The 57,671-nt window shown below is 45.7% G+C and carries 51 protein-coding genes and 1 pseudogene (2 of these 52 running past the window's edge); 43 read left to right on the top strand and 9 right to left on the bottom strand.

Going from position 1 to position 57,671, the window contains the following annotated elements; all coding sequences use genetic code 11:
• Both ccpA and MKY63_RS28990 read left to right on the top strand, forming a co-directional pair.
• Window positions 1–449, top strand: the final stretch of a protein-coding gene (ccpA, locus tag MKY63_RS28995; protein ID WP_036686140.1) for a catabolite control protein A. 562 nt of this gene lie to the left of the window's left edge; 449 of the gene's 1,011 nt are visible here — the last part of the coding sequence; the start codon falls outside the window, past its left edge; it ends in the stop codon at window positions 447–449.
• Between the two features lie 92 nt (window positions 450–541).
• A complete protein-coding gene (locus MKY63_RS28990; RefSeq protein ID WP_036686141.1) occupies window positions 542–1,237 on the top strand; it encodes a 5'-methylthioadenosine/adenosylhomocysteine nucleosidase in 696 nt (231 codons plus the stop codon).
• 3 nt (window positions 1,238–1,240) lie between these two features.
• On the opposite strand, the gene MKY63_RS28985 is transcribed toward MKY63_RS28990, so the two are convergent.
• The gene (locus MKY63_RS28985) at window positions 1,241–1,873 is read right to left on the bottom strand and encodes a GNAT family N-acetyltransferase (RefSeq protein WP_036686143.1); all 633 of its coding nucleotides are present in this window, start codon (window positions 1,871–1,873) and stop codon (window positions 1,241–1,243) included.
• 159 nt (window positions 1,874–2,032) lie between these two features.
• Between MKY63_RS28985 and acsA the strand changes: the two genes are divergently transcribed.
• The gene (gene acsA, locus MKY63_RS28980; RefSeq protein ID WP_036686145.1) at window positions 2,033–3,757 is read left to right on the top strand and encodes an acetate--CoA ligase; all 1,725 of its coding nucleotides are present in this window, start codon (window positions 2,033–2,035) and stop codon (window positions 3,755–3,757) included.
• 83 nt (window positions 3,758–3,840) lie between these two features.
• On the opposite strand, the gene MKY63_RS28975 is transcribed toward acsA, so the two are convergent.
• Together MKY63_RS28975 and rpsD are read right to left on the bottom strand one after the other, a co-directional pair.
• On the bottom strand, window positions 3,841–6,753 hold the full coding sequence (locus MKY63_RS28975) for a transglycosylase domain-containing protein (protein ID WP_076212707.1): 2,913 nt from the start codon (window positions 6,751–6,753) through the stop codon (window positions 3,841–3,843).
• Window positions 6,754–6,997: 244 nt separating this feature from the next.
• Window positions 6,998–7,597, bottom strand: coding sequence for a 30S ribosomal protein S4 (rpsD, locus tag MKY63_RS28970; RefSeq protein ID WP_036686147.1), 600 nt, complete (start codon window positions 7,595–7,597; stop codon window positions 6,998–7,000).
• Window positions 7,598–7,997: 400 nt separating this feature from the next.
• On the opposite strand from rpsD, the gene MKY63_RS28965 reads away from it, so the two are divergent.
• The 5 genes from MKY63_RS28965 (at window position 7,998) to MKY63_RS28945 (ending at window position 13,428) form a co-directional block, all read left to right on the top strand.
• Window positions 7,998–10,001 (top strand): sensor domain-containing diguanylate cyclase, encoded by a 2,004-nt coding sequence (locus tag MKY63_RS28965; protein ID WP_076099563.1) that lies wholly within the window; start codon window positions 7,998–8,000, stop codon window positions 9,999–10,001.
• A 537-nt stretch (window positions 10,002–10,538) separates the two neighbouring features.
• Window positions 10,539–11,366, top strand: a complete 828-nt coding sequence (locus MKY63_RS28960) for a hypothetical protein (RefSeq protein ID WP_076212705.1) — start codon at window positions 10,539–10,541, stop codon at window positions 11,364–11,366.
• A 95-nt stretch (window positions 11,367–11,461) separates the two neighbouring features.
• Complete coding sequence (locus MKY63_RS28955) at window positions 11,462–12,577, top strand: aminopeptidase (RefSeq protein WP_036686152.1); 1,116 nt, start codon at window positions 11,462–11,464, stop codon at window positions 12,575–12,577.
• 106 nt (window positions 12,578–12,683) lie between these two features.
• Window positions 12,684–12,929 (top strand): HPr family phosphocarrier protein, encoded by a 246-nt coding sequence (locus MKY63_RS28950; RefSeq protein WP_036686154.1) that lies wholly within the window; start codon window positions 12,684–12,686, stop codon window positions 12,927–12,929.
• 202 nt (window positions 12,930–13,131) lie between these two features.
• Window positions 13,132–13,428: a YlaN family protein gene (locus MKY63_RS28945; RefSeq protein ID WP_036686156.1), complete on the top strand. Its 297-nt coding sequence runs from the start codon at window positions 13,132–13,134 to the stop codon at window positions 13,426–13,428.
• 87 nt (window positions 13,429–13,515) lie between these two features.
• On the opposite strand, the gene cax is transcribed toward MKY63_RS28945, so the two are convergent.
• Entirely contained in the window at window positions 13,516–14,586 is a 1,071-nt protein-coding gene (cax, locus tag MKY63_RS28940) for a calcium/proton exchanger (RefSeq protein WP_038570286.1), read from the bottom strand.
• Window positions 14,587–14,740: 154 nt separating this feature from the next.
• Here cax and MKY63_RS28935 point away from each other — a divergent pair, with 154 nt between their 5' ends.
• Window positions 14,741–15,106, top strand: coding sequence for an Asp23/Gls24 family envelope stress response protein (locus MKY63_RS28935; protein ID WP_019911482.1), 366 nt, complete (start codon window positions 14,741–14,743; stop codon window positions 15,104–15,106).
• A gap of 88 nt (window positions 15,107–15,194) precedes the next feature.
• Here the strand turns inward: MKY63_RS28935 and ftsW are convergent, their stop codons facing one another.
• Together ftsW and MKY63_RS28925 are read right to left on the bottom strand one after the other, a co-directional pair.
• The gene (gene ftsW / locus MKY63_RS28930) at window positions 15,195–16,436 is read right to left on the bottom strand and encodes a putative lipid II flippase FtsW (protein WP_080742469.1); all 1,242 of its coding nucleotides are present in this window, start codon (window positions 16,434–16,436) and stop codon (window positions 15,195–15,197) included.
• A complete protein-coding gene (locus MKY63_RS28925) occupies window positions 16,433–16,780 on the bottom strand; it encodes a YugN family protein (protein ID WP_036686159.1) in 348 nt (115 codons plus the stop codon). The genes ftsW and MKY63_RS28925 overlap by 4 nt, the downstream gene beginning before the upstream one ends.
• A 239-nt stretch (window positions 16,781–17,019) precedes the next feature.
• Here MKY63_RS28925 and MKY63_RS28920 point away from each other — a divergent pair, with 239 nt between their 5' ends.
• The 10 genes and pseudogenes from MKY63_RS28920 (at window position 17,020) to MKY63_RS28875 (ending at window position 26,316) form a co-directional block, all read left to right on the top strand.
• Complete coding sequence (locus MKY63_RS28920; protein ID WP_076212701.1) at window positions 17,020–18,201, top strand: M20 family metallopeptidase; 1,182 nt, start codon at window positions 17,020–17,022, stop codon at window positions 18,199–18,201.
• Window positions 18,202–18,264: 63 nt separating this feature from the next.
• Window positions 18,265–18,696 (top strand): CBS domain-containing protein, encoded by a 432-nt coding sequence (locus MKY63_RS28915; protein ID WP_036686162.1) that lies wholly within the window; start codon window positions 18,265–18,267, stop codon window positions 18,694–18,696.
• 119 nt (window positions 18,697–18,815) lie between these two features.
• Complete coding sequence (locus MKY63_RS28910) at window positions 18,816–20,528, top strand: DNA repair helicase XPB (protein ID WP_076104790.1); 1,713 nt, start codon at window positions 18,816–18,818, stop codon at window positions 20,526–20,528.
• Window positions 20,525–22,450 carry a helicase-associated domain-containing protein gene (locus tag MKY63_RS28905; protein ID WP_076212698.1) on the top strand — a complete coding sequence of 642 codons (1,926 nt, stop codon included), beginning with the start codon at window positions 20,525–20,527 and terminating at the stop codon, window positions 22,448–22,450. Before MKY63_RS28910 ends, MKY63_RS28905 begins: the two co-directional genes overlap by 4 nt.
• Window positions 22,451–22,470: 20 nt before the next feature.
• The gene (locus MKY63_RS28900; protein ID WP_036686168.1) at window positions 22,471–22,908 is read left to right on the top strand and encodes a YlbF family regulator; all 438 of its coding nucleotides are present in this window, start codon (window positions 22,471–22,473) and stop codon (window positions 22,906–22,908) included.
• 38 nt (window positions 22,909–22,946) lie between these two features.
• A complete protein-coding gene (locus MKY63_RS28895) occupies window positions 22,947–23,210 on the top strand; it encodes a YlbG family protein (RefSeq protein WP_036686170.1) in 264 nt (87 codons plus the stop codon).
• A gap of 162 nt (window positions 23,211–23,372) precedes the next feature.
• Window positions 23,373–23,810 (top strand): hypothetical protein, encoded by a 438-nt coding sequence (locus MKY63_RS28890; RefSeq protein ID WP_036686574.1) that lies wholly within the window; start codon window positions 23,373–23,375, stop codon window positions 23,808–23,810.
• Between the two features lie 170 nt (window positions 23,811–23,980).
• Window positions 23,981–24,880, top strand: coding sequence for a selenium metabolism-associated LysR family transcriptional regulator (locus MKY63_RS28885; RefSeq protein ID WP_038570298.1), 900 nt, complete (start codon window positions 23,981–23,983; stop codon window positions 24,878–24,880).
• Window positions 24,881–24,903: 23 nt separating this feature from the next.
• Window positions 24,904–25,308: pseudogene (locus tag MKY63_RS28880) on the top strand (GNAT family N-acetyltransferase); the annotation flags it as partial.
• 120 nt (window positions 25,309–25,428) lie between these two features.
• Window positions 25,429–26,316 carry a PHP domain-containing protein gene (locus MKY63_RS28875; protein WP_076212971.1) on the top strand — a complete coding sequence of 296 codons (888 nt, stop codon included), beginning with the start codon at window positions 25,429–25,431 and terminating at the stop codon, window positions 26,314–26,316.
• An 82-nt stretch (window positions 26,317–26,398) separates the two neighbouring features.
• On the opposite strand, the gene MKY63_RS28870 is transcribed toward MKY63_RS28875, so the two are convergent.
• On the bottom strand, window positions 26,399–28,288 hold the full coding sequence (locus MKY63_RS28870) for an NFACT RNA binding domain-containing protein (RefSeq protein ID WP_076274917.1): 1,890 nt from the start codon (window positions 28,286–28,288) through the stop codon (window positions 26,399–26,401).
• 290 nt (window positions 28,289–28,578) lie between these two features.
• Between MKY63_RS28870 and MKY63_RS28865 the strand changes: the two genes are divergently transcribed.
• The 5 genes from MKY63_RS28865 (at window position 28,579) to MKY63_RS28845 (ending at window position 36,507) form a co-directional block, all read left to right on the top strand.
• Window positions 28,579–31,398, top strand: a complete 2,820-nt coding sequence (locus MKY63_RS28865) for a calcium-translocating P-type ATPase, SERCA-type (protein WP_036686174.1) — start codon at window positions 28,579–28,581, stop codon at window positions 31,396–31,398.
• Between the two features lie 137 nt (window positions 31,399–31,535).
• Window positions 31,536–32,372, top strand: coding sequence for a diaminopimelate epimerase (gene dapF / locus MKY63_RS28860; protein ID WP_038570307.1), 837 nt, complete (start codon window positions 31,536–31,538; stop codon window positions 32,370–32,372).
• A 146-nt stretch (window positions 32,373–32,518) separates the two neighbouring features.
• The gene (locus tag MKY63_RS28855; RefSeq protein WP_063829831.1) at window positions 32,519–34,180 is read left to right on the top strand and encodes a spore germination protein; all 1,662 of its coding nucleotides are present in this window, start codon (window positions 32,519–32,521) and stop codon (window positions 34,178–34,180) included.
• 73 nt (window positions 34,181–34,253) lie between these two features.
• Window positions 34,254–35,384 carry a Ger(x)C family spore germination protein gene (locus MKY63_RS28850; protein WP_051491443.1) on the top strand — a complete coding sequence of 377 codons (1,131 nt, stop codon included), beginning with the start codon at window positions 34,254–34,256 and terminating at the stop codon, window positions 35,382–35,384.
• A gap of 22 nt (window positions 35,385–35,406) precedes the next feature.
• Complete coding sequence (locus MKY63_RS28845; RefSeq protein ID WP_036686178.1) at window positions 35,407–36,507, top strand: GerAB/ArcD/ProY family transporter; 1,101 nt, start codon at window positions 35,407–35,409, stop codon at window positions 36,505–36,507.
• On the opposite strand, the gene MKY63_RS28840 is transcribed toward MKY63_RS28845, so the two are convergent.
• Window positions 36,480–36,737 carry a hypothetical protein gene (locus MKY63_RS28840; protein WP_036686181.1) on the bottom strand — a complete coding sequence of 86 codons (258 nt, stop codon included), beginning with the start codon at window positions 36,735–36,737 and terminating at the stop codon, window positions 36,480–36,482. The two genes, MKY63_RS28845 and MKY63_RS28840, sit on opposite strands and share 28 nt — an antisense overlap.
• Window positions 36,738–36,921: 184 nt before the next feature.
• Between MKY63_RS28840 and MKY63_RS28835 the strand changes: the two genes are divergently transcribed.
• From MKY63_RS28835 to spoVM, 16 genes are all read left to right on the top strand, one after another.
• Entirely contained in the window at window positions 36,922–38,790 is a 1,869-nt protein-coding gene (locus tag MKY63_RS28835; protein ID WP_076099571.1) for a bifunctional homocysteine S-methyltransferase/methylenetetrahydrofolate reductase, read from the top strand.
• 38 nt (window positions 38,791–38,828) lie between these two features.
• Window positions 38,829–39,722 (top strand): YicC/YloC family endoribonuclease, encoded by an 894-nt coding sequence (locus tag MKY63_RS28830; RefSeq protein WP_036686185.1) that lies wholly within the window; start codon window positions 38,829–38,831, stop codon window positions 39,720–39,722.
• Between the two features lie 48 nt (window positions 39,723–39,770).
• Complete coding sequence (locus MKY63_RS28825) at window positions 39,771–40,031, top strand: DUF370 domain-containing protein (protein ID WP_006209218.1); 261 nt, start codon at window positions 39,771–39,773, stop codon at window positions 40,029–40,031.
• A 19-nt stretch (window positions 40,032–40,050) separates the two neighbouring features.
• A complete protein-coding gene (gmk, locus tag MKY63_RS28820; RefSeq protein ID WP_036686186.1) occupies window positions 40,051–40,620 on the top strand; it encodes a guanylate kinase in 570 nt (189 codons plus the stop codon).
• A 52-nt stretch (window positions 40,621–40,672) separates the two neighbouring features.
• Window positions 40,673–40,873: a DNA-directed RNA polymerase subunit omega gene (gene rpoZ, locus MKY63_RS28815; RefSeq protein ID WP_036686188.1), complete on the top strand. Its 201-nt coding sequence runs from the start codon at window positions 40,673–40,675 to the stop codon at window positions 40,871–40,873.
• A 216-nt stretch (window positions 40,874–41,089) separates the two neighbouring features.
• Entirely contained in the window at window positions 41,090–42,325 is a 1,236-nt protein-coding gene (gene coaBC, locus MKY63_RS28810; RefSeq protein ID WP_036686190.1) for a bifunctional phosphopantothenoylcysteine decarboxylase/phosphopantothenate--cysteine ligase CoaBC, read from the top strand.
• A complete protein-coding gene (gene priA, locus MKY63_RS28805; protein ID WP_036686191.1) occupies window positions 42,325–44,856 on the top strand; it encodes a primosomal protein N' in 2,532 nt (843 codons plus the stop codon). The genes coaBC and priA overlap by 1 nt, the downstream gene beginning before the upstream one ends.
• 85 nt (window positions 44,857–44,941) lie before the next feature.
• On the top strand, window positions 44,942–45,421 hold the full coding sequence (gene def, locus MKY63_RS28800; RefSeq protein ID WP_036686193.1) for a peptide deformylase: 480 nt from the start codon (window positions 44,942–44,944) through the stop codon (window positions 45,419–45,421).
• Window positions 45,422–45,426: 5 nt separating this feature from the next.
• Window positions 45,427–46,362: a methionyl-tRNA formyltransferase gene (gene fmt, locus MKY63_RS28795; RefSeq protein ID WP_076099573.1), complete on the top strand. Its 936-nt coding sequence runs from the start codon at window positions 45,427–45,429 to the stop codon at window positions 46,360–46,362.
• Between the two features lie 152 nt (window positions 46,363–46,514).
• Window positions 46,515–47,831: a 16S rRNA (cytosine(967)-C(5))-methyltransferase RsmB gene (rsmB, locus tag MKY63_RS28790; RefSeq protein ID WP_339813645.1), complete on the top strand. Its 1,317-nt coding sequence runs from the start codon at window positions 46,515–46,517 to the stop codon at window positions 47,829–47,831.
• A gap of 151 nt (window positions 47,832–47,982) precedes the next feature.
• The gene (rlmN, locus tag MKY63_RS28785; protein WP_036686196.1) at window positions 47,983–49,023 is read left to right on the top strand and encodes a 23S rRNA (adenine(2503)-C(2))-methyltransferase RlmN; all 1,041 of its coding nucleotides are present in this window, start codon (window positions 47,983–47,985) and stop codon (window positions 49,021–49,023) included.
• 6 nt (window positions 49,024–49,029) lie between these two features.
• The gene (locus tag MKY63_RS28780) at window positions 49,030–49,803 is read left to right on the top strand and encodes a Stp1/IreP family PP2C-type Ser/Thr phosphatase (protein WP_036686197.1); all 774 of its coding nucleotides are present in this window, start codon (window positions 49,030–49,032) and stop codon (window positions 49,801–49,803) included.
• On the top strand, window positions 49,803–52,049 hold the full coding sequence (pknB, locus tag MKY63_RS28775; RefSeq protein WP_036686199.1) for a Stk1 family PASTA domain-containing Ser/Thr kinase: 2,247 nt from the start codon (window positions 49,803–49,805) through the stop codon (window positions 52,047–52,049). The genes MKY63_RS28780 and pknB overlap by 1 nt, the downstream gene beginning before the upstream one ends.
• A 96-nt stretch (window positions 52,050–52,145) precedes the next feature.
• Window positions 52,146–53,051 (top strand): ribosome small subunit-dependent GTPase A, encoded by a 906-nt coding sequence (rsgA, locus tag MKY63_RS28770; protein WP_036686201.1) that lies wholly within the window; start codon window positions 52,146–52,148, stop codon window positions 53,049–53,051.
• 4 nt (window positions 53,052–53,055) lie between these two features.
• Window positions 53,056–53,721, top strand: coding sequence for a ribulose-phosphate 3-epimerase (gene rpe / locus MKY63_RS28765; RefSeq protein WP_036686202.1), 666 nt, complete (start codon window positions 53,056–53,058; stop codon window positions 53,719–53,721).
• A gap of 177 nt (window positions 53,722–53,898) precedes the next feature.
• Window positions 53,899–53,979 (top strand): stage V sporulation protein SpoVM, encoded by an 81-nt coding sequence (gene spoVM, locus MKY63_RS28760; protein WP_020431362.1) that lies wholly within the window; start codon window positions 53,899–53,901, stop codon window positions 53,977–53,979.
• 101 nt (window positions 53,980–54,080) lie between these two features.
• Here the strand turns inward: spoVM and rpmB are convergent, their stop codons facing one another.
• Window positions 54,081–54,269, bottom strand: a complete 189-nt coding sequence (gene rpmB, locus MKY63_RS28755; protein WP_036686205.1) for a 50S ribosomal protein L28 — start codon at window positions 54,267–54,269, stop codon at window positions 54,081–54,083.
• A gap of 190 nt (window positions 54,270–54,459) precedes the next feature.
• Between rpmB and MKY63_RS28750 the strand changes: the two genes are divergently transcribed.
• The 3 genes from MKY63_RS28750 to recG form a co-directional block, all read left to right on the top strand.
• Window positions 54,460–56,247 carry a DAK2 domain-containing protein gene (locus tag MKY63_RS28750; protein ID WP_038570325.1) on the top strand — a complete coding sequence of 596 codons (1,788 nt, stop codon included), beginning with the start codon at window positions 54,460–54,462 and terminating at the stop codon, window positions 56,245–56,247.
• Between the two features lie 83 nt (window positions 56,248–56,330).
• The gene (locus MKY63_RS28745) at window positions 56,331–57,194 is read left to right on the top strand and encodes a DegV family protein (RefSeq protein WP_036686209.1); all 864 of its coding nucleotides are present in this window, start codon (window positions 56,331–56,333) and stop codon (window positions 57,192–57,194) included.
• Window positions 57,195–57,203: 9 nt separating this feature from the next.
• Window positions 57,204–57,671, top strand: partial view of an ATP-dependent DNA helicase RecG gene (gene recG, locus MKY63_RS28740; protein ID WP_036686210.1) — the 5' portion only. The gene runs 1,584 nt beyond the window's last position; only the first 468 of its 2,052 coding nucleotides appear in the window; its start codon is at window positions 57,204–57,206; the stop codon falls past the right edge of the window.

The raw sequence follows: 57,671 nt of genomic DNA, 5'->3' as shown, positions 1-57,671 counted from the left end.
AGGATCCTGCAAATGGATATGCACGTTTCCATGGTTACAAGAAAGCACTGGAACAGGCAGGAATCGAGTACCAAGAGGATTTGGTACGCATCGGTAACTACCGCTATGAATCTGGTGTAGAAGCAATGAAGTATTTCCTTGGACTCAAGAAGAAACCAACCGCTATTTTTGCGGCAACGGATGAAATGGCTATTGGCGCCATTCACAGTATTCAAGATGAAGGTCTGAAGGTACCGGATGATTTCTCCATCATTAGTGTGGATAACATTCGTATGGCTTCGATGGTTCGTCCTTTGCTGACAACTGTAGCTCAGCCTATGTACGATTTGGGCGCGGTTGCGATGAGACTTTTGACCAAGCTTATGAAGAAAGAAACCGTTGAGAATCCGCGGGTTATCCTGCCTCATGAAACGATTCTCCGCTTGTCGGTTAATCATCTGAATAAGTAATTTAAGAACTGAACAGTTATTCCGTAAAAAGCTCCTTATGGAGCTTTTTATGTTTTTATTTATTAAACAAATCATCAAAGGAGGCATTTGCTGTGAGTGAAATCATCGGATTAATCGGAGCGATGGATGAAGAAATTAAGCTGCTTCTAGAAGGCATGGAGGACAAGCGGACAAAAGTTAAAGCAGGTATACAATATTACATAGGAAATATATTAGGCAAATCCGTAGTGCTCTGTAAATCTGGGGTGGGTAAAGTAAATGCAGCAGTTACGACTCAGCTTCTAATTGATAATTTTGGCGTATCCCGTGTGCTGTTTACGGGGGTTGCTGGTGCTGTACATCCTGAATTGAATATTGGAGATATTGTTATATCGTCTACATGTGTACAACATGACATGGATGCTACGGGGCTTGGGTTCGCAAGAGGCGAAATTCCTTATCAGGAGACTTCCGTCTTCCAGGCAGACCCTGCGTTAGTACAGCTTGCTGAGAAGGCATGCAATGAGTTAGGTCAAAAGTACTTGATAGGCAAAGTGTTATCTGGTGATCAATTCATTTCTAATGCGGAGATGGTAGCTGAATTAAGAGAGCAAATGGATGGAGCTTGTGTGGAAATGGAAGGGGCGGCGGTTGCCCAAGTCTGTCATATGAACGCCACGCCCTTTGTCATCATTCGCTCGATGTCAGATAAGTCTGATGGATCAGCTGAGGTGAATTTCAGAGAATTTACAGTACAATCTTCACAACGCTCGCATTCCATATTAGAATTTATGCTGCAGCATATTTAATGCTCAATACATGAAACGTTGTCTAAAACGTACTCTGTCAAAGGTCTCCTGAGAGGACATGGGCACCTCTTGTCCAATGCGAACCATTAGGCAGTTAGCGGGATGTGAGCAGATTTCCGGATCATCCGTAGCATACCAAACCATATTAACGGTCTTCATCAGGCGTTCCATCATTTGGCGATAGGCCCACACGTCCAGCCCACTGCCTTTTAAATCCCAGTGCCAATAATACTCTGTTGTAAAAACAATACAATTCTCTAATTGCTCCCGTTCAAAAGCAGTAGAAATCAGCAGCCGGCCTAGTCCGGCCCCTCTATAATCATTACTCACCTCTATCGCTCCAAGCTCAATAAGATCCTCCATCCCACCCTGTGACCATAACTCCATTTCATCTGGATAATGGAAGGTCACATAGCCCACTATGACATCATTCTCTACCGCAGTAATTACACGGCCTTCTGGCAAGCTGGCGATCTCTACGAGCGCCTCTTGCTGCTCTAATGGCCTGCGAAAAGCATCTAGATCCTGATGCATATGCAGGGCTTCAAGGTCCTCAGGAGATCGGGGTCCGCTCACAGTTATCGTTCTACCCATATAGGAGAGAGTATGGGAAATAGGGATTTTGCGATGCTCCATGACAGTGCTCCTTTCAGATCAAAAAAATGGTATGTAAACGCTTGCTATGGTATACTAATTCAGACATAAAAAATTCACATTCACTGCATTGACATCATTATTTAAAACATGAGTCTTACCCTTAAAGCTTAAATCAAACGAGTGAGGGAGGCAAGAGTGATGGGTCAAGTCCATAGCGAAATTTTGCCGGGTCGTGTGCAGAGCTCCAATATGTCTGATTATGCGGAGGCAGTAGCCAATTTTGAGTGGGAGGATGTTGAACGTAATTTCTCATGGTATGAAACCGGCAAGGTTAATATGGCCTATGAAGCCGTTGATCGCCATGTTGATGAAGGGCGGGGAGCGGCAACGGCCCTACTCTACAGTGACACTGTACGGGAAGAATCCTATACATTTACCGATCTGCAGGAACGGTCGAATCGGTTCGGAAATGTATTGCGTAAATATGGCATCGGTAAAGGAGATAGGGTATTTATTTTTATGCCTCGCCAACCGGAACTGTATTTCAGTCTGCTAGGTATTCTCAAAATCGGAGCCATAGCAGGACCCTTGTTCGAAGCCTTCATGGAAACAGCAGTTAAGGATCGTTTGGAGGATAGTGGAGCCGTTGCGCTGGTAACTACGCCTGAATTGCTGCATCGGGTCAAGCGAGAAGAGCTTCCGGAGCTTCGTCATATTTTTCTAGTAGGTGGAGCAACAGATATTGAGCAAGGAAACTTAGGATTCGCAGAAGAGATGGCTAACGTTTCAGCTGATCTTAATTTAGAATGGCTTGATTTGGACGATGGCCTTATTATGCATTATACATCTGGTTCTACAGGAAAGCCCAAAGGCGTTTATCATGTGCATAGAGCAATGATTCAACATTATTATACAGGCAGAGTAGTGCTAGATCTACGTCAAGACGATATATACTGGTGTACGGCAGATCCTGGCTGGGTGACAGGAACTTCATATGGGATATTTGCCCCTTGGTTAAACGGGGTAACGAATGTAGTCAGAGGCGGCCGCTTTAGTCCTCAGGATTGGTATAAGACAATCGAACGGAATAAGGTATCTGTATGGTACAGCGCACCTACAGCTTTTCGTATGTTGATGGGTGCAGGGGAGCACTCTTTACAGGGGATTGATTTAAGCAGTTTGCGCCATGTTCTATCGGTTGGTGAACCGTTAAATCCGGAAGTGGTGCGTTGGGGAGATAAATTTTACAATCAGCGTATACATGATACTTGGTGGATGACTGAAACAGGGGCACAATTGATTTGTAATTATCCGGCAATGGATATCAAACCAGGCTCAATGGGCCGTCCGTTACCGGGGATTGAAGCAGCGATTCTGGATGATCGGGGAAATGTTCTTCCACCGTTCTCTATGGGGAATCTTGCGATAAAAACTCCGTGGCCGTCCATGATGAAAACGATCTGGAACAATCAGACGAAGTATGAGGAATATTTCCGGATTCCTGGCTGGTACATTTCTGGCGATTCCGCTTATATGGATGACGAAGGATATTTCTGGTTTCAGGGACGAATTGATGATGTTATCAACTCTTCTGGTGAGCGTATTGGGCCATTTGAAGTGGAGAGCAAATTAGTGGAACATCCGGCAGTGGCAGAAGCGGGTGTAATCGGCAAACCGGATCTTGTGCGGGGTGAGATTATTAAGGCTTTTATCTCGCTTAGAGAAGGTTATACTCCAACTGCTGCTCTGAAAGAGGAGATCGCTGCTTTTGTCAAAGCAGGCCTGTCTGCACATGCTGCGCCGCGAGAAATCGAGTTTAAGGATAAACTACCGAAGACACGATCAGGTAAAATCATGCGGCGTGTACTGAAGGCATGGGAGCTGCATCTTCCGACAGGAGATCTATCCACGATTGAGGATTAGAATGAATTGTAAAAAAACACCGTTCCCGGATGAATCCATGGGAACGGTGTTTTGCTGTGTAAAGTTATTTATTAATCTTTGGGCTAACGTGTCCCTGCATTATTACCTGCTGTGGGATTATTACTGCCCCCAGTACTGTTACCTCCACCGGCTGGTGTTTCCGTCGGTAGCGGGAGAATGTTACCTGGATCCTCAATAATTTCTCCTGGTGTCGTCTCAGGCTCTGTAGGCGGCTCTGTGCCAGGTTGTTGATCAGGTGTAGGAGTTGCTTCTGGTGTTGGTGTAATCCCTCCAGCAACGCTGCCAGAAGCCGTCTCATTACCTGCAACATCCACGGCGGTTACATAGAAGGTTGCATTAGCACTTGCCGGTGTACCCGGCGTGAATACCTTGTTCTCATCTGCCATGAGTATAGATTGCTTTTGGAAAGAACCTCCATTTAATGAACGATATAAGCGGTATCCCACAACATCTGCCGAGCTGCTAGCGGAGAAGCTGATGACCGCTTTACCAGTGCTATAAGAGACGTTAACATTTCCAGGAGCAGCAGGGGAAGCCCCGTCGTCCACTCGTGGATCAACTTCTGTTGGGAAATCCGTCTTGGCATCGGCTGGCATATAATACTCCAGTGATTTATGATCCTTCATCTTAGGGAAGGCAGCCAGGAGTTCTTTGACGAGTTCCTGTATCGGCTTCTCACGTTTAACGACGATTTTTTCCTTTAGGAACTCCTCTGGAGTACCTTCCAACGGGATATAATTGACGCCTTTGTAAGTAATATACTTGGCTTTGGAAATCCCGTCGTCGCTCTCTTTTGGCACATATTTTGTATTAAATATATCCGTTGTGAATTTATCAGTCAGAGATGTTGGCAGTTTGCCGCTATATGCTGAAACTGTCTTTTTGATAATTCCTTCAGGCTGTGCAAATTTGTCTGTGACGAATAGTTCCGGCTGCTTATCAATGACAGCATTCAATACTTTTGCCCATAATGTTTGGGCTTGACGTTTTTGTGTATCTCCCGTAAGGGTGTTGATTTGCTCTTTGTAACCGACCCACATTCCCAATGTGACATCAGGAGTGTAGCCCATAAACCATACGTCCCCATAATTCTGGGTAGATCCAGTCTTACCGACAATCGGAATTTCTTTAGAGTGTTTGTATGCTCTTTTTACGGTGCTGGCTGTACCCTCTGTAATTACAGTTCGCAGCATATCTGTCATTAGGTAAGCTGTTTGCTTAGAGAATACTTGCTCAGGATTAACCTTGTGCTGATAGATAATTTTGCCCTCTGAATTGACGATTTTCTCAATCATGTAGGCATCATTAAAGGCTCCCTGGTTGCCGATAGCGGAATAGGCATTGGTTAACTCTTCTACGGATACACCGTATTTGAGACCGCCTATAACCCCAGTCTGCGCGCTGTAATCATCATCTGTGAGGGTGGTGATCCCCAGCTTTTTAGTAAAGGCCCAAGATTTCTCTATTCCGACCTTTTCATTAAACAGCTTAAGCGCAGGCAAGTTGAGCGATTTGTTAAGTGCGTAACGGGCAGTGACCAGACCTTGATAGCGGTTATTGGCATTCTTGGGAATATGGAATCCTTTTCCGCCGTCTTTTAGAATAATTGGCGCGTCATCCACAATCCCGGCAGGCTGAATCAGCCCTGCATCTAAGGCTGGTAAATAAGCTGAAATTGGCTTCATAGTCGATCCGGGCTGACGGATCATTTGGGTAGCATAATTCATCTGCTCAATATTGAAGTCGCGGCCCTCAATCATGCCGAGAATGGCTCCCGTTTTGTTATCAATTAACATGCCAGCCGTCTGTTCCATACCTTTGGTTTTGCTGTCTTTAGTAAAATTATTGCTGTCTTCTGAGACACTATGCATTGCATTGTAAACTTTTTTATCAATAGTTGTGTAGACTCGATAACCGCCGGTCATGAGCTGCTGTCTTGCTTCTTCAAGTAACACGGCATTGTCAGTAGTGCTATTGGCATCCGTTGTGCCATTTTTCTCTTCATTCAATGATAGAAGGATCTCGGATGCTTTACGCTCAGTCTCCATCATCAGGTATGGATATGTAGCATAGGCTTTTTTGGTATGTGGCGCCAGAGAACTCTTGATATCAAATTTAAGGGCTTCATCATATTGAGAGGTAGTGATCTTATTCTCCTCAAGCATACGACGAAGTACAAGATGTTGACGGTCCATAGCTCTGTTGAAAGCTTTTTCGTTGAATTCACCTATGCCATTAAATGCAGAATAAGCAGAAGGGAGCTGCGGAAGACCAGCCAAATAAGCTGCTTGAGCGACATTCAATTTGTCCAGATCGTCTAGACCGAATATCCCCTTGGCTGCTGCTTTAATCCCGAAAACATTGTAGCCATTCGAACCATTGCCGAAAGGAACCTTATTCAGATAAGCCGTTAATATTTCTTGCTTGGTCAAGAAGCGTTCCAATCTAAGAGAAAGTAGAATTTCTTTTACTTTACGATCTTCTGTCCGATCCAGATTCAGGAATACACGTCTTGCGAGCTGCTGGGTGAGTGTACTGCCTCCGGTCTGAACGGATTCATTGAGAAGCTTTTGTTTGACGGCACGCAAGGTGCCTTTGAAATCCACGCCATTATGCTCATTAAAATTATTGTCCTCTATTGCGAGAACTGCATCGATAATAAGCTGGGGGATATCGTTGAATTCAATGAGCCTTCGGTCTTCTTCTGTCCGAAGCTGGCCGATCGGTGCGCCGTCTCGGAAATAAGCGAATCCGGTGATCGCATTTTGACTGACCTGCTGCTGAATCATTTCTTCGGAGCGAACAGGTTCATCCTTCACAATGGAAGCGACATAGCCTGCTACAGCACCACCGGCAAATAGAACGCCTATTATTCCAAGAATAAACATCCACTTAACTACAGAACCGAACCTGCTTAGGGCGGATCTGCGGGGTGAAGGCTTCTTAGCGTTTTTTTTCTTGTTCTCTTGAGCCATCGACGATAATTCCTCCTTTTAACGGAATTATTATAGCATAAATTGGCGTTTTTGAATGCGCTTCTACCTGATTCTCATGGTCTTAAGATTCGACTTTTGTGCAAAAATTATAAATAAAGTAATTTAGGGTATGATTTGCGAAAGTGTAATAGGCAACAAACGGCTTGGAATTTAGAATATAGACATAACAAAAAGCCCCCGGATTAATCCGGAGGCTTCGGTCATACCCGCTAAAAGCGAGATATTAACGGTTGTAGAACTCGACGATTTGTTTCTCATCGATATCCTGGGAAAGCTCGGAACGTTCTGGCAAACGGATATATTTACCTTCGAAAGATCCTTCAGCATATTCCAGGTAAGCTGGAAGGTGGTTACGGTTAGCAAGAGCTTCTTTGATGGAAGCCATGCCTTGGCTCTTCTCGCGAAGACCGATAACGTCGCCCAAGCTTACACGGTAAGAAGCGATGTCGACTTTTTTGCCGTTTACAGTTACGTGTCCGTGGGATACCAACTGACGTGCTCCAGCACGGGAGTTAGCAAATCCAAGACGGTAAACTAGGTTGTCCAAGCGGCTTTCAAGCAAGAACATGAAGTTTTCGCCCGCAAGACCTGGAAGTTTTTGTGCTTTAGCGAAGAGAGTACGGAATTGTTTCTCTCCCAAGCCGTACATGTGACGCAGTTTTTGTTTTTCCAAAAGCTGCATTCCGTAGTTACTTACTTTTCTGCGTTGGTTAGCGCCGTGTTGTCCTGGTGGGAAAGGGCGTTTCAGGTCTTTGCCTGTACCGCTAAGGGAAATGCCCAGACGGCGGCTGAGTTTGAATTTAGGTCCGGTGTAACGTGCCATGTTATAGTAGACTCCTTTATATTTGAAATTTCAGGTTAGGGCTCTATTTGCGCCGCATTTCGTATCCGTGATTAGCATTATTGGCTTCCACACTACCAGGGAAGTTCAGCCGCTGCCCTGGCAGTAACGAAATGCGTGAGGGTGACACAACGTTACGCCCAAGTAAGACTTGTTACAGTCTTGTTCAACAATAAATATTATATGAAAGTAGTATATAAAGTCAAGCGCATATTAAAAGAGTTTTTGTCATTCTTTGTCGTTAGTTCTTAGGTCCTAAAAAAAATCCCGGAAATAAGGAAAATATAATGCAATACACAAAGAAAGGGAGTAAAATATAGTTAATTAGATGTTAATTGGGAAGGTTTTTTTTCTTAATTGAGAAGCAAAGGGGATCTTCGTTATGTCAGAACAGAAAGCATACGCTTATAAAGACAGTCGTATGCTGATACAGGACAAATTGCACGCTAGTAGAGATTCCGAAGATCCCACCGCCTGGCTTAGGGAAACGGAAATAGTGTCCCATGACTTCCCATATTTGGCCAATCTGATTGCAGACAGCTTCGAGGAATGGATCGATGGGCTAGAGGCACTACCGTTCGCTAAATCATGGGATTGGTGTGTACTGAATTTTGAAGGCAGATATTTTGCTAATATTGCCGATCAGCAAGAACGATGGAGGCACCAATGGGAGCAGGCGGCGGCAGCTAGTTTACTTTCCGGCACAACCTCATCTGTTCAACTGACGGTGCAAGGTCAGGATATGAGCTTTTTTACTATACCGCTCATCACTCGCGTTGACAAAGAAATTTTTGCTTTCCTGGGCTGTGCTATGCCGACACAACAATATTTAATGGGTGGACGAGATACTGCTGAGGCTATATCGTTGCAGTACCGGACCATTTTCTATCATAAGTTTGAACATATTTTTGTAACTGATCTTGCGAGTGTTCATCTACATGCTGAACGTGAGAGCAATCGCCGCTCCTTGTTATTTCAGATCGTTCAGCGGATGCATGACAATATTGATGTGAACGCCGTGCTTACGGAGGTTATAGATAGCATTTCTGCAATGTACCCTGGTGCCAGGCTTGAGCTGTTTATGTCGCAAGATCACCGCAGCACTCATCCGCAGGTCAAACCTTTACCGTTTCAGATGTCCAGTGATGATGTCTGCGCTAGAGCATTTAAAGACGGCCGTGTTGCTCTGAACACCAATACTGAAGATCAACACATTGTAGAAATTGGTCTTCCGCTAGGCGGGAAGCAAGGGGTTTATGGCGTATTCCACATGGTGATGGATAACTCGATCTTTATGGATGTAGATTTACGGTTTCTCTCGATGGTGGCGGATACCGCAGGTACTGCTTTTGAGAATGCCAAGCTGTATGAACGGTCCAATCAGCTCATTCGTGAGCTGCGTATGAGTAATGAACTTACACAACGGCTGAATCAGAGCTTGCGTTTAGGGGATATTTTTCAATTTGCGTTTGAAGAGCTGTTAGAGATGTTTGGCGCAGACTACTGCTGTATTTTACATATGAACGAAGAAAAGGGCGGGCTAGAGGTTATTGCTTGCAATCATTCCTCCTTGCAAAATGAAATTTTAGAAGTAGGACAAGGTTTAGGCGGGAAGGTCTATACTACTGGGGAATCATTAATCATGTCTAACTACATAGATAATCCTAACACTACTTCTCGTTTAATGAATGCTACCGGGTCGCAGTCGCTGATTGCCACACCTTTAAGTGTAGGTGGTGAAGTGCGTGGTGCCATCATGTTGGCGCATCGCGATGCCCATTATTTCTCTTATGACAATTACAGATTGCTTCAGGCGATGGCGGGGCATATTGGACTTGCTGTAGGGAACGCAAGGCTGCATGCCGAAGTTAGACGTCTAGCGAACAGAGATAGCCTAACTGGACTTTATGCTCGTCATTATCTGGACGAAGAAATAAAGGAACGGCAGTCTACAGATTTTTGCGGTTGCTTAATCGTTGTGGATATCGATCAGTTCAAGATGGTGAATGATACCTATGGTCATCAAAAGGGTGACAAGATTTTAAAAGAGGTCAGTGAAATTGTGAAGTCCTCCATCCGACAAGGTGATATTGCTGCGAGGTGGGGCGGAGAAGAACTGTCGGTCTATTTACCATTAATGGGAGTAGAACAGGCAGTAAATGTGGCTGAGCGTATTCGCAAGCGGGTGATGAACGAAACCGAACCTAATGTAACAGTGTCCTGCGGTATAGCAGAATGGAGCTGGATGGACGAACGTGTAAGCGTGGAATCCCTGTTCTATCGAGCGGATATGGCACTGTATAAAGCTAAGAACAATGGGCGTAACCAGGTGATCGTTGACACTAAAGAGAATGGCAGTGGTGTGAAGGGATTGCCTCATAAGTAAAAAAAAGATAGCAGAGCAGCGGTTCTCCCCTTATTGGAGAGTCGCTGCTTTTTGTTTTGGCAGATGGCTGGCTGCTTCGACTGTGTATCTATCATCCTGCTGCGATGCATCGGACTCAGATGACGTTATTTGCGTGATTTTAGCTTTTTAAGCATGGTTTCGGACTCCGGAGACGCTATTGTTTGGAAAAGGACTCATATTGTGCGTTTTTGAGGTCAATAGCTGCAATGGAGTCCGTTGGCATACGAAATAAAGCAAAATACTGTAATTAAGGTCAGCTGTGTCCGAAAGCGACAACGGTGCGGCGACTGGCAGCGGTAACTTCGTGAGTCTGAAGGTGGTATGTACTGACATTCGAAAGCAAGCGACGAACGCGCATAAGTTAGAGCAATGTATGGAAAACGATAGCAGCAACGTATTTGCATCTGTATAAGGCGCGCAGGAAGGGAGAACCCTATAGTGGGCTGTAAAGTAAAATACTCCAAGAAAGGCCTGATGACCGTGAGAAAGTCATTGTTACTAAAGGGGTTAGTTCTTATGATTTTTACCTTGTCCTGCGTGTTCAACAGCGGTTGCAGCGTTATTAGAGACAAACCAGCCAAGAAAGATCTAAGTTTGGTGTTAGCGGGTATAACGGGCAGCGATGGGGTTACTTTTAAAGGGTCAACCATGCTTACAAAAGGTGGAAAGACCGTTCCGGAATCCATGATATTTTACGAAGGCACAGTACAGGACCATAAGAAGGTCAATCTGTATACACTGCTTCCTGATAAATCCTCATCCACAAAAAAAGCAGCTAATAGCGCTAAAGATTTAAAAAGCGGCATCACTTCTATGAAAGCTTTCCATAGTCAGCTAGAGAAAAAAGAGGGGGAATGGGTAGCGTTGACCACTGAAGGTTCATCTGAGGACGGAAATCCGCTTGCTTTGCTTAATCCGTTAAAACAGCTGGAGGAGCTGCAATCCATGGAGGCTAATGTGACTGAAGATGCGGGTGCAGGCAGAGGGACAAATGTGCTGCGGATCGAGCTGACGCCTGCTGAGGCCAGAAAGCAACTGACTGCTGAATTAGAAAAAGAGATGCAAGACCTTCGACCTGAAACACCTGATTCGGCTGGGAAAATAACAAAGAACGATCAGGCGGTTACGCAAGCTTTAGTGGAACTGTGGGAGAAGAAAAATAATGAATTACAGCAAAAGCTGAAACAAGCTAATGTTGAGACTGTCTACCATTTAACCGTTGATACAAAACATAATCTGCCGAGAAAGCTCACCTTAAATCGTAAGGTTACCTACTTGGAAGCGGGGAATAATTCTGATAATGAAACTTATGTATCACAGGTGAATTTTTCAGGCTTTCGTTGATTTTCACATTATCCTACAGGTCTTGCGCTCCATACAGGGCGTGCTACAATAGAAAAGCTTGCTTATTTTTTAGACAGAGGAAGGAAGAATACACAATGAAAGATCCCAGAATTCAAAAGCTGGCGGCTAACCTAGTCGGTTATTCCGTAAATGTCCAGCCAGGCGAGAACGTGCTCGTCGAAATGATTGGCAATGAAAGAGATTTAATTAAAGCAGTTGTAGAGGAAATCGGCAAGGCCGGCGGTCATGCTTTTGTACAATTAACAGATCGTACAGTCCTGCGCAGCATGCTTAAATACGCAACTCGTGAGAGTCTTCAGACATGGGCTGAAATTGACTTGAACCGGATGAAGCAAATGGATTGTTATATCGGGATTCGTGCAGGTGAGAATGTGAATGACCTGTCTGATGTTCCTGAAGAAAATATGAAATTGTATAACTCGTTGTACTCTCATCCAGTGCATAGCGAACAACGTGTGAAGCATACGAAGTGGGTAGTACTGCGTTATCCGAATGCGAGCATGGCTCAGCTTGCGAATATTAGCACTGAAGCGTTTGAGGACTTTTATTTCGAAGTGTGTAATTTGGATTACGCCAAGATGGACAAGGCTCAGGATGCTTTAGCTGATCTCATGCGCAGAACGGATAAGGTACATATTTTGAGTGCTGGGACAGATCTTAAGTTCTCGATTAAAGGAATCGGTGCAGAGAAATGCTCCGGGCAAAAAAATATTCCGGATGGCGAGGTTTACAGCGCCCCAGTTCGCGATTCTGTAAATGGAACGATCAGCTATAATGCACCGTCAGTATATAATGGAGTGACCTTTGAAAATATCAAATTCAAATTCGAGAACGGAAAAATTGTTGAAGCCACCAGCAATGACTCCGCCCGTTTGAACGAGATTTTGAATTCAGATGACGGCGCACGTCATATTGGCGAATTCGCTATCGGGTTTAACCCTTACATTCTTCACCCGATGAATGATATTCTTTTTGACGAAAAAATCGCAGGCAGCCTGCACTTTACGCCAGGACAAGCATATGATGTTACAGATAACGGTAACCGCTCCTCCATTCACTGGGATCTTGTGTTGATCCAACGTCCAGATTATGGCGGCGGAGAAATTTATTTTGACGATGTATTGATCCGTAAGGATGGAATTTTTGTGTTGCCGGAACTCGAAGGTCTGAATCCTGAAAACTTGAAATAAAATGTAATAACAAGAAAACTCCTTGCACAAGTAAGCGGATTCAATGTATCATAAGAAATGATAACAAAAGACTAAAGTTTTATAATCAAGTTGCGGAGGGATTTCTATGTCCAGTAACAATGCGGCAATTGTCGATATTGCCCAAACGGCAGGCCAGTTCAACTCTTCAATCGTTCTTCAAGCGGACAACAAGTACATTGATGTTAAAAGTATCCTTGGTTTGTTCACTACTTTGGTATCCAGCCAAAGCTATGAGCTTCATGTTCATGGGGCAGATGCTGAAGAAGCTAAGAAGGCAATGACTGAAGTGTTTGCAAAACACGGTTTGAAATTCACAGTTGTTGCTGAGTAATAGTCGTGCTAAAAACGTCCTACCGGTTTTCGGTGGGGCGTTTTTTCTAGAAGTAGATATGAAACTTGATAGGATAACGCAGCAGGTTCTTTTAAATATATGGTTAGTATAAACTGAATTGTTGTATTGATACCGGATTTCGTCTAATATTAAGTAAAATAGTAAAAGCAGCTTAACTTTTGGACATGGGGGGGATAGAGGCATGACTTCATCGGAATTACAGGAACAGTATAATCTTAAAGCAATCAATCTTCTACAAGAAGATGCCGATAAAATTCAGCAACTTATAGAAGTGCAGATGGAGAATCTGGCAACACGCTACTGCCCTCTCTATGAGGAAGTGCTGGATACCCAGATGTACGGTTTCTCCAGAGAAGTGGATTTTGCGGTTAGAGCAGGTTTGGTCCCAGAAATTACTGGTAAAATGGTACTAAGTAAGTTGGAGCGTAACTTAGCAGTACTCTACGAGGCTTTGAACAACAAAGCGAAAGAAGAATAAATATCGGTTTCTTAAGTATTTATAGAAGCGCACATGAGGACGAATCGCTCATGTGCGCTTTTTGTTGTGTACAATGGTTAATAATAATTATACGAGATAGAAGGAGACTCCTAAAATCAGGTAAACAGTTAATAACAAGAGGCCCTCATACCAGTTAGTCGAGCCGTCCTGGGTAATTGATTTGGCAATAAAGACGGCTACACCGATGGCGACAATCTCAATGGTCGTAAAAACAATGTCCATTGTATCACCCATGAAATAACTGGCGAAGATTAGGACAGGTGCTACGAACAGGGCGATTTGGAGACTGCTTCCAACTGCAATTTCTACTGCTGCACCGATTTTGTTCTTCATGGCCAGCATAATGGCTGCACTGTGCTCTGCGGCATTACCGATGATGGCTACGAGGAACGCACCTACAAACAGCTCGCTGAATCCGAAACGTTCTGTTAAAGTCTCTAACGTACCTACCAGCCACTCACTCACGAAGGCTACCATTACGGTGGCAAGCACGAGATAAAGGATGGATTTGTTTCTGGACCATGCAGGGGCATGTTCATGGGCTAACTCTTCTTTACCCTCTTCTGTAACGTCCTCTAGATGTTTCTTATGCGTGATCATGGAGAAGATTAGCCAAGCAATGTACGAAGCGATGAGCAGCCCGGCAACGATTAAACTGAGCACATCTGTATCTTTCTCCGTAATAGAGTGGGTGGTAAAGAACATAGCGGGAACAAATAAGGCAATGACGGCAACGATCATCAAGGAGCCATTCATTCCGGCAAGGGTTACGTTAAAGTTCTGAACTTTGAACTTCATCCCGCCGGCGAAAATACTCAATCCTAGAACAAGCAACAGGTTGCCGATAATAGAACCGGTAAGACTGGCTTTGACCATGTCGAACAATCCTTCCTTGACCAGGAAGAAGGCAATGATTAGCTCAGCAGCATTGCCGAAGGTGGCGTTAAGGAAGCCGCCCAGTCGCTGTCCGGCATAATGAGCTACACTTTCAGTAGCCCGGCCGAGAAATCCAGCCACAAACACCACAGCGATTGCTGAGAGAATGAACTGCAGGGTATGATCCCAATCGGCATAATGGCCGATTGCACTAAGGATAAAGGTGATACCCATCAGTGATGGTGAAATCCATTTTTTCAATGTAAAGGACACTCCTATCTATGTATTTAGATTGAATTCATAATCAATATACCCAAATTGTTCCTAGGTGTAAACGAGAAAGCGATAAAGTGATTTGCTTTTTAGCCTGTTTTGGAATTACAATAATTGATAATGAGTGTAGGGGGGATATGGCATGGCAGAACAACTTCAACTGGAAATGGGAAATATACGAATTTCAAATGACGTCGTCTCAAAAATTGCCGGTTTGGCTGCCTTGGAGACTCCGGGAATTGCAGCCATGTCTGGTGGCCTGTCAGAAGGCTGGGCGAAACGTCTAAGCGGTAAGAACGTTCAGAAGGGCGTTACCGTTGAAGTAGGACAGCTGGAAGCAGCAGTAGATCTACGAATTATCGTTCTCTATGAAACACCGATCCACGAAGTGTGCCGGATGCTTCAGCAGAACGTACGTGAAGCTGTGGAGAGCATGACTGGACTTCATATTGTTGAGGTAAATGTCAAAGTTGAAGGCGTAGCTTTCAAGAATGATGAAATCTCTTAAAAAACTTGTACACAAAAAAGCAGTCCAAGGTTAATTCCCTGGGCTGCTTTTTTATGTGTATATCCCCTAACCTCCGGCTTTATAAAGCTTACCGGGAACGAACCTGTCTAACCGTTGTTACAGATTTCGTTACTTCCTCTTTGGCAGGAAGGTTGGTTTCTCTTGAGATGCTTAGCATAATTCCCATGCACAGCATGCTGACAAGGAGTGAAGAGCCCCCGTAGCTGATAAACGGCAAGGTAACGCCGGTAAGAGGGATTGTATTGGTTACACCGCCGATATTGACAAAGGCCTGAATGGCTATGAGGCCCATAATCCCAATTCCGACGAGCGTACCAAAGGGATCCTTACACCTTAAAGCGATTAGAATACCTCGCCAGATAAAATACAGATATAACATCAAAAATATGGAGGTCCCTAGGAAGCCGAACTCTTCACCAATTACGGGGAAGATAAAGTCCGTATAAGGGTATTTTAGATAGTCCAGCTTTTGAATGCTTTTGCCGAAGCCGGAACCACTTACTCCACCTTGGCCAAGAGCGGTTAAGGATTGAATAATGTTATAACCATCACCCTCAGCAACCTGATAAGGATCTAAAAAGGCAACGATACGACCTTTTCTATAATCCTGAGTGTCAGTGGCTTTATCGGATGGAGATAAGGAATCAATCGCTGCTTTGGCGCCTATAACTAGTCCTACACCCAGCACTAGCAGTGCTATAGAGCCCAGAATATGCTTCATGCTGGCACCACCGGCATAAATAACAAGTCCGCTGGTAGCTACGAGAATGAGGCAAGAACCTAAATCCGGCTGCATCATTATAAGTCCGGCAACAATACCCACGATAACCATTACAGGGATATATCCTGTACGGAAATCTCTAAACCGTTCACCTTTTTTGGTGATGAGTGCTGAGATATACAGGATAATCGATATTTTGGCTAATTCGGTGGGTTGAATTCCAAGTTTCCCGATACTAAGCCAGCTCTTGGCACCATTAATTTTTTCAGAGAAGGCTACCACGAGCAGAAGAATAACGGTGATGATAAAAATAGGTACATACCACTTCTTAAACTTACTGTAGTGAATGTTCATAGCTATAAACATAACAACGGTTCCGAGTACGATCCAGATCACTTGGCGTTTAATGAAATATAGAGGGTCATTACCGAACTTCGAGCTTGCTAATGTTAAGCTTGAGCTAGCACTGAAGACCATGACTAGACCGAAACCCACAAGTAGTAGTGTTAAGATAAGTAGTTGGAAATCGGGTGTTCCTCTTTTGGGCAGGCTGACATTTTGTTTCGTCGTTCCCTTTCTGTTACTCAAGCCTCTAACAGCTGCTTTAATTCAAGAATCCGCTTAGCAGCAGTGTCCAATACTGGTTTTGGCACCGGAGATTCATATTCCAGGCCATGAGGGAAGGTTGCTTTTCCTAAGTATACGGCTTCAATTGCAAGTACGGCATCAGACTTCTCTAGCTTTCCCTCGACAGCGCGAGTGTTAATGCGTAGGAAGTATTCGCCACCATCCTGTGGGTCTTCAATTTTGCAGTCGTAAGTGGCACGATAGTATTCCCATTGCCAGCGGATGAAGCCAGCTTTTGTGGCACTCTCGTCCAGATAGAGAAGATCACTCTTCAATCCTACGAGGCCCGTGTTCTCAAAAATCATAGCACGCATATCCCCCTTATGAAGTATAATGATGAATTTCTGATCCGATTGCTGATGTTCTACCTCATGATAGTATGTTTCTAAAGGTTGTGCAAGAGTAGGCAGTGCCTAACAATACCCAGTTTTTTGCGTTTCTGCTACAATAAAAGAATTATAGTCGTTCGCGGCTGGAACAAAGTGAACAGGACTGCTATCGCTTGCTATGGATGCGGGTTTATCGAGAAGGGGATGGAGAACTTATGAAGAGCTTAGCGGTTGATTCGCTCATGCCGGAGATCGTGGAATGGAGACGCCATTTGCATCGTCATCCGGAGTTGTCTTTTCATGAAAAGGAAACGTCAGCATTTATAGCAGATAAGTTAGCCAAATTCGGAATTGAAGTCAGAAAAAGCGGGACAGGGTATGGTGTGCTTGGCATATTACGGGGGAAGCGGCCGGGGAAAACCGTTGTTCTTCGCGCGGATATGGACGCCCTACCTATTAAAGAGGAGAACAAGAAGGATTACGTTTCGCAAAATGAAGGGGTAATGCATGCCTGTGGACATGATGGCCACACTTCCATACTGCTCGGTGTAGCCTCTTACTACAGCAGTCGGCTTGAGGAGCTGGAAGGGGAGCTGCGTTTTCTTTTTCAGCCCGCAGAGGAAGTATGCCCAGGAGGGGCGCAGGGGATGATCGCCGAAGGCATGTTAGAAGGAGCGGATGCGGTGTATGGTCTGCATCTGTGGACTCCATTGCCTATGGGAACTGTAGGGAGTGCTCCGGGACCGTTGATGGCGTCTGCGGACGAGTTTTTTATAGATATCATTGGCAAAGGCGGACACGGCGGCATGCCGAACCGTACCATTGATAGCATCGTGGCGGGAGCGGCGCTGGTGACCCAGCTCCAGAGCATTGTAAGCCGCTCTGTAAACCCGCTGGAGCCTGCTGTACTCAGTGTAGGAACCATTCAAGGGGGATTCGCCCAGAATGTCATTGCCGAGCAATGCCGGATCACAGGGACAGTGCGGGCATTCGACGAGGAGACACGGCATTTGATACGCCAGCGAATCGAAGAAATGACCGTTTCTATTACCAGCGCTTACGGGGCAGAAGCTAAGATAGATTACGTAATGGGATATCCTCCCCTCGTAAATCACGATGGTGAAGTTCAGCGGTTTTTCGAGGTGGCCCCAGCGGCTTTAGGAGAATCTGTTGAGGTGATTCGGATGGAAAAGCTGATGCCAGCTGAGGATTTTGCCTATTATGTTAAGGAGATTCCAGGCTGTTTTATGTTTGTGGGTGCTGGAAATCCGGATAAAGAGGCTGACTATCCACATCATCATAGCAAATTTGATTTTGACGAAGATGCCATGCTGCACGGAATGAAGCTGCTCATTGCTATGGCGAATTCCTGTATGCGTGAGAACACAATCGTATAATTTCGTTTCATAGAGGAGAACCTATTCCCATAACATGGAGACCATGATTAGGAGGGTTCATTCTTGAAGACAGTGAAAGAGGTTATGACGAAGGAGCCTGCAACGGTTACGCTGCAAGATAATGTGTATGAAGTTGCCGTGAAAATGCGAGATTATGACACTGGATTTATACCTGTTGTTGATAATGAAGAACATAAGACACTGATCGGCGTAATTACTGACCGCGATCTCGTGATTAGAGGTTATGCGGCTAAACATCCTGGTTCAACCTCAGTGGAAACTGTAATGAGTAAAGAGATTCAGACCGTCTCGGAGAATACTTCAGTAGATGAGGCTGCAGAGTTAATGGCTGGCTGGCAAATCCGCAGGCTGGCGGTGACACGTGACCAGAAGCTGGTGGGCGTAGTGTCGATTGGAGATCTGGCTGTGCGCGACATTTTTGCGGATGAAGCTGGTGAAGCACTTCATGATATTTCGCAGCAGCATTTACATTAAATAGTCAGATAGGGAAGCTCATGACCGTTATGCGGGGATGGGCTTTTTCCTGTTATATGAAAATAAACAAAATTACATAGCGCAAACTTAAATTACATGAACACTAGGGAGGAAAAGCTATGAATGGATCAGGAGCTTGCATCGTGCGCAGGGACCGGACAATTTTACTGGAATGTGCTCATCCGGATTTTGAGGTGTCAAGGAAAAAGCTAGGGACTTTCGCGGAGCTGATAAAAAGTCCTCCTGCTTACCATACCTACCGAATTACCCCGTTATCTCTTTGGAATGCGGCTGCGCTTAATTATACTGCTGAGGAGATTATCACTAGCCTGCATCACCTTGCACGCTGGGGTGTTCCCACAGGACTGGAGGAGGAAATCGAAACTCTTTTGTCCAGATATGGAAAGCTGACTCTTCATGGCCAAGAGACTCGGAATGAGGTCGTTATGTTAAGAGCGGATGCTCCTGAGCTTTTGGATGAATTGAGTGATGAACAAGGTCTAAAAGCGTTGGGTCTACTGAGAATAAATCCTCTGGAATGCTCGTGTCCTGCGGAGAATAGAGGGCTTTTGAAACAAGAGCTGATGAGATTGGGTTATCCAGTTCTCGACTACGCCGGATATCATGAAGGACAAGCGCTTAGCTTGACCTGGAAGGAGAATCTCGATGCCTGCAAGGCTGATACGGCAAACGATTCATTTGGCTTACGTGAATACCAGCAGGAGGCCGTTCAGCTGTTTCAAGGGACAGAAGGACAAGGGGGAAGCGGTGTGGTGGTGCTGCCTTGTGGCGCAGGAAAGACAATTGTAGGAGTAGCAGTACTTGAAAGTCTCCAATGTGAAACCTTAATTTTAACTTCAAATACAACATCCGTAAGGCAATGGATGGATGAACTGCTGGAGCGAACAGATTTGGCCGGGGAGGCAGTGGGAGAATATTCCGGTGAAAAAAGAGAAGTGCGGCCAGTTACCATTGCCACCTATCAAATATTAACCCATCGTTCGTCCAAAGACGGTCCGTTTCTCCATATGAAGCTGTTTAACGAACGCAATTGGGGCTTGATTATATATGATGAGGTTCACCTGCTTCCAGCGCCTGTATTTCGGGCTACAGCAGACATTCAGGCTACACGTCGACTGGGGCTTACAGCCACTTTGGTTAGAGAAGACGGGAAGGAAGGGGATGTGTTCTCTTTAATCGGACCGAAACGCTACGATCTGCCTTGGAAGGAGCTGGAGCAGCAGGGCTGGATCGCTGAAGTGGAATGTGTAGAGATCATTGTGCCCATGAATCCGGAGCTTAAACAAGAATATATGTACGCGGCGGCAAAAGAAAAATTTCGTATGGCTTCATGCAATCCTGCCAAAGCTGAGATTGTAGCCAAGCTTCTAAAGGTCCATGCAGGCTCTTCGGTACTGGTTATTGGACAATATCTCGACCAGTTAAGTGAACTGGCTAACAGGATCGGGGCACCTTTAATTACCGGCAAAACGAAGCAGCGTGAAAGAGACGAGCTATATGCGGCTTTTAACGAGGGAGATATACAGGTACTGGTGGTGTCAAAAGTAGCGAATTTCGCGGTGAATTTACCTGACGCGTCGATTGCTATTGAAGTCTCGGGAGCTTATGGATCCCGGCAGGAGGAAGCTCAGCGACTAGGTCGAATCCTCCGTCCAAAAGCGGGGGAGAATAAAGCCTATTTTTATACACTGGTATCTGAAGATAGCCGGGAACAGGATTTCGCTTTGCGCCGCCGGATGTTTTTGACTGAGCAGGGTTATGAATATGTCGTTAAAAAGATGCCGAGTGGAGAGGAGCGAACCATTCATTGAACCAGCTATCAACAGAAGCATTAGAGGTATTAAAGCGGTTATGTGCAGCTTATGCTGCCCAGCCGTTTGAAGAAGGGAAAGAAGAACGATTGCGCCCTGTGGCGCTTTGTCGTGCTGAGCAAAAGCTTGCAATGAACGAATTGCGCCGCGAGGGGCTGTTAACTGCAAGGCATAAAATTTTGGGCGAAAAGCTGTATCAGATTCCGGTTGATCAACTACCGGCAATTGAACAAGAATTTTTCCCGTATCAGCCGCAATTCATTGCCGGGCATTTAGTGAGTCTTACCATGGAGGCGGGGGCCGGACTGGCGATAGATCTGTTTCGGGCTTTGCTGTTCACCGCTTGGGAAGGATTGCCGCTGACAGCCAAGGGGATTATTCATAAAAAGCATCTAAACCGCTTAGCGGCGCAGCTCTCTTTTGGCGAGGAGCATTTGCAATGGCTCTCCGTGGGTTCTCTTTTAGAGGAACAGAAAACTCTTTCTGTCATTGCGACGGTGGATATCCTGCTGTGTCTTGGACTTATTCGCAGGCAGAGCGCCGGGTACACGCTTGATATGGAGCTATTGGATCGTTGGCTGCAGCTTCCTGAAGCGACGATGAGTGACATTCTCTATGGAATTATAATTAATCGCTGCGGATGCGTGGGACCTGCCGATCAACATTTTCGTTATATAATCTCAAATGCAGATTTTATCCCCGGGAAATGGATAATGCTGCCCGCGCTATTAGACTGGATGATGGATGCTAATCTCACAGGTACCGTTGCCCGTAATGAGCTTGAACAATCAAGCTTGAACTGGTTACGTTGTTTAACAGGCTTTGGCTGGTGCGAGCTGGGAGAAACCGCTGAGGGTATGTTGTGTTTTTGCTGGACCGCTGCTAAGCCAATGCTATCTGCTGAGAGGGGATCATTCGCTGCTGTTGGGTCTGGAGATACACAGGAACAGTTTATTGTACAGCCGGATTTCGAGGTGCTGGTTCCACCGGAGGTCCCCTATTCTGTACGATGGACACTGGCTGGCTGCGCTGAGCTCCAGCAAAGTGATACGATATGGAGCTTCCTTCTGACGAAAGAGAGGTTGGAACTTGCAGCTGAGCGTGGAATGTCACCGAATGACATCATCTCATGGATAAGTGAGCATGCACTAGGAGGACTTCCTTCGGTGGTTCAAATGTCTCTTGAGCAATGGGCAAAAAGCATTGGCCGTACCTCACTCTCCCAAGTAATTATTTTGACCTGTCAGACGGAAGCAGATGGAGCTGCTATCGCAGCTCACCCGCGTTTACAGGAGAACCTTGAACGTATCGGTCCTTTACATTTCATAGTGGACCCGCAATGTATGGAACAGATACGAAAAGAGCTGTACTCCGCGGGGTTAGCGCCTTCCAGAATCATTGGAGGACAGGTAGAGGAAACAAACCTAGGGTGGTGTTTGTTTCCTCATGAAACAGGAAACCCCGAAGCAATGTATGTTCTTCCAGAGCTGAATGTAGAACTAGGATTGCTGTCCAAAGGGAATCCTTTTCTTAACCTGCCGGTTATTGCTCCTGAACAGGAGGAAGAGATTCTCTTCGGTGGAGAAAATGTACCGCAGATCTGGAGCAAAGAATGGCGGCATTATCATAGCTCGACTGCACAAAAGGTGATGGAGCAAGGGTTAAGATGGGGAGTCAAGGTGCGTTTTGCACTAAAGGATCAGATGTTAGATTTTATCCCTTCACGCATAAGTGGGAATCCATGGAGAGTTTCCGGACAACTGCTCTTTCATGATGGTGAAACGGTTGAAGATATAGAGCTCACTCCGGAAGACTGGAAGGAAATGAAGTTAGTTATTCCCAAAGGACGAAGAAATTCCTCTTCTGCTCAAGCGAGTGATTATGGTATGATAGAAAAGTCTACTGGATCGGTAGATCATTAACGAAGAAAAGAGCTGAGTTCATGAGCGTAGCTGAAATAAATACGGTCGATATGGCTGAAGTACTGACATACGCCTATGAATTAGGCGATATGATTAATCAATCCGCCGAGGTGTCGGATTACTTATACTGGAAAGGGCGGGTTGATACGAACCCCGAAATTCAGGCCATGGTCAAACGACTTCAGACTAAGAAGGAGCTGTTTGAAGAAACACAGCGTTTCGGACATTTCCACCCGAATTATCATTCAGCAAAGGATGAGGTTTCGGCAGTAGAAGCGGAACTGGAGCAGTTCGAAGAAGTTGTTCGTTTCAAGCTGGCAGAGAAGACCCTTGACGACATTCTGCATTCCATGTCGGAAGCGATTGCTTTTTCAGTATCAGATAGCATTAAAGTACCAAGTAATGATCCTTCCCCTAAAGGTGGATGCGGCAGCGGGGGAAAATGCTCCTGCGGATAAGCTTCCCTTAGGATTTAGAGAGAAAGGCGGTTTAGCTTATGTTTGCGGAACGGACAGGATACATCATTTGGGTAAGTGACGTTAAAGCGGCACGTAACCTTGAGAAATACGGAACATTACATTATGTTTCTCGGAAAATGCATTATGCAGTTATGTATGTAAATGCAGAACGGGCCGAGGAAGTTATGAAGAATGTCCGCAGACTCTCCTATGTACGAAAGATTGAAAGATCTTATCGTAACGAAATTAAGACAGAGTATACTAGTAATGGACCGGACAAGTCCCGTAATTACAGTATGTGATTCCAGGAGATAAACAGGCGCTTAAACAGCGCCTGTTTTTTTATGCTTATTTACAAAAAAAGCCATTACTCTCAAGGGGAGAAACTTGTACAACTTTCGGCAATGAGGTAAGATGACAACATTAAGTGCATACTAAGACCCTTATGGTGGAGTGTGATGATGATGCGCAACAAGGGGATGGATTGGCCCAGCACTTATGAGCCCTTCCACATCATGCTGAACGATTACAGGGTCGCCGACATCGTTATAACAAATCATGCGAAGAGCCGTTATATGGACCGCATCAGCAATGGTGCAAGCAATGCCGAAGAGGTCGCTGCATGGATGTGGCAGTGCCTAATGCAGAATCGGATCAAGCCCTTTTCAAGCAGTGATTATAACGCATATTTAATTGACGATGACTCTGTAGTAATCGCTGAGTTTACGGAATTGACAGGTGAGAGAGATCTCTCAGGCCAGCCATTATATTCTATGATCATCGTTTCGTTTCTTGGTAGAATCTCGGTGATGCCACAGCTGAGAGATTTAAAGACCTATTTTTCACTGCTGCGTAATTCTCACCGTACAAAGCTGTCGAAGAAGAAGCGAAGACGCAAATAGTCTATAAAGAAACGGGCAAGAGGCATGCGGCGAGTCTGCATGTCCTTTTTGAAAATATAAGAATTTATATACTGCACAATTATAATATTCTTAGATTTCTACGGGAAACGATTGTCGTCTTTAAAGGACGGCAACGACGTTTCTTCTTGTAATATAAGGAGTTGCGAAGCATGAACTTTCACCAGCTGCATATTTTTTATACGGTCTCCGAGCGGGGAAGCTTCTCGGCGGCGGCGCAGACTTTACATATGACTCAACCAGCTGTGACCATGCAGGTACAGGCGCTGGAGGATTATTTTGGCACCAAATTGTTTAATCGTTCCACCAAAAAAATCGTACTCTCTGAGGCAGGGCACACTCTAATGCCATACGCGCTACGCAGTATTCAGCTGATGCGAGAGACGGATCAAGCCATGTCAGCATTCACACATATGCTGGAAGGGAGATTGCAGCTTGGGGCGAGTCTTACGATAGGAGAATACGTGCTGCCACGGCTGTTAGGCCCTTTCGGAAAGCAATATCCTAATATTTCAATTATGATGAAAGTGATGAACACCTCGCAAATTATGGAGGAAATCCTCAAGCATCAACTGAATTTTGGTTTAATTGAAGCCCCGGTCACACATCCGGACATGGAGATCGAGCCCGTGATGGGGGATGAGCTGAAGTTGATCGTGCCATATGATCATCCACTTGCGGAGCAGCAAGAGGTTACCTTGGAGCAAGTGCTTCAGCATCCTTTTGTATTGCGTGAGCAGGGCTCAGGAACGCGGCGTGTGATGGAAGAGCAGCTGTTCTCCAAGGGACTTGATCCGGGAACAATGAAGATCGTGATGGAGCTTGGAAGTACGGGAGCTGTGAAATCTGCGGTGGAAGCAGGTCTTGGCATAACGATCATATCAACCTCTTCGGTTAAGCATGAAGTTGCGCTTGGACTGTTGAAAATTGTGAATATCTCTGATGCCTCTTTTAAAAGACAATTCTACGCCATTCATTTAAAATCAACACTGCTGCCAATTTCTGCAGTAACCTTCCTGACTTATTTGCGTGAGCATTCGAATGAAATCTGATAGTTAAAGCGGGGGATATCACAATGTCAATTGTTCTACGTGGAGAAAAGCTAGTATTGCGCGATATTACAGAGGCTGATTTTCAGAAGCTTTATTATCACTATCATGAAGCTGAAGACCGTGAACACTTGAAATGGGATGGTCCTTATAAATCTTTGGCACATCAAAGATTCGAAAAGTTTACCGAGGACTACATAGGTCATTTGGCGTTAGTTGAGACGGAAACCCCGCGTAACCTGTTGATCATAGAAATAGACGGCAAGGTAAAGGGGAAAGTAGGACGCTACTGGATATCGCAAGAAACCAACTGGATGGAGATTGGTATAGTAATCTTTGATTCTAGTTATTGGTCAGGTGGTTACGGTACGGAAGCGTTTAAGATGTGGATAGATTATTTATTTAATTCTCTTGATACAGTCCGTCTTGGAATAGGCACCTGGTCAGGGAATAAAAGAATGATCGGGTTGGCAGCGAAATGTGGCATGGTGGAGGAAGCTCGCGTCCGTAAAGCACGAATCGTGCGAGGAGAATACTACGATGCCATAAAAATGGGGATTCTGCGGGAAGAGTGGGAGAATGCAGGCAACCTACCTGCGAAGGATGTATGCGACCTCCATACCCATACTCTAGCATCTGACGGCATGCAGCCGCCAGCGGAGAATGTACGGCTTGCTAAGGAGAAGGGGCTAAGCGCTGTTGCCATTACGGATCATGATACATTAGCTGGCGTGAAGGAAGCCTGTGAAGCAGGAGCGAAGTACGGAATAACCGTTGTGCCTGGTGTAGAGATCAGTACGCGTGCTGGTGGCAAAGACATTCATGTGCTGGGCTATTATGTTGATCCTGAGAATGAACAATTTCTCTCACGTTTGGAAGGGCTAAGAGATACCCGGGCACTTAGGAATGAAGCGATAATTACCAAGCTGCAAGACCTTGGTATTGCGATTACCTTGGAACAGGTTATAGCGGGGATCGGGCGGGAATTGAAGCCTGATGAAAGCATCGGCCGGCCACATATTGCCGACGAGCTGGTTCGGCTTGGGGCAGCTACCGATATGAGAGATGCCTTCAACAAGTATTTGGCCGAGGGTGCAGCGGCCTATGTGTCACCTCCTAGAATCACACCGGAGGAAGCTTGCGAGTGGATCATTGAGGCAGGAGGGTCTCCAGTATTAGCCCATCCGGGTTTGTACGGGGATGACCTTCTGGTGCGAGATATTCTGGAGCAAGGCGCTTTTAAAGGGATTGAGGTCTATCACTCTGATCATGGACCTGCGGAAGAAGAACGTTACCAAGTTATGGCTGAGGATTATAATCTGTTAATAACCGGAGGTTCTGACTTTCATGGTGCCCGTCAAGGCGTGATTTTTCACGGGGATATCGGCAGTGTTACGGTTTCTACAGAAGTACTGAAGTTTTTAAACAAAAAGGCATGAAATTAGTGCGGAGCGAATTATAAAAAACCTCCAGCTATAGATGTTCAACATCTGCAGCTGGAGGTTTCTTTATATCTAGTATTTAGCTTCTCAAAGTATTTGGAAGACTCTTAATTCTTTCCTCATTGGGTGTGACGAACAGTGTCTTTTGATGATCATAGATTACAAATCCCGGCTTGGAACCGCTTGGTTTACGTACATAGCGGATCAATGTACAGTCCACAGGCACACTGCTGGACTGTTTGGCTTGGCTGAAATAAGCGGCAAGCTGAGCGGCTTCTTCCAGCGTTGCATCTCCAAATTGCTCACTTCGGATGACCACGTGTGATCCGGGGATGTCCTTGGTATGCAGCCAAGTATCATTCGGAGAAGCCAGTCGATTGGTGACGTATTCGTTCTGCAAATTATTTTTGCCGACATAAATATCGATTCCTTCTGAAGAGGTGAAGACCTGTAATGTGGGTCTGGTGGCCTTTTTCTTCTTTTTGCCCTTTTTGCTCCGGTCTCGCAGATAACCTTGGCTTACAAGCTCGTCGCGGATCTCCTCAATATCGTTGAGGGAAGCGTGGGCAAGTTGCTGCAGCAGACTCTCCATATACAGAATTTCCTCATGCGTCTTCAAAAGCTGTTCATTAATGACAAGCAGGCTGTTTTTATATTTGTTGTATTTTTTGAAATAACGTTGTGCATTGTCCGAAGGATTTAATAACGGATCGAGCGGAACCACCATTTCCGCCTGATTTTCATCATAATAATTGACCAAGGAGGCTTCTTTATCCCCTTTGGATACCGCGTGTAATGAAGCGAAAAGCAACTCACCCCAAATGCGGTAACGATCCGCATCCTGAGCTTCGTCGAGATCCTTCTGCAAATTAGCGAGTTTCTTAACGTTTTTGCTCCGTTCATTGCTGAGGAAGCGGATCAAATCACTCACCCGTTGCTTTACAGTATCGCGCTCGGCTTTATCCCCGTAATAATCCTCCATACATTCACTGATGGAGTTGTAATGTTTCGCACTCTCACCCAGAAGTGTTAAGGGGATCGCAGAAAAAATCATCTTACCTTTTGCGTTTGCACCTGCAACAGGAGAAAATTCGTTATCGCGTACGGATCCCATTACAGAATGGAAGGCAACCCATAATTGTGTCGGAAATGCTGCTTCGGATTCTGTAACTTCGCCTTTATCCAGGGTGTTTCTCAGACGAAGAGCAATTTCACCAGCAATCAGTGGGCTCATTCCGCTGAAAGCATGTACCATCCAGCCCACGGGGTCAGCTGAGGGAGAAGGACCGCCAGAGCCGTCAGGTTTTTGCTCTACTGCTTCTTTTGTGATCAGATTAGCAAGCTCACCCTCAATGATTTCTTCTGGCTCAGTCTCCTCCTCAACATCCTCTATCAGTGCAGCTTCTTCAGCAGCCGAGATTAAATTGAGAAATTGCTCCTGACCAATCTCCAAAGGGTTCAGCTTATGTTGCTGTGGCGGCTCTGTATAGGCGATGCCGGGCATCACAATCCGATAGCTGCTGATCGATGGAGTTACATGATGAATGCCGTCTATGATCGTTCCAGAGCTGAGATCAGTAAGAATGATGTTACTGTGTCGACCCATGAGTTCTATGATGATCTTTTTGGCAAAGACGTCACCAAGCTCATCTCTAGTCTTGACGTTTATGTGAATAATTCGTTCCATACCTACCTGCGTAATACTTTCAATGGTCCCTCCCTCACAATGCTTCCGCATAAGCATGCAGAACATGGGTGCTTCCGAAGGATTAATGCTGTTTCTTTCGGTAAAATGCACCCGAGGATACGTTGGATTAGCAGAGAGCAGCAGCTTGCCGCCGCCACCTGCGCCGCGCAGGTTAAAAATTAAATCGTGATTGTTCGGTTGATATATTTTTCCTATACGTGCACCTATGAATGATTGCAATTCGTGCACGATAGCTCGGGTAACAATGCCGTCTAATGCCATGATAAAGCTCTCCTGTCGCCGTGAAATGAATTTCTTAAATATAAGAAAGTAAAAGTTTCACACAATACTTATATCTTATATTTCTCGCTCAAACGCTTACCTGTCCTTATAAGGACGCCGAAGACGTCTATGCTCACCTCTCTATGATGCCATACTTTAGGACATTCGCGCAAAAGGGGAATTGGATAGGGGTGATATTATTGGACGACCTTGAATACATTTGTCATGAACAGGTGGAAAAGCTGTGCGCCGCCGGAAGTAAAGAAACGACCGGGAGGGAAAGAAAAGTCATGGAACAAAACAGTTGGCACCGTCTCGGTGCAGAAGAGCTGCAGAAAATGTTCAATGTCCAGCCAAGGACGGGCCTCAGTGATGAGGAAGCCGCGGAGAGACGAAAGGAGAACGGGTACAACGAGCTGTCGGAAGGAAAGACAGTATCTCCGTTTACCCTGCTGTTGAACCAGTTCAAGGATTTCATGGTGCTTGTGCTCATGGGTGCAACGCTTGTATCCGGGTTGCTAGGCGAATACTTGGATGCCATCACGATCATCGCGATTATCCTACTGAATGGAGCGCTTGGATTTGTTCAGGAGTTTCGCGCCGAACGTTCGCTAAGAGCTTTAAAGCAACTCTCCGCACCTTCTGCCAAAGTGCTACGTGGAGGGAATAGCGAGATTATCCCAGCCAAGATGTTGGTGCCAGGTGATATTGTCTTGCTGGAGAGTGGAGATCGGATTCCTGCCGATGTACGTTGGTTGGAATGCAGTGCTCTATATGTGGAAGAATCCGCACTTACTGGGGAATCATTGCCTGTCTCGAAGCATTCGGAAGCGATCCGTGCAGAAGAGATTCCGCTTGGTGATCAGAAGAATTTAGGCTTCATGGGCACTATGGTGACCAGAGGAACAGGGCGAGCTGTTGTAATCCGTACCGGTATGAACACGGAAATGGGTAAGATAGCGGATCTAATCCAAAATACGGATTCTCAGGAAACACCTTTACAGCATCGGCTTGAGCAGCTAGGAAAGATTCTGATCTACGTATCTCTGGGATTGACAATTGTAGTTGTGGTAGCAGGTATTCTGCATGGACAGCCTGCCACCTCCATGTTCTTAGCTGGTGTGAGCTTGGCAGTTGCCGCGATTCCGGAAGGTCTCCCCGCTATTGTAACTATTGCGCTTGCGCTAGGCGTGCAGCGGATGATCAAACGCAAGGCTATCGTTCGTAAATTGCCGTCAGTGGAAACGTTGGGCTGTGCCTCGGTAATCTGTTCAGACAAGACAGGAACATTAACGCAAAATAAAATGACGGTGACCCGATTATGGACGGGTGGACGTGGTCTTGAGGTAACAGGTGAAGGGTATGCTCCAAATGGACAGGTTCTGGAGAAAGGCAAAGCAGTGGATCTAAAACATGATCAAAGCTTACGGCGGATGTTGCAGGTTGGCGCATTATGCAGCAACGCGGAAATTATTGAGACCTTCCAGTCTGAAGTGCGAGGCAAACGAAAAGGGAAGGATAAGGATGCTGTTCTTGAAAAGTCTGCAGACAACACTTCCGTTTGGGAACTGAAGGGCGACCCGACAGAAGGAGCGCTCGTGGCACTGTCAGGAAAGATGGGACTGACCGCTCAGACGCTTGCCGTAACCTACACTCGTGAACAGGAATTTCCGTTTGATTCTGAGCGGAAGCTGATGTCTGTGATCGTAGGCCATCCGGGAGGACGGATGGTATGTACCAAAGGTGCGCCCGATGTATTGCTGAATCGCTGCGCATATATGCTTTGGGAGGGCGGTGTTGTGCCTTGTACGCCAACTTTGCGGCAGAAGGTGCTTGATGCCAATGAGCAAATGGCTTCAGGAGCCCTTCGTGTGCTAGGTATGGCTTACCGGGATATGCGTCCAAATGAACATGTGAATAGTGAAAAGGATGCGGAGAATCAATTAGTCTTTATTGGCTTGGCAGGAATGATCGATCCGCCACGTCGTGAAGTCCGCGATGCCATCAGTGTCACACGCCGGGCAGGGATTAAGACGGTTATGATTACTGGTGATCATGGAACAACTGCCGAGGCAATTGCTCACCAGCTGGGAATTCTGCAGCGTGGTGGAACGGTGCTGACAGGCGCTCAGTTAACCCGGATGGATGATGATGAGCTGGATAAGATATCGGACAATGTGTTTGTATTCGCCCGCGTATCTCCAGAACATAAGCTTCGGATCGTTAAATCTCTACAACGTCACGGTCACGTAGTGGCTATGACCGGAGATGGAGTGAACGACGCTCCAGCCATTAAGGCTGCAGATATCGGGATATCCATGGGGATCACAGGTACAGATGTGACCAAGGAAGCATCGTCACTTGTTCTCGGGGATGATAACTTCTCAACGATTGTTGCTGCCATCGAAGAAGGCAGAAATATCTATGAGAATATTCGTAAATTCATTCGTTATCTGTTGGCATCCAATGTGGGAGAGATTCTGACTATGTTTTTTGCCATGATGCTGGGTCTGCCTTTACCACTCGTTCCGATCCAAATTCTTTGGGTCAATCTAGTGACGGACGGACTGCCAGCGATGGCACTTGGAGTGGATCAGCCCGAGAAGGATTTGATGGAGCATAAACCTCGTGGTGCGAAAGAAAATATTTTTGCCCGCCGCTTAGGCTGGAAAATTATAAGCCGTGGATTCTTGATTGGTTTATGTACGCTAGGAGCATTTTGGCTAACCTTACGTATAGCACCAGAGAATCCTGCACAATTGATTCGGGCACAGTCCGTTGCTTTTGCAACACTAGTTATGGCACAGTTGATCCATGTTTTCGATTGCCGCAGTTCGCGTTCAGTGTTCCACCGCAATCCGTTCCAGAATAAGTATCTAGTGCTTGCCGTGTTGTCATCAGTCTTACTGATGCTGGCCGTAATGTACGTGCCTGTGCTCCAGCCTGTCTTCAAAACAGTGCCGCTCAATTTCCGCGAATGGTGTCTGGTGTTTGTAACAGCGGGGATCCCGACCTTCTTGATGGGTGCCGGCAGTGTTTGGGGCGGCAAACGTAATCGTGGACGCAGCGGCAGTAATCCGATGATAAAAAGTACAAAAATTTCAGCATAAAGTCAATACTAATGCTCCATTCCTAAAGGTATACTTGTTGCAGTTAACCGCTCATATGCTTGCGAAATGCTCAATTACACAGAACTTTAAGCTTAAGCGAATGCTAACATAACATAACCTTTAGGAGTGGACTTTTAATGGAATTCACAAAAATGCACGGCCTCGGTAATGACTTCATCGTTGTTTTCGGCGAGCAAGAGCTGCCAAGTAATGCAGCGGAGCTTGCTGTAACCCTATGCAACCGGTTCTTTGGAATCGGTGCTGACGGACTGGTATATATCCTGCCTTCTGAGCGTGGCGATTTCAAGATGCGTATTATGAATTCTGATGGTTCGGAGGCGGAGCAGTGCGGAAATGCCATTCGCTGTGTCTCTAAATATGTATATGACCACGGACTGGTAAGCTCAGAGCAGATTGTAATAGAAACGATTGGTGCCGGAGAACAAAAGGTTACTTTAAACGTGAAAGACGGTGTTGTGGAGACTGTAACCGTAGATATGGGCGAACCTGTATTGTCCGGTCTGCAAATTCCAGTATCTATTGATGCAGAGCCAGTGCTCGCTCAGCCGATTGAAGCGGACGGAACCGAATTTAAGTTCACAGCGGTATCCATGGGAAATCCTCATTGCGTGATTTACGTAGAAGATGCAGTGAATTTTGATCTTGCCACATGGGGACCTAAGCTTGAGGTACATCCTTTATTCCCGAGAAAAGTAAACGTTGAATTCGCAACGGTACTGGATCGGGGCAGAGTGGATATGCGTGTCTGGGAACGTGGGGCAGGACCTACGCTTGCCTGTGGCACTGGAGCCTGCGCAACCCTTGTCTCCTCTGTGCTGAATGATCTTACAGACCGGGCAGCTTGGATTAGTCTAAAGGGCGGCGATCTCTATATTGAATGGAATGAAGAGGATAATCATGTGTATATGACTGGACCTGCTGAGGTCGTATTCACGGGCAGTGTAGCAATATAGAAAAATAATAAAAAGGCAGTCCAAGAGCGCATTCTTGGACTGCCTTTTTTGTGTTTCTAACCTGAGGTGACTTTAAGCAGCCGAATAATGGAAGGAGTAACCGAGAATAATACTACAAAGTTTATGAAAAAAAGGAGGGGAGCTTGTTGAACATCAACGGGTTAACTAAAAAAAATAAATCCGGTAAGGGACAGCAAGCTGACCCGGCAGGTCCAGGTTCTGGAGTGAGATTAACCATTTATCTGGAGCAGACGCTAAACAATATCATAACCGAGCTGGGAGATAGTCCGGATCTTAGAATCCGCCAGGTAAAGCTTGGTGAGGAATCCGTTGTTGAGGCTGCTGCGGTACATCTTAATGGTCTAGCTAAGACAGAAACCGTTAATCAATTTGTAATGGGTTCATTGCTCTCCATTACGGATGAGATGCTCAAGGAAAGCAATACTGCAGCAAATAATCTGAATGACCTCATCTTAAACCGTGCCCTGGAAATAGGTGAAGCGCAGCTGCAGGAGGATTGGAACGAGGTGCTGCTCGGAATTCTTTCTGGGAAGACACTGATTCTCATTGAAGGTTATGACAGTGGCATCATGTGTGAGACTGAAGGAGGGGAAGCACGTTCTGTCACTGAACCCTCCACTCAGCTAGTTGTGCGTGGTCCAAAGGATAGCTTTGTTGAATCTTTGGCTACGAATGTCTCATTAATACGCAGAAGAATAAGATCACCCAAACTAAGACTCGAGCATGTGAAGATCGGGTCGGTAACTCAGACCGATGTGGCTTTAATGTACATCAAGGATACTGCGGACGAGAAGCTGGTTGAAGAAGTTAGAAAACGGCTGCAGCAGATTAATGTAGATGCCATCATGGAATCCGGTTATATCGAAGAGCTGATTCAGGATAAGACCTTTACCCCTTTTCCAACCATCAATAACAGCGAGCGGCCAGACGTTGCTGCAACGAATCTGTTAGAAGGGAGGGTAGTGATTGTCGTAGATGGCACCCCCTTTGTATTGATTTTGCCTGCGGTTTTCACTCTTTTTTTTCAGTCAGCTTCGGATTATGCGCAAAGGTTCGATATTGCTATTCTGATGCGAATTATTCGGTATATCAGTTTTATCGTGCTTATTCTAGGGCCTTCCGTGTATATAGCTTTGACGACGTTTCATTATGAGATGATCCCTACGACTTTGCTGATCAACCTTTTATCGCAACGGGAAAATGTGCCTTTCCCCGCTTTTGTCGAAGCTATTCTAATGGAAGGTGCGTTTGAGATCATCCGGGAAGCGGGAGTAAGAATGCCGCGTGCAGTTGGGCAGACCGTATCTGTAGTAGGTGCTCTGATTCTTGGTCAGGCCGTGGTAGAGGCTGGAATTATTACGCCCGTTATGGTGATTGTGGTCGCGTTGACCGGGATTGCGAGCTTTGCCATTCCAGCGTATAACATGGCGATTGCGGGCAGAATTATCCGTTTTGGTTTTTTGATATTGGCCGGTATGTTTGGTTTTTACGGGATTACTTTAGGTTTAATCGTACTGGTTGCACATATGAACAGTCTGCGTTCTTTTGGCGTTCCTTATTTGTCTCCAATAGTGCCTTTGTCATCCAGAGGTCAGAAGGATGCCGTCTTAAGGCTGCCTTTGTGGGCGCTTGGCACAGCAGAACCAGCTCCTGCTACTGCGCAGCAAGGGAACATTTCAGAAGGGAAGGAGATCACAACCGGACATGAACAGAACCTATCTCCAAAAATTCTTGATAAGACTAAAGGGACACAGCCGCATAAGAAAGGAAAGCAAGATTCTGAGTAAATGCAATTTTTTCTTAGCAGGACTTTTACCTTGCGTATTGATCTGTCTTAGTCTCACAGGCTGCTGGGATAGTGTGGAATTAAACAGAAGAGCCATCGTTTCCGGTGTGTCCATAGATAGAGGACCTACAGAAGAAGAGAAATATGTATTATCCTTTCAGGTTATCGTTGCTGACGAAATCTCTGGGAAGAACGCTAGAGGAACTTCACCTGTTTCGGTTTATAAAGGTAGCGGCCGCACTATGTTTGAAGCATTAGCTAATGCCTCGCGTCAGACTGCACGTTTTTTGTCTTTAGGACATATTAGGGTGGTCATCATTTCCGAGAAGTTCGCTCAAGAAGGCATCAAGGATATCATGGATGTGCTGGAAAGGGAAAGCGAAACCCGGCTGACAAGCCTGATTTTTATTTCCAAGGGACAGCCTGCAAGTGAATGTATGACGACTATGACCGTGTTCGGAAGGATTCCAGCCAATGATTTGGTGGAGAAGCTGCAGACAACCTCTAAACAATTCGGATATAACTATCGGATGGAAGTGGATGATATTATCCGGGGGATTCAGGTTCCGGGTGGGGGGCCTGTGATCAATGGCGTGCTAGTGACTGGAGATTTGGACCAGAGGGAGAGCAACGATAATTTAAAGAACTTAAGTCCGAAGACCATAATAAAGGTTACCGGTCTTGCAGCTTTTAAAGAAGACAAGCTTAAAGGATGGCTGCTCGGCGAAGAGGCGATCGGTACCGTTCTACTTAAGAATAAAATATCTCAGATGCCGGTATTGGTCTCGATAGGGGAGAAGGACTATATATCGTTTAATGTGTATTTATCACAGGTACATATCCATGCGGATGCGAAAGATATAGAGCATCCTATCTTCACGGTTAATGTCACTCAGCAGGCTGGATTAAAGGAATCGCCCAATGGCTTGGATCTAACAGATCCAACAGTGTTAAACGATCTTTCGAAGCTTTTGGAAAAGAATATTCAAGAACAGATCCGCGCTGCCATAGCAACTGCCCGTTCATTAAAAAGTGATTATCTAGGTTTCGGTGAAGCAGTAGAAAGAGCTAATCCACGTGGCTGGAAACAAGTAAAAGATCATTGGGAGAGTATATTTGAAACCTGCCAGATTAATATCGAGGCTGATGCTGTGATCAGGCATACGGATATGCGAAGTGATTCCTTTCAATCCAAGAATAAGTAATGACAATAAAGGAGGGACAGCTATGGGAAAGATAAAAATAGGACTACTCCAATTTTTCACGTTGACTTTGTTGTTTGAGCTGGGAACAGCGCTGGTAGTGAATCTTGGGATGGAGTCTGGTAAAGATGCGTGGATTTCCATACTCCTCGGAAATTTGATCGGTTTGATTGTATTTTCGGGGTACACTTATTTGTACAGAAAGTTTCCGGATCTCCCCTTAACGGCTTATACCCGCAAGCTATTGGGAAAATCCTTAGGTACGGTGATTTCCGTTCTCTACATTACCCTATTCCTCAATTTAGCGGGTCGTGATTTACGGGATGGCAGTTCCATGCTGGTTATGGCTACTATGCACCGCACACCTTTGTTTATTATTTCAACGTTGATGATCTTATCTTCTGCGTATGTTTTGCATAAAGGAGTAGAGGTATTATCCCGAACTTCATTGGTATTCGCAACTCTTGTAATGCTGATAGGAATATTTTGCTCGATCATGCTGATGTTATCGGGCTCAATTAATTTGAATCGATTACTTCCTATTTTTGAGAATGGGTTCCAGCCTGTGATTGATTCTGTTATTCGCCAGAACTATATGTTCCCTTTTGGTGAAATGATTTGTTTTACCATGCTGATGCCCTATCTGAACAATGTTAAAAAAGGTCCTTGGGTCATCGCCGCGGGGATATTTGTTTCAGGTTTGCTCTTAAGTCTGACTATGATGCTGAATATTTCCGTGCTTGGCACAGATATAGTGAAACGGTCACCCCTCCCTCTGATGCCCACGATTAGCAAGATTTCAATCTCCGATTTTATTCAACGTGTGGATATTCTAATTGTTATGGTGCTGATTATCGGCGTTTTTTTCAAAATGTCTGTGTTTTTTGCGGCCGCACTTATAGGAATTTCGGAATTGTTCAAGATTCCTTACCGGAGAATGGTCTATCCCTGTGCTCTGATCATTCTGTTCAGCTCGATGTTGAATGCGCGGAGCTTTACTGAACATATTAATGAGGGGGGGAGATTGTTATATACGATTTTCCCCTTCTTTATGGTGTTGATCCCTGTAATTCTTATCATCGTTGCGGCGATAAGAAGTCATCTTTCCCCGCCACGTTCTGGTTGATGTCCTGTTTTCCAGTAATAGATATCGGGGATGAACAAGCAGAGCAGCAAAATACAAGCAGTAGCTTTCTCAGAGGCGGTATAGAATAGATAGTTAAGGATATACCCGACGTTACCCAGCCCATAGCCATACAGCCAATCTAGCAAATAAATATACAGCAAGCAGAGAGTGGCTAGCAGTAAAGTTACAGCGTATTTTCGGATCAGAAACTTTCTTGTTTTTTTCTTCAAAGTATTCTCTCCTTTATGGAAATAACGGCATTAACGTTAGTATGAAGCTTTTTACATATGAACATGCATGGTGATATTTTGGTCTAAATGCTTTTCTTTTGTAAAGCTTATCATCCATACCGATTTATGTTACATTAGTATGAAACTAAAGTTAGAAACTAATGTGGCAGGGGAGGATCTTGTTGTGAAGCCGGATTTACGTTCCGCATGGGGAAATAAAGTATTAGTCGGAGACGGAGCGATGGGGACCTACTTATATCAGAAGGGTTTCCCGGTCGGCATTTCCTATGAAGAATTAAATTTGACCTCTCCGGGGGTAATCGAAGATGTTCATCGCAGCTATATTGAGGCAGGGGCAGTGCTGCTGGAAAGCAACACCTTCTCGGCGAACTATGACAGGCTGTCCAAATATGGTCTAGAATCCAAGGTTGAGGAAATAAATCGAGCCGGGGTTAGAATCGCTCGCCAGGCTGCTGGAGATCATGGGTATGTATTAGGAGCTGTAGGATCTATTCGTGCGGGCAAACGTGCGAATCTCTCTTCCACAGAGCTGAAAAAATATTTTACACAGCAGATTGCTGCATTGCTAGAAGAGGACGTAGATGGCATTATGCTGGAAACCTTTTACGATGTTGAGGAACTGCATTTAGCTCTAAGAACGCTCCGCAAGATCAGCTCGCTTCCTGTAGTTTGCCAATTAGCTGTCGATGAAACGGCACGCACATTAGATGGATTAACTTTGCCAGAAGCCTTTCGTATTCTGGAAGGCGATGGCGCTGATGTTATCGGATTTAACTGTAACACAGGCCCGAACGGAATGAAGCGAGCGCTCAAAGCTGTACAAGGGAATCTGGTTCTGCCAGCCTCTGTGTATCCAAATGCGGGTGTGGCGGATTATGTAGACGGAGAATACCGGTACGGGGCTTCACCAGAATATTTTGGCCAAATGGCACAGACTTTCGCGGAGATGGGCTGCCGGATAATCGGTGGTTGCTGTGGTACAACTCCGCAGCATATCGCAGAAATCTCCTCTGCACTGAAGAATTATGTACCGCAACCGCTTCCTAAACCGTTGCCACCTGCAGTGGAGCGTGTATCGCTGCAAGAGAATTTTGGCGATGAGGATAGAGATGGTAGAGAGCCGAACCTGGTTGATCTGGTAAAGGAACGACATACGGTTATTGTTGAGCTTGATCCACCTCGTGAATTGGATATTGCAAAGTTTATGCAGGGCGCAGAAGTTTTGAGAAGAGCAGGCGCGGATGCGCTGACACTCGCCGACAACTCCCTGGCTGTCACACGGATGAGCAACATGGCTTTGGGACATTTGGTGCACGCTAAAACTGGACTTCGTCCGCTAGTGCATATTGCTTGCCGGGATCGTAATTTGATTGGTACTCAATCCCATTTGATGGGTTTTGATGCGCTTGGAATTGATCATGTGCTGGCTGTAACAGGTGATCCTGCGAAATTTGGAGATCTTCCCGGCTCAAGCTCGGTTTATGATTTAACCTCTTTTGAGATTATTAGAATGATCAAGCAGCTGAATGACGGGATTTCCTTCTCAGGTAAACCTTTGAAACAGAAAGCGAATTTTGTAATCGGAGCTGCATTTAACCCGAATGTTAAACATTTGGATAAGGCAGTGCAACGTCTGGAGAAGAAAATTGCCTCTGGTGCCGACTATATTATGACCCAGCCTGTCTATGATCAGGAACTTATCGTGAAGATAGCTGAGGCAACAGCACATCTGGAAATCCCCGTATTCATTGGTGTTATGCCACTGGCAAGCGGACGTAATGCAGAGTTTCTACATAATGAGGTTCCCGGTATTCAGCTTACGGACGATGTCCGCAACCGCATGAAGGGACTTGAAGGGGAAGCTGGAAGAGCAGAAGGTGTCGCTATCGCTAAGGAACTGTTAGATGTTGCTACTGCCCATTTTAATGGAATCTATCTGATGACTCCGTTCATGTTCTATGATATGAGCGCACAGCTAATGGAGTATGTGTGGGAGAAATCAGGACGCAAATTGTCCCCCTTGTTTCGCTAGTAATAATCAATTACAATAGTGTAATGGATGTGATTCCGTTGTCATTTAGCATGACCGGATACGGTCAATCGTCCCTGCAATTCGGCGGCTACAAGATTATGTTCGAAGTGAAATCGGTGAATCACCGGTACTGCGAAGTTGTACTGCGGATGCCCCGGGATTGGACGGGTTATGAGGATGTGTTGAGAAGAAAGGTTCAACAGCACATCAAACGGGGAAGAATAGATGTTACCATCAATAGAGAGCACGATGAGTCGACTGTTAGACCGGTTCTGAATCACTCTGCTGTAATGACTTATTTAAAGGCAGCAGAGCAGCTTAAGAACGAATATGGTTTGACTGGTGAGTTGACTTTACGTGATATACTTTCTATACCCGGTATTATGGACAGCAAAGACGAGGCTGCGGGTGCCGTGTCTGCGACATTAGAAGACTACTCCGAAGTATTGGAGGCGGGACTTGAGCAGTGTTTGCAGTCTCTGCTGGAGATGCGCGCCCGTGAAGGCAGTTATCTAGCCGCAGATATTGAACAGCGCCTGAACCATCTTGAGAACATGCATGCTGAAATGGTTGAACTTGCACCTGTCGTAATCATTGAATATCGTGAGAAACTTCGACATCGATTGAATGAACTAAATGATGGGACGTTCGCTTTTGATGAGCATAAATTCGGGATGGAGATCGCTATTTTTGCAGATCGCTGTAATATTGATGAAGAGTTGACCCGGTTGTATAGTCATTTCGAGCAATGCAGAGCCCTCCTGAAGGGGAAAGGACCGGTAGGACGCAAACTGGATTTTCTCATTCAGGAGATGAACCGTGAGACGAATACAATCGGATCGAAATGCAATCATCTAACTCTCGTGGGTCTTGTGCTAGATATGAAAGCAGAACTGGAGAAGATTCGAGAACAAGCTGCGAACATAGAGTAATCGGGAATAGGTAATAGCATAGAACTTTATGGGGGGAACTACCGGAACATGGCAATCAAACTTATTAACATTGGCTTTGGAAATATTGTGTCTGCCAACCGCATTATTTCTATCGTCAGTCCGGAATCTGCACCAATCAAACGTATTATCCAGGAGGCACGTGATCGGCATATGTTGATCGACGCCACCTATGGCCGACGGACTCGTGCCGTAATCATTACAGATAGTGATCATGTCATCCTATCGGCTGTACAGCCGGAGACTGTGGCGCATCGCTTATCCAGTAAAGATGACGACAACGACGAATAACAACTAAATGGAGTGTATTATGTCAAAAGGATTGCTCATCATATTATCCGGACCTTCCGGCGTGGGTAAAGGTACTGTTTGTACTGCACTACGTCCGAAGATGCCCGAACTTGTCTACTCAGTTTCTGCTACTACTCGCAGTCCGCGTGCGGGTGAGGAAGATGGCGTCAACTATTTTTTCAAAAGCAAAGAGGAATTTATGACAATGATCGAAGCCGATCAATTGCTTGAATACGCGGAGTACGTAGGTAATTATTACGGTACTCCCCGTGATTTTGTAGAGAGAACTCTCAATAGCGGCAAAGACATTATTCTCGAAATTGAGGTTCAAGGAGCTCTCAAAGTCAAAGAGAAATTTCCTGAAGGGATTTTTGTGTTCCTTCTTCCTCCATCCATGGACGAGTTGAAGGACCGCATTCGCGGACGGGGTACTGAGCATCCAGATGTGATCGATCACCGCATGACTGTAGCGGAAGATGAGATCAACTTAATGCAGCATTATGATTATGCTGTAGTGAATGATGAGATTGATCTGGCTTGTAAGAGAATAGAAAGCATTATTATCGCCGAACATTGTAAAGTCAGATAATTTATGCTGAAGGTCAAATGGTATTAACAGTAAACTATGAAGAGGTGTCCCAGTGCTATATCCATCCATTGATGAAATGATGACTAAGGTTGACAGTAAGTATTCGCTCGTTGTCGCTGCTGCACGTCGTGCTAGACAATTGCGTGAGGGTGGCAAGACAGATGTGAAGAATCCTAGATCGCATAAATTTGTTGGTGTTGCTCTTGAGGAAATTTACGAAGATCGCATTACTCTAACCCGCGGTGAAGAGTAGTCTCAAGCATAAGGAATAATGACCTATTGTAGAAACGGATGCCGCCTATTTGTTTTGAGGCGCTGCCGTTTCTTCTTGGGTTATGGAGCATTTACGGGTCTTAAATTTATGATGAAAGCCCAGAACCGGGCTCTTTATGACAACCGGAAGGTTGTTATTTTTTTCTCGTCGTAAAGATAGCCATTCGTTGTAAGAGTAGGGAACAGGGGGGAGATCATGTTGAAGAGCTTGAAGGGGAAGACTATTTTACTTGGGATCACAGGAGGAATTGCTGCTTATAAAGCGGCGTCCTTGACCAGTAAGCTTGTCCAAAAAGGAGCCGAGGTTCATGTCATTATGACAGCTTCGGCGAAGCAGTTCATTACAGAATTAACTCTACAGTCACTATCGAAGCAACGAGTATATAGCGATACATTCCAGGAGAGAGATCCATCCTCCATTTCACATATTGATCTGGCAGATGCTGCGGATCTTGTGCTGGTAGCACCCGCAACCGCAAATATAATTGCCAAAATGGCACACGGGATCGCCGATGATATGTTATCTACTACACTGCTTGCTACTACGGCTCCTATTATGGTTGCACCAGCTATGAATGTTCATATGTATCAGCATCCAGCTGTACTTAATAATTTGAATATTCTCGCTAGCCGAGGCATTCAGTTTATTGAGCCTGGTGAAGGACTGCTGGCATGTGGATACGTTGGCAAAGGTCGGCTAGAAGAGCCAGAGGCTATTGTGAGTGTGGTTGAGAATTTTTTTGCACACCAAGCTAGCGTCGCATCCAAACCTCTTGCGGGTAAAAAAATCGTCATCACAGCGGGTGGAACGGTAGAACGGATTGATCCAGTGCGTTATATCTCCAATGATTCATCCGGTAAAATGGGCTTCGCGCTAGCACGTGCTGCACGTGCAATGGGTGCTGAGGTAACGTTGATTGCTGCGCGTACAGATGAGGCTCCTCCACAGGAACCAGAGATTTCAGTCATTCGTGTTCAATCTGCACAGGAAATGTATGAAGCAGTTACCGCACTGTGGGACAGCTGCGACATTATGATCAAGGCGGCTGCTGTATCGGATTACCGTCCGAAGCATAGTGAGCCTTCCAAGATTAAAAAAAGCGGAGAGACGATGACGCTTGAGCTTGTGAAGACAACGGATATTCTGGAAACACTCGGTAAGACCAAAAACAAGCAGTTTTTGGTCGGCTTTGCTGCGGAAACGGGCAATACGGAATTTTATGCTAAGGACAAGCTGGTCCGCAAAAACTGCGATCTCATCGTTGCTAACAATGTAGCGGCTGCAGGAGCCGGATTTGGAGCGGATACGAATATCGTTTCGATATATGATGTGAATGGATTGGTGCTTGAATTGCCACAATTGTCAAAGGATGAGGTAGCTCGTCGTTTGCTGACGCTCGTGGCAGAGCGAATTACTGGAGCTTCATTATAATGGATATCGCCAAGGTCATTGTGGATGTGCCTGTACGCAGCACTGACCGGCCATTTGATTATAGTATTCCAGAATCCCTGAAGTTATGGATTGAAGTGGGCAGTCGGGTAGCCGTTCCGTTTGGGCACCGGACAGTCCAAGGTTTTGTAGTATCTTTAGAATCAGGCGAGACCCTAGTGAGTCCTAGCCTGAAGCCTATTCAAGAAGTGTTGGATTTGCTTCCGCCTTTATCTCCTGAATTAGTTGAGCTTGCGGACTGGATGAGTAAAAGATATGCATGTAGACGAATTTCAGCACTGCAGGCGATGTTGCCCACCGCTCTAAAAGGGAAGGCAGAACGGCTGATTTCACTTGGAGATGTGCAGGAAGAGACAGCATTTCCAGAGGATGAATTGTTCCCAATGTTTGCCGACACAGGGGATGAGGAACGACTAATCACAGAATTTATTGGACGTAGTGGCGAAGTTTCCATGAAGCAGCTTACTCGTGCATTTCCTGAGGCTGCTGAGACGGTGAAGTTCATGCTGCGGCGTGGAGTACTTATAGAGAGTCAATCCATTAAGGATAAAATGGGCAAGAAAAAGCTCAAGGCAGTCGATCTGGCGATAGGTGTCACTGCTGCCCGTGAGGCTTTGAACAAATTCCCAAAAAAATCCGCACGCCAGAAGGAAGTTCTGAGCTTTTTAGTTGATATGGAAGCTACACTCCCCATGGCTCTTAAAGAAGTTTTGTCTGCACTCCAAGTAACGGCAAGTACTGTAAAGGCCTTGGAGGAAAAAGGTTTTATCGAGATCAGTGAAATTGAAGTCTATCGCGATCCTTATCAAGGACGAGATTTTAAACCTACCACACCTCTACCGCTTACTGCGGAACAAGAGGTCGTATATACAAGAATTTCTCGAACCTTAGAGGAGCAGCTTCACGAAGTATTTCTGCTTCATGGAGTTACGGGTAGTGGTAAGACAGAGATCTATTTGCAATGTATTAAACGCTGTTTAGATCAGGGCAGACAGGCTGTTGTTCTTGTGCCAGAGATTGCTTTAACACCACAAATGGTGGAGCGGTTTAAGGGGCGGTTCGGCAGCGGTGTCGCGGTTATGCATAGCCGGCTGTCTGTTGGTGAGCGATACGATGAGTGGCGTAAAATCCGTGAAGGAAAGGCCACAGTCGCTGTAGGCGCAAGATCGGCCGTGTTTGCTCCTTTCTCCAACCTAGGGTTGATTATTATGGATGAAGAACATGAGACCTCTTATAAACAGGAGGAGAATCCGAAATATCATGCCCGTGATGCTGCTATTCGTAGAGCGGAACAGTGTGGGGCAGCTGTGATTCTAGGTTCTGCTACGCCTTCGCTGGAAAGCTATCATGCTGCAAGATCGCAGAGTGATATTCACTTTTCACCGGTACTGCTAGAGATGCCTACCCGTGCACTTGGAAATGAACTTCCAAAGGTGAACGTAGTAGACATGCGGGAAGAGCTTAAAGAAGGCAACCGTTCGATGTTCAGCCGAAAGCTTCATTCAGCACTGGAAGAGAGGCTGGAACGCGGAGAACAGACGGTGCTGCTGCTTAACCGTAGAGGTTTCTCAACCTTTGTCATGTGTCGTAGCTGTGGTTACGTAGCCGGTTGTCCAGAATGTGATATCTCACTAACGTATCATAGCCGTAGTGACAATTTGCGTTGTCATTATTGCGGACATGCTGAACCAGCACCTAAGCTTTGTCCGGAGTGTGGTAGTGAGCATATCCGGTTTTTCGGAACGGGTACACAGCGGGTGGAGGAAGAGCTTGGTAAGCTATTCCCAGGCATACGAGTGATTCGTATGGATGTGGACACAACAACAGAAAAGGGCTCGCATGAGAAGCTGCTGAACCAATTTAGAGACAAAAAAGCGGATGTTCTCCTGGGCACTCAGATGGTAGCAAAGGGACTGGATTTTCCAGATGTCACTCTTGTTGGTGTAATCACAGCAGATTCAGCTTTGAACCTGCCCGATTTTCGCGCAGCAGAGAAGACATTCCAATTGCTTACACAAGTTGCAGGCAGAGCAGGCCGGCACCAGCTTCCAGGCGAAGTGGTCGTTCAGTCCTATACGCCAGAGCATTATTCTATTATTCATGCCAGCGGACATGACTATCTCTCTTTTGTACGTGAAGAGCTGAAGCATCGCAGAGGCCTCCATTATCCGCCATATTGCAGACTCATTCTGGTCACATTGTCTCATGAACAGCTGCCGCTTCTACTGCGGATGGCAGAGAATTATGCTCTGAATCTTCAGGGAAAGGCCAGACAGCTAAGGTGGTATGGAAGTCTCGATAAGCTAACCAGCGATGTGTTAGATCTGTTGGGTCCTGTGGCATCACCTATCCCTCGATTAAAGGGTAGATATAGATTCCAGTGTATGATAAAATGGCGCGGCGCCATCGATGTGATTGGACTTGTCCGCCAAGTGGCTGAAGAGTTAGAGGATTCTGTGCGGGATACCGGTCTTCAGATCAGCATTGATGTGGATCCGCAGATGTTGATGTAAATCCGTATCATGTTACAATGTAAAAAAAGAGCTTTATCAATTGACTTTAAATATAGAAATGTTCAGAACGGGAAGGTGTTTTGTAATGGCTATACGTTTGATCGTTAAAGAACCGGATGAAGTATTGCACAAAAAAGCTAAAGAAGTAGCTGTAGTTACTCCTAATGTTAAAAAATTGCTGGATGATATGGCACATACGATGTATGACGCTGAAGGAGTAGGGCTGGCGGCACCCCAAGTCGGAATTTTGAAACGTTTAATTGTGGTGGATGCGGATGAAGAGCATGGATTGATCAAAATGATTAACCCTGAAATCATCAGCATGGAAGGTGAACAGCTAGGACCAGAAGGATGCCTTAGTATTCCTGGCTTGAATGGTGATGTACGCCGTGCGGAGACTGTAACTGTTCGTGGCCTTAACCGTGAGGGAAAAGAGATTACGATAACCGGCAGTGGTTTACTTGCCCGGGCTTTTCAGCATGAGATTGACCATTTGAATGGAGTTCTGTTTACAGATATCGCTGAAAAAGTGTACGAGATGACTGCTAACGAGACTGAGGAGTGAGGAATATGAAGATTGTTTTCATGGGAACTCCAGCCTTTGCGGTGCCAAGCTTGCAAATGCTGGTAGATGAAGGCTATGAAGTTGTAGCTGTCATCACCCAACCGGATCGTCCGCAGGGGAGAAAAAAAATCTTGGCTCCTTCACCAGTTAAGGAAGCCGCATTAGCTCTCGGATTACCTGTGCTTCAGCCTGAACGCATGCGTCGTCCTGAGGCAGTCGCTGAGCTGGCTGCGTATGAGCCGGATTTGATCGTCACGGCTGCTTATGGTCAAATTTTGCCTAAAGCTGTGTTGGACTTACCGCGGAATGGTTGTGTGAATGTACACGGTTCGTTGCTTCCTAAATATCGGGGAGGTGCTCCGATTCAGCGCAGTATCATCAATGGTGAGAAAGTGACCGGCGTTACTTTGATGTATATGGCTGAGGGGCTGGATACCGGTGACATGATCTCTCGTGTCGAAGTGGCTATTGAGGATGAGGATACCTCTGGAACTCTTTTTGAGAAGCTGAGCCTGGCTGGACGAGATCTGTTAAAGTCTGAAATGCCACGTTTAGTAAGCGGAAAAGTTCAAGCTGTTCAGCAAGACGATAGTGAGGCAACTTATGCCCCTAACCTTAATCGCGAGGATGAACGCTTGGATTGGAACGCTAGCTCACGTGACAACTATAATCGAATTCGTGGATTAGTTCCTTTTTCCGGCGCATTTACGCTCTGGAATGGTGAGACCTTTAAAGCTTGGGCTTCTAAGCTGCCTGAAGCGCAGAAAGCAAGCGATAGTGCTCCAGGAACGGTGCTTTCTGTAACTGAACGAGGTGTCGAAGTGAAAACAGGTGACGGAAGTCTGCTGCTGACAACGGTTCAACCTGCTGGCAAAAAAGCAATGAGTGCGGCCGATTTTAGCCGTGGTGCTGTTATGAAGCTAGGGACGGTGTTAGGTTGAGCGGCGGTGGAAATGGTGTTGGCCGATCAGCAGTAAATCCTAGCGCTGGTAAGAGACAGGGGAATAACTCTAAAGCAGTTGGCAACAACGGCAGAGCTGGCAACAAGGGTAAGGTTACCCCTGCTTCTGCCCGGGAAATCGCGCTTGATATAATGGTTAAAGTTGAGCAGCAAGGTGCTTATAGCAATTTGCTGCTCAACAGCAGTCTACAGAAGGCAACGCTTAGCAGAGAAGATGCCGGATTGGTCACAGAACTTGTCTATGGCTCTATTTCGCGGATGAACACCCTGGATTATGTGCTTGAAGGATTTGTTAGTAAAGGGATAGCCAAACTGCAGCCATGGGTCCGTAATTTACTGCGGTTTAGTTTATATCAAATTATGTATCTCGATCGTATACCGTCCCATGCAGCTGTAAATGAGGCTGTTAATATAGCGAAGAAAAAAGGCCACCAGGGAATCTCAGGGATGGTTAACGGCGTGCTGCGCAGTGTATTGCGTGCTGGTGATCTGCCAGTTCTGCCTGAGGGACTAAGTCAAGCGCAGCGGATATCGATATTATATTCACATCCGTTGTGGTTAGTGGAACGTTGGATTACCGAGTACGGTGCCGACACGGCGGAAGCTATTTGTGCATCAAACAATGAGCCGCCTGCGGTCAGTGTACGCGTGAATACAACGATGATCAGTCGTGAAGCTCTGCTGAACCAGATGATTGAACAAGGTCTGCAAGCTTCAGCATCTGATGTTAGTCCCTATGGCATTGTTGTGAAAGGCGGCGGAAACCTGGCACTCACCTCCTGGTATCGTGATGGATATATCTCCGTTCAGGATGAGAGTTCTATGCTTGTAGCTGAAGCGGTAGCTCCGGAGCCTGGCATGAGAGTGCTTGACTGTTGCGCTGCTCCTGGGGGCAAAACAGCACATATGGGCGAGCTCATGAAAGATGAAGGATCGATTTATGCTAATGATCTGCATTTGCATAAAGCGAAATTGATCTCAGATCAAGCAGAACGTTTAGGTCTTGATTGTGTATCTACAGGCAGTGCAGACGCGCTGGAGCTGGAGCACACGTTAGAGCATCAATCCTTTGATAGAATTCTTCTCGACGCACCTTGCTCTGGACTCGGCGTAATTCGCCGTAAGCCAGACCTCAAATGGCGTAAGCAGCCGGAAGATGTGGCTAGTGTAGCATCATTGCAGCGGGAGTTGCTGCAGTCGGTCTCTAAACTGTTGAAACCGGGTGGCATTCTGGTATATAGTACCTGTACGACTGAACAAGCGGAAAATAGTGAAGTAGTAGCTGACTTTTTGAAGCAGAATCCTGATTTCACCGCAGTGACCTTTGCTTCACCATTGTGGGACAGGCTGGAGGGTACCGCGCTGGCTGAGGGTGATGGAATTCAACTGCTGCCCCATCATTATGGGAGCGACGGGTTCTATATTTCTAAGCTCCAGAGAGTCTTGTAATATAGCAAATTTTCTGACAATTGTAGTATCCTCCGCCCGCCGGGCTACCGTACGGCGGGCGTTTTCTTTTACCGTCTCTGAAATTTGTGTTAAAATAGGAAGAATGAGAAATAATACGCATATCCTTATGAAAGAACAGGTGTAGATAATAATGAAACCTTTAATATATGATTTTTCTTTAGAAGAGTTACAACAGTGGGCGAAAGACAATGGTGAGCCTGCTTTTCGTGGTGGACAAATTTTTGATTGGCTGTATGTAAAACGTGTGAATGACTTCGAAGCAATGAGCAATTTGTCCAAAGGGCTTCGCCAGAAGCTGAATGAACAATTCTCTATTGCAGCATTAACTGAAATTACTAAAATGGAATCTAAAGATGGAACTGTAAAATTCCTGTTTGGATTGCATGACGATCATGCTATCGAAACAGTTATCATGAAACATAATTATGGCAATAGCGTTTGCGTAACAACCCAAGTAGGATGCCGAATCGGCTGTACTTTCTGTGCTTCCACACTCGGTGGATTAAAACGGGATTTGACAGCGGGAGAAATTGTAGCTCAGGTTGTACGTTCCCAACAAATCCTGGATGCGCGCGGCGAACGTGTCAGCAGCATTGTTATCATGGGTACTGGTGAACCGTTTGAGAACTATGATGCAACAATGAGATTCCTGCGTCTTATGATTCATGAGAAGGGCTTAAATATCGGACAACGGCATATTACTGTTTCCACCAGCGGTATTGTACCGAGCATTTATAAATTTGCAGAAGAAGATACCCAGATTAATCTGGCGATTTCGATTCATGCGCCTAACGACGCCTTGCGTTCAAAGCTAATGCCTGTTAACCGCCGTTTTCCGTTTGATGATGTAATTGAATCATTGCGTTATTATCAAGCTAAGACGGGACGACGTGTCAGCTTTGAGTATGCCTTGATCGGCGGGGTAAATGACCAACCGGAGCATGCTGAGGAATTGGCTGGGGTGCTTAAGAGCATGCTGTGCCACGTCAATTTGATTCCGGTAAACCATGTGCCTGAGCGAAAATATGTACGTACTTCACGCAATGATATCTTTGAGTTTCAACGTATTTTGGCTGATAACGGGGTGAATGTTACTATTCGCCGTGAGCAAGGCCATGATATCGCGGCCGCATGCGGACAGCTGCGTGCCAAACATATGGAGTTGGGGTGAGGATATTTGATCAGAACAGTTCATGCCAGCGATATTGGCCGAGTGCGCGCTGTCAATGAGGATTCGGTCTGGATCGGCGCGACGCGCCACGGTTATACACTCGGTATTATTGCCGATGGGATGGGTGGACATCAGGCTGGTGAAACCGCAAGCAGGCTCGCTTTGGAGACAATGAGGAATAACCTAGACGGGTTAGAGTCTGGCCTTCAAGACGAAGCTCTGCGTGATGCGTTGTCAGCTGCTATTTTGGAAGCTAACAGCACTGTGTTCAGGGAGGCTTCCGGTGACGATAAGTATCATAATATGGGTACTACTGTCGTTGCTGTTCTTTTGAATGGATCAAACGGATATATTGGCCATATCGGAGACAGCAGAGCCTATTTAATAAAAGACAGTGCGGCAGTTCAACTAACCGAGGATCATACGCTAGTCAATGAGCTGTTCAAGAACGGTCAGATCAGTGTGGAGGAATTGGATAATCATCCGCGTCGTAATGTGCTGACGAGGGCACTTGGAACAGATGCTGAGGTTGAAGTTGATATGGCGCCTATAGCTCTGCTACCTGGGGAAATTTTGCTTCTATGCAGCGATGGTTTAAGCAACTTTGTCACAAATGAGCATTTAGGCAAAGTAGCAGGTATACATGAGATATCGTTAGAGGAAAGAGCGGACCGTTTACTTCAGCTGGCACTGCTCGCCGGCGGTGGCGATAATATTAGCGTCGCTTTGTTAGAACATCATGGAGAGGCCGCTGTGCCCGAAACAAAGGAGTGGGATTGATGATCGGTCACGAATTGGGCGGCCGTTACCAAGTCATCGAACGGATCGGCGGAGGTGGAATGGCGCTCGTCTATAGAGCACATGACATTCTTTTAAACCGAAATGTCGCCATCAAAGTATTGCGCAATCAGTTTGTGCATGACGAGGAATTTATTCGCCGTTTTAGGCGTGAGGCGCAATCTGCCGCATCTTTGTCTCATCCGAATGTCGTCAGCATATACGATGTAGGACAAGAAGACGAAATTCATTACATTGTCATGGAGTATATTGAGGGTCAGAATCTTAATGAAATTATAAAAGAACGAGCGCCATTACAGGTTGATGAATCCGTACGGATCGCTTCACAAATCTGTGATGCCCTAGATCATGCGCATCAGAATCAAATTATTCATCGTGATATAAAACCACATAATATCCTGATCGGACGCAACGGCCGGGTGAAAGTAACCGACTTTGGGATTGCCCGCGCAGTTACGTCAACAACCATTACACAGACCGGTTCTGTGGTTGGTTCAGTACATTATTTCTCGCCAGAGCATGCCAAAGGTGTCTCTACAGGAGAAAAGTCTGACTTGTATTCATTAGGTATTGTACTTTATCAAATGCTTACCGGAAGCCTGCCCTTCTTGGGAGAGAGTCCGATTAGTGTAGCTTTAAAACATCTGCAAGAAGAGTTTGAAGAGCCAAAACTTCTGAATCCACTCATTCCGCAAAGCGTTGAGAATGTAATTCTGAGATCAATGCGTAAAAATCCGGAGGAGCGGTACGACTCTGCCAAAGAAATGTTGCAGGATTTGGAAACATGCTTATTGCCGGAGCGCCGCAGTGAGGCGAAGATTCTGTTCAACGATGAAGAAGATGAGGATCGTACGCGGGTTATCCCGGCGATAAAACCGATTCAAAGAAGCAATGGTAATCGTAATCATCGTGAGGAACGGATGGTTCGTGATGAAGATGATGAACCGGTGCCTTCAAGCAAAGGTAAAAAACAATGGGCAAAACCCACATTATGGATTGGGCTTACCTTGCTGTTGCTGTTGGCTATGGCCAGTCTCGTATGGTACGTTAAATCACAGCTAGTTGTTCCTGAGGTTTCCGTTCCTTATGTAGTAGGTAAACAGATAGAACAAGCACAAACTGAGCTTGAGGATTTGGGGCTTGAGGTTGCTGATCCTATTCTGTATGACTACAGTCCGAATTTTGAAGAGAATGTGGTCATTAAGCAAAGTAGGGAAAAGGATGCCAAAGTGAAAAAAGGAGCGTCCCTAATACTCACTGTGAATACGGCTAAGCCACTACCCAAGATGCCAGATGTAGTTAACAAGAGCTTTGATGATGCGGTTAAAGCATTGATGGCGCTGGGTGTAGCCCAGGACCGGATTGATAATAAACCTCTCTATGACGAAAATACAGATGAAGGTCTCATTGTAAAATCTGACCCTGCATTAAATACAGAATTCGATCCTGAGACGGTTCAAATCACCCTTTACGTTAGTAAAGGAGAAGAAAGTGTACTGTTGCCAGATCTCATCGGTAAGACGGAGAGTGAGGCAAAGGCGCTGCTGGAAGGTGCCAAGCTTGTTCTTGGAGAAGTTAAACAAGAATCCAGCTTCAGCATTGAAGAAGGTAAAGTAACAAAGACTTGGGCATTTGATAAGGGGACAGGTACTTCTGTTCCACCTGGAACAGCGATTACGATTTACTTAAGTACAGGTTATCCACCTGAAGCCCTGAATTATACCTTTAATGTGCCAGTCGCTCCTGCTCAGGATGGAAAAAAGAGCAAGATTCGTATCGAATTCGTGGATGCGCGCAATAATGGAGAGAAGCAGGATTGGGGAACACGTACCATTGGAAAGAGCCAAGTGTTATCTGTGAATCTAGTATTGGCTCCTAATAAAGATGGTTCAGTTATTGTTACCCGTGACGGTGTACTTTTGGATACTTATGTCATTCCTTATATCGATGCTAAGAACGGAACCGTTCAGGAGCCTGAACCACCAGTTATAGCAACACCACAGCCAACTCCAACACCTTCTGCTGAACCTACGCCTACAATTGAACCTACGATTGAACCGGAGATCTTGCCAGGTTCAGGTTCAGAGAATGACGGAGGGAATAACGGGGCGGTGAATCAGACAGGGTTCGTAAACAATAGTTCTATAAATAGTGAATCGACTAATAATGGCAATAATAAGCACAACAATAAAGGCAAGGATAAATCTAAAGATAAAAACAACAACTAAACAGGGTTTAACCTGAATGGTTGGCGTAGCGAAATGACCCGAGGATATCAGACTTGGGTCATTTTCGCAAAATCAGGAGAGGAAGGCTCACTATGTATGCCTGAAGGTATAATTGTTAAGGCGTTAAGCGGTTATTATTATGTGAAACCGCTCCGCGAAGGATTAATTGCGACTGAAGAGCATTCTGTTCAATGCAGAGGCCGAGGAATTCTCAAGAAAAAAGGGATCGCTCCGCTAGTTGGAGATCGGGTTATTTATATACTTACTGAGCATGGAGAAGGAATGGTGGATGAACTTCTACCTAGAGAATCTGAACTGATTCGTCCACCTGTAGCGAATGTTAAGCTCGCAGTCCTTTTATTCTCCGTTCGAGAGCCCGATATGAACCTGAATCTGTTGGACAAGTTTCTAGTTCATATTGAGCATTCGGGTCTGGAACCCCTAATTGTTCTGACTAAACAGGATTTGGCGGATGATGATGGTGAAGCTACTCGTTATGTTAAAGAACTTTATGAGGATATCGGATATGAAGTGATGGTCACAAGTTCACTTACTGGTGCCGGAAGCGATGAGCTAAGACAACGGCTTACTGGTGGTATTAGCGTTTTTGCGGGTCAATCGGGGGTTGGTAAGTCCACCTTATTGAATCGTATTGTTCCAGGGCTTAAACTGGAGACTGGAGAGATCAGTTTACGATTGGGACGTGGTCGCCATACGACCCGTCATGTGGAGCTGATGGATATTGGTGGTGGAGGTTTTGTTGCAGATACCCCAGGTTTTAGTCAGCTTGATTTCTTAGAGCTTGGTGTAGAAGAGCTGTCCACTTGTTTTCGTGAATTTGCTCAATATGCATCCGATTGTAAGTTCCGGGGCTGCAGTCATCAGCATGAACCAGGCTGCCGTGTAATAGAGGCTTGGAAAGCAGGGAAAATTGCGGATAGTCGCTATGATCATTACAAACTGTTTTTTAATGAAATGAAAGATAAAAAGCGGAGGTACTAACATCATGATACGAATAGCACCATCTTTATTGTCGGCGGATTTCGCGCGTTTAGGTCCAGAAGTAGCAGAGGCGGAAGCCAGTGGTGGAGATTGGATACATGTGGATGTAATGGACGGTCATTTTGTGCCGAATATCACATTGGGTCCACCTATTGTAAAAGCTGTATCGTTACATACCAAGCTGCCACTTGATGTTCACTTGATGATTGAGTCACCAGAACGTTATATCCCTGATTTTGCTGCAGCAGGTGCAAGTGTGATCACCGTTCACGCTGAGGCATGCGTTCATTTGCATCGTGTGGTTCATCAGATCAAGGAGCTGGGGCTGAAGGCAAGTGTAGCAATTAATCCGGGTACTCCGGCTTCAGCGGTGCGTGAGGTGCTGGAGGATGTGGATATGATTCTGGTGATGACCGTTAATCCAGGCTTTGGTGGTCAAGCATTCATTCCTAACACTTTGCGCAAAATCATTCAAATTCGAGAATGGGCGAATGAAGTGAATCCAGATTTATTGATCGAAGTAGATGGTGGAGTCTCGGAAGAGACAGCACCCTTAGTTGTGGCAGCTGGAGCCGATGTTTTGGTAGCGGGGAATGCAGTTTTTGGCCGGAGTGATCGTGCTGCGGCGATCCGCGGAATTCGAGAAGCAGCCGAATCTGCACTGCGTTAAAAAAATAGGCTATTGAGACTAGAGGTATAGGCCAAGTCCTCGGTGCATAAATATGGTTACATGAGCAGAAATCTCATGTAGCCTTTTTTGTTTTGGCAGGGAGGACTGCAGTTCGTTTCCGTTATTGACAAGAGGAAAGTCTCCTGCGTACGGCATGAATTGATGGGAGGGTAAATCATGAAATTTTACACGTTTAAGCTGCCAAGGTTTTTGGGAGGTTTTGTTAAAGCAATATTGAACACATTTCAGAAGAGTTAAGCCGCTAACAGAAAAGAAAACATGAAAAAAAGCACCTTACAAATGTAAAGGGTGCTTTTTGCTTCATATAAGTTATCGTTCGGTCTTAAAATTGCTAAAGACTAAACGCGTTCAACTTTACCGGCTTTCAAAGCACGGGTGCTGACGTACACGCGTTTTGGTTTACCGTTCACGAGGATACGGACCTTCTGAACGTTAACTCCCCAAGAACGACGGTTGCGGTTATTAGCGTGAGACACGTGGTTGCCGCTGCTCGGTTTCTTGCCTGTTACTGCACATTTGCGGGACATAGATTACACCTCCTTATTCCTAACACCTGCATAAACAATACTTATCTATAATATCACAGCAAATTTTGCTACGTCAACCGATTCAAAAACATTTATTTCTTTTAATACTTATAGTACAATGTAAATTAGTGCATTATGTCCTGTTAATCATAGAATGATTAGGCATGAAGTTAGGAAGGGGAATTCTCAATTGAGTAAGCGTTCTATAAACGGAACAGATTTTACCGCTATGGTATTGGCTGGAGCGGATAAGCTGCAACAGCATGCAGAACACGTCAATTCCCTAAATGTTTTTCCGGTCCCAGATGGAGATACCGGCACAAACATGAATTTGACGATGACCGCAGGTGCGAATGAATTAAAGAAAAATAACACCACTTCTGTGGGCCAATGTGCAGGTGTACTCTCCAAGGGCTTATTAATGGGAGCTCGTGGGAATTCCGGCGTTATTTTGTCCCAGTTATTCAGAGGGTTTAGCAGGTATGCGGCTCAACATGATGAGCTTAATACACAGCAGTTCGCTGCTGCGCTGCAAACCGGAGTGGACGCTGCGTATAAAGCAGTTGTAAAGCCCGTAGAGGGAACTATTCTTACTGTAGCTAAAGAGGCTGCAAGACATGCTGTTTATTATGCCCGCCGTACTACTGACGTTGTGGAGCTGATGACAGAGGTATTAGCCAAAGCAAAAGAAGCCTTAGCTTATACGCCTGAGCAATTGCCTGTATTGAAGCAAGTCGGTGTTGTAGATTCTGGCGGCCAAGGTTTGGTCTACATTTATGAAGGGTTTCACCAGCATCTGACGAATGGAAGTACTACCGGTCTGTCTGAATCTGTGCAAGGACAAACCCACACACCCGTTGCACCAGCGCCTAAACCCGTATTAACGAAACCTGAAAGTGAACTGTTTTCTGTACAGTCTTCTGCGCAGTCACAGCTATCTACTGAAGATATAGAATTTCTATATGATATGGAGTTTTTCATTAATCGCCAGTTAGGCGTTAACGTGAGAACCAATTTTGATGAGGAAGCTTTTAGGAAAGCGTTGTCAGTTAATGGCGACTCCATTATTGTTATTTCAGATGATGAGACGATTAAAGTGCATGTGCACTCTAAGGCTCCAGGTGAAGTGATGAACTTGGCTCTTCTTTATGGGGAGATCACGCAGATTCACATTCTTAATATGCGAGAGCAGCATCGTGACCTGCTGACTGCGGGCATGGATATTGCACCAATGCCTGATGTATTCGCTGATATGCCGAATGAGAAGAGCGCAGTGCAAATGTCTCCTGCTGAACCACCGGCCGATGATTTGGCGCCTTACGGCTTCATCGCGGTATCATCTGGCGCAGGTATTGCTGACATTTTCAAAAGCCTTGGAGTGGACGTAGTCCTAGCTGGCGGTCAGACAATGAATCCTAGCACTGAGGATTTCGTGAACGCGATTTCTTCCATATCTGCGAAGCATGTTTATATTTTGCCAAATAACTCGAACATTGTTCTTGCCGCTCAACAAGCTAAAGATCTTCTAGAGGGCGAACGTGAGATTACGGTGATTCCAAGTAAAAGTATTCCGCAGGGAATAGCAGCAGCTTTTGCATTCCAAGAGGAAGATGCAGTGGAGACTAATTCTGAGAATATGCTGGAAGCAATCTCTCATGTGAAGTCCGGACAAGTAACGAACGCTGTGCGTGATACAAGCTTTGATGAGCTGGAGATTAAATCGGGCCAATTTATTGGGATTTCTAATTCCAAAATTGTTGCTGCTGCAGATGATCTTTTGGCTGCAAGTCAGGCGCTGTTATCCAATATGCTGGAGAATGGCGACGAAATCGTTACGATCCTTATTGGTGCAGAAACAGAATCCGAGGCTACTGATTCTTTGAGTGAGTGGCTGGAAGAGACTTATCCGAATGTGGAAGTTGAGATTCATGAGGGTGGCCAACCCCTGTATTATTATCTGTTCTCTGTAGAGCCATAGGTAGGAATTAATGGTTCTTTAACAATGGAGTAGAAATTTGTTATTGCGTAGTTGGCAAAATTATAGCTTGGGGGAGAAAATCCATGAATCGTACCATTATCGTCACCGACAGCACTTCAGATATCCCGCCAGCAATGGCGGAAACGTACGGAATTGAGGTAGTACCGTTGACCTTAATGTTCGGCGAAGAGGCTTTTAGGGACAATCTGGATATGACTCCGGAGCAGTTCTATGAGCGTCTTCCCCGTACCTCACAGCTGCCGACTACTTCTCAACCCTCACCGGTTGAATATATGAATGTGTACCGCAGTATTCTGGAGCGTAACCCGGGCTGTTCTATCCTTTCCTTTCATATTTCTTCTGGACTGAGCGGGACTTATCAATCTGCATTGCTGGCTAAATCGATGCTGGAGGAAGAGGGAGAAGGGATCACTGTTGTGGATTCTCTCTCCGCTTCTTATGGTTTTGGATTTATGGTAGTGGAAGCTGCCAGAATGTCTGCTGAAGGCAAAGGACCTGAAGAGATACTTGAGGCTGTAGAAAGCCTACGTCAATCGCGTAAGCTTTACTTCTTAGTAGATACACTTGAATATTTACAAAAAGGCGGGAGAATTGGAAAAGCCTCCGCTATTCTGGGGACACTTCTGAATATTAAGCCGATATTGTCCATTGATGCAGAAGGTATTATTTATGCGGTGGAGAAAGTTAGAGGCCGTAAGAAGGCTGTCGCCCGTATGATTGAACTGTTCAAGCGGGATCTGCAGGGTGTAAACAAAATCAATGTGGCCGTAGGTCATACGGCTGAACCGGCTTCCGGCGAGGAGTTCCTGAATGAGCTTGCAGGACACTTCACCTTGGAAGAAAAAGTGCTGACGAACGTCGGCCCTGTCGTGGGCAGCCATGTCGGTAACGGTACATTAGCTGTGTTCATTTGGCCTGCAAAATGAGGGATAAATATGACACTGGCATTAAATCAAATTGAAGTAAAAAACATAACTGGCGTGAGTGCTCAAAAGCAAAGCGAGCTTCACGCCTTTGGCGTCTTTACAGTAAAGGATTTATTAGAGTATTATCCGTTCCGCTACGAGGATTATCGGCCCCGCTCGCTGAGTGAGACTAAACACGGGGATAAAGTGACCGTTGAGGCAAAAGTAATCGGTATCCCTGTACTGCAGCGTTTTGGCGGCAAGTCACGTCTTAGCTGTAAGATGGTTGCAGAGCCATGGATGTTCACAGCAACCTGGTTTAACCGCCATTACGTAAGAGAGCAACTCACTGTGGGACGGGAAATTGTGCTGACCGGAAAATGGGATCAGAAGCGCAATCAGATTACAGTGACTGATTATGAATTTCCGGATCGTGGTGAAGGGAAGACGGGAACACTGCAGCCAGTCTATTCGGTAGGTGGTAAGATCACTCAGTCC

It is taken from the genome of Paenibacillus sp. FSL R7-0189, from assembly GCF_037969925.1.
Lineage (GTDB): Bacteria > Bacillota > Bacilli > Paenibacillales > Paenibacillaceae > Paenibacillus_AQ > Paenibacillus_AQ odorifer.
The sequence above is the reverse complement of the archived record's forward strand: the minus strand, read 5'-3'. Positions and strand labels throughout refer to the sequence as shown.

Coding starts and splice junctions, on each gene's coding strand:
- MKY63_RS28955 (WP_036686152.1), top strand. CDS start 11,462: ATGAAAGATCCCAGAATTCAAAAGCTGGCGGCTAACCTAGTCGGTTAT.
- rpe (WP_036686202.1), top strand. CDS start 53,056: ATGATACGAATAGCACCATCTTTATTGTCGGCGGATTTCGCGCGTTTA.
- MKY63_RS28895 (WP_036686170.1), top strand. CDS start 22,947: ATGTTTGCGGAACGGACAGGATACATCATTTGGGTAAGTGACGTTAAA.
- MKY63_RS28900 (WP_036686168.1), top strand. CDS start 22,471: ATGAGCGTAGCTGAAATAAATACGGTCGATATGGCTGAAGTACTGACA.
- MKY63_RS28865 (WP_036686174.1), top strand. CDS start 28,579: ATGGAACAAAACAGTTGGCACCGTCTCGGTGCAGAAGAGCTGCAGAAA.
- rsmB (WP_339813645.1), top strand. CDS start 46,515: ATGGTTAAAGTTGAGCAGCAAGGTGCTTATAGCAATTTGCTGCTCAAC.
- rpmB (WP_036686205.1), bottom strand. CDS start 54,269: ATGTCCCGCAAATGTGCAGTAACAGGCAAGAAACCGAGCAGCGGCAAC.
- MKY63_RS28920 (WP_076212701.1), top strand. CDS start 17,020: ATGAAGAGCTTAGCGGTTGATTCGCTCATGCCGGAGATCGTGGAATGG.
- MKY63_RS28875 (WP_076212971.1), top strand. CDS start 25,429: ATGGGGATTCTGCGGGAAGAGTGGGAGAATGCAGGCAACCTACCTGCG.
- MKY63_RS28925 (WP_036686159.1), bottom strand. CDS start 16,780: ATGATTTTTGAGAACACGGGCCTCGTAGGATTGAAGAGTGATCTTCTC.
- MKY63_RS28910 (WP_076104790.1), top strand. CDS start 18,816: ATGAATGGATCAGGAGCTTGCATCGTGCGCAGGGACCGGACAATTTTA.
- MKY63_RS28885 (WP_038570298.1), top strand. CDS start 23,981: ATGAACTTTCACCAGCTGCATATTTTTTATACGGTCTCCGAGCGGGGA.
- MKY63_RS28745 (WP_036686209.1), top strand. CDS start 56,331: ATGAATCGTACCATTATCGTCACCGACAGCACTTCAGATATCCCGCCA.
- MKY63_RS28985 (WP_036686143.1), bottom strand. CDS start 1,873: ATGGAGCATCGCAAAATCCCTATTTCCCATACTCTCTCCTATATGGGT.
- MKY63_RS28945 (WP_036686156.1), top strand. CDS start 13,132: ATGACTTCATCGGAATTACAGGAACAGTATAATCTTAAAGCAATCAAT.
- MKY63_RS28960 (WP_076212705.1), top strand. CDS start 10,539: ATGATTTTTACCTTGTCCTGCGTGTTCAACAGCGGTTGCAGCGTTATT.
- MKY63_RS28870 (WP_076274917.1), bottom strand. CDS start 28,288: ATGGCATTAGACGGCATTGTTACCCGAGCTATCGTGCACGAATTGCAA.
- rpsD (WP_036686147.1), bottom strand. CDS start 7,597: ATGGCACGTTACACCGGACCTAAATTCAAACTCAGCCGCCGTCTGGGC.
- MKY63_RS28935 (WP_019911482.1), top strand. CDS start 14,741: ATGGCAGAACAACTTCAACTGGAAATGGGAAATATACGAATTTCAAAT.
- spoVM (WP_020431362.1), top strand. CDS start 53,899: ATGAAATTTTACACGTTTAAGCTGCCAAGGTTTTTGGGAGGTTTTGTT.
- MKY63_RS28890 (WP_036686574.1), top strand. CDS start 23,373: ATGCGCAACAAGGGGATGGATTGGCCCAGCACTTATGAGCCCTTCCAC.
- dapF (WP_038570307.1), top strand. CDS start 31,536: ATGGAATTCACAAAAATGCACGGCCTCGGTAATGACTTCATCGTTGTT.
- coaBC (WP_036686190.1), top strand. CDS start 41,090: ATGTTGAAGAGCTTGAAGGGGAAGACTATTTTACTTGGGATCACAGGA.
- MKY63_RS28965 (WP_076099563.1), top strand. CDS start 7,998: ATGTCAGAACAGAAAGCATACGCTTATAAAGACAGTCGTATGCTGATA.
- priA (WP_036686191.1), top strand. CDS start 42,325: ATGGATATCGCCAAGGTCATTGTGGATGTGCCTGTACGCAGCACTGAC.
- rlmN (WP_036686196.1), top strand. CDS start 47,983: ATGAAACCTTTAATATATGATTTTTCTTTAGAAGAGTTACAACAGTGG.
- MKY63_RS28825 (WP_006209218.1), top strand. CDS start 39,771: ATGGCAATCAAACTTATTAACATTGGCTTTGGAAATATTGTGTCTGCC.
- MKY63_RS28950 (WP_036686154.1), top strand. CDS start 12,684: ATGTCCAGTAACAATGCGGCAATTGTCGATATTGCCCAAACGGCAGGC.
- fmt (WP_076099573.1), top strand. CDS start 45,427: ATGAAGATTGTTTTCATGGGAACTCCAGCCTTTGCGGTGCCAAGCTTG.
- pknB (WP_036686199.1), top strand. CDS start 49,803: ATGATCGGTCACGAATTGGGCGGCCGTTACCAAGTCATCGAACGGATC.
- def (WP_036686193.1), top strand. CDS start 44,942: ATGGCTATACGTTTGATCGTTAAAGAACCGGATGAAGTATTGCACAAA.
- MKY63_RS28975 (WP_076212707.1), bottom strand. CDS start 6,753: ATGGCTCAAGAGAACAAGAAAAAAAACGCTAAGAAGCCTTCACCCCGC.
- rsgA (WP_036686201.1), top strand. CDS start 52,146: ATGCCTGAAGGTATAATTGTTAAGGCGTTAAGCGGTTATTATTATGTG.
- MKY63_RS28845 (WP_036686178.1), top strand. CDS start 35,407: ATGGGAAAGATAAAAATAGGACTACTCCAATTTTTCACGTTGACTTTG.
- acsA (WP_036686145.1), top strand. CDS start 2,033: ATGGGTCAAGTCCATAGCGAAATTTTGCCGGGTCGTGTGCAGAGCTCC.
- gmk (WP_036686186.1), top strand. CDS start 40,051: ATGTCAAAAGGATTGCTCATCATATTATCCGGACCTTCCGGCGTGGGT.